General features: G+C 69.9%; 48 protein-coding genes and 2 pseudogenes. 23 read left to right on the top strand and 27 right to left on the bottom strand.

Going from position 1 to position 57590, the window contains the following annotated elements; translation table 11 throughout:
• The first annotated feature begins 100 nt into the window (after positions 1-100).
• Positions 101-625 (top strand): hypothetical protein, encoded by a 525-nt coding sequence (locus ABD067_RS20790; protein ID WP_343897309.1) that lies wholly within the window; start codon positions 101-103, stop codon positions 623-625.
• On the opposite strand, the gene istB is transcribed toward ABD067_RS20790, so the two are convergent.
• Both istB and istA read right to left on the bottom strand, forming a co-directional pair.
• On the bottom strand, positions 555-1418 hold the full coding sequence (istB, locus tag ABD067_RS20785) for an IS21-like element helper ATPase IstB (RefSeq protein WP_343897308.1): 864 nt from the start codon (positions 1416-1418) through the stop codon (positions 555-557). The genes ABD067_RS20790 and istB overlap by 71 nt on opposite strands.
• Positions 1415-2673, bottom strand: a pseudogene (istA, locus tag ABD067_RS20780) (IS21 family transposase). The gene istB and the pseudogene istA overlap by 4 nt, the downstream one beginning before the upstream one ends.
• Between istA and ABD067_RS20775 the strand changes: the two are divergent.
• Positions 2648-3376, top strand: a complete 729-nt coding sequence (locus tag ABD067_RS20775; protein ID WP_343897307.1) for a transposase — start codon at positions 2648-2650, stop codon at positions 3374-3376. The pseudogene istA and the gene ABD067_RS20775 overlap by 26 nt on opposite strands.
• Positions 3352-3858, top strand: coding sequence for an ATP-binding protein (locus tag ABD067_RS20770; RefSeq protein ID WP_343897306.1), 507 nt, complete (start codon positions 3352-3354; stop codon positions 3856-3858). Before ABD067_RS20775 ends, ABD067_RS20770 begins: the two co-directional genes overlap by 25 nt.
• Before the next feature lie 156 nt (positions 3859-4014).
• Here ABD067_RS20770 and ABD067_RS20765 read toward each other — a convergent pair whose 3' ends face one another.
• Both ABD067_RS20765 and ABD067_RS20760 read right to left on the bottom strand, forming a co-directional pair.
• Positions 4015-5172 (bottom strand): glycosyltransferase family 4 protein, encoded by a 1158-nt coding sequence (locus ABD067_RS20765; RefSeq protein WP_343897305.1) that lies wholly within the window; start codon positions 5170-5172, stop codon positions 4015-4017.
• Between the two features lie 298 nt (positions 5173-5470).
• The gene (locus tag ABD067_RS20760) at positions 5471-6850 is read right to left on the bottom strand and encodes a lipopolysaccharide biosynthesis protein (protein WP_343897304.1); all 1380 of its coding nucleotides are present in this window, start codon (positions 6848-6850) and stop codon (positions 5471-5473) included.
• 254 nt (positions 6851-7104) lie between these two features.
• On the opposite strand from ABD067_RS20760, the gene ABD067_RS20755 reads away from it, so the two are divergent.
• Together ABD067_RS20755 and ABD067_RS20750 are read left to right on the top strand one after the other, a co-directional pair.
• Positions 7105-8310, top strand: coding sequence for a glycosyltransferase (locus ABD067_RS20755; RefSeq protein WP_343897303.1), 1206 nt, complete (start codon positions 7105-7107; stop codon positions 8308-8310).
• A gap of 571 nt (positions 8311-8881) precedes the next feature.
• Positions 8882-10222, top strand: coding sequence for an ATP-binding protein (locus tag ABD067_RS20750; protein WP_343897302.1), 1341 nt, complete (start codon positions 8882-8884; stop codon positions 10220-10222).
• Positions 10223-10381: 159 nt separating this feature from the next.
• On the opposite strand, the gene ABD067_RS20745 is transcribed toward ABD067_RS20750, so the two are convergent.
• The 5 genes from ABD067_RS20745 to ABD067_RS20725 all read right to left on the bottom strand — a co-directional run bounded on the left by ABD067_RS20745 (position 10382) and on the right by ABD067_RS20725 (position 18859).
• Positions 10382-11311 (bottom strand): polysaccharide deacetylase family protein, encoded by a 930-nt coding sequence (locus ABD067_RS20745; protein WP_343897301.1) that lies wholly within the window; start codon positions 11309-11311, stop codon positions 10382-10384.
• A gap of 788 nt (positions 11312-12099) precedes the next feature.
• Positions 12100-13101 carry a lipid II:glycine glycyltransferase FemX gene (locus tag ABD067_RS20740; RefSeq protein WP_343897300.1) on the bottom strand — a complete coding sequence of 334 codons (1002 nt, stop codon included), beginning with the start codon at positions 13099-13101 and terminating at the stop codon, positions 12100-12102.
• Between the two features lie 174 nt (positions 13102-13275).
• Entirely contained in the window at positions 13276-14727 is a 1452-nt protein-coding gene (locus tag ABD067_RS20735; protein WP_343897299.1) for an exopolysaccharide biosynthesis polyprenyl glycosylphosphotransferase, read from the bottom strand.
• 101 nt (positions 14728-14828) lie between these two features.
• A complete protein-coding gene (locus tag ABD067_RS20730) occupies positions 14829-15878 on the bottom strand; it encodes a UDP-glucuronic acid decarboxylase family protein (protein WP_343897298.1) in 1050 nt (349 codons plus the stop codon).
• An 839-nt stretch (positions 15879-16717) separates the two neighbouring features.
• The gene (locus ABD067_RS20725) at positions 16718-18859 is read right to left on the bottom strand and encodes a carbohydrate-binding domain-containing protein (protein WP_343897297.1); all 2142 of its coding nucleotides are present in this window, start codon (positions 18857-18859) and stop codon (positions 16718-16720) included.
• Between the two features lie 365 nt (positions 18860-19224).
• On the opposite strand from ABD067_RS20725, the gene ABD067_RS26500 reads away from it, so the two are divergent.
• Positions 19225-20043: a PQQ-dependent sugar dehydrogenase gene (locus ABD067_RS26500; RefSeq protein WP_408871579.1), complete on the top strand. Its 819-nt coding sequence runs from the start codon at positions 19225-19227 to the stop codon at positions 20041-20043.
• Here ABD067_RS26500 and ABD067_RS20720 read toward each other — a convergent pair.
• Positions 19988-20506: a sugar transferase gene (locus ABD067_RS20720; RefSeq protein WP_343897296.1), complete on the bottom strand. Its 519-nt coding sequence runs from the start codon at positions 20504-20506 to the stop codon at positions 19988-19990. The two genes, ABD067_RS26500 and ABD067_RS20720, sit on opposite strands and share 56 nt — an antisense overlap.
• 1099 nt (positions 20507-21605) lie before the next feature.
• Positions 21606-22475: a WecB/TagA/CpsF family glycosyltransferase gene (locus ABD067_RS20715; RefSeq protein ID WP_343897295.1), complete on the bottom strand. Its 870-nt coding sequence runs from the start codon at positions 22473-22475 to the stop codon at positions 21606-21608.
• A gap of 771 nt (positions 22476-23246) precedes the next feature.
• On the opposite strand from ABD067_RS20715, the gene ABD067_RS20710 reads away from it, so the two are divergent.
• Together ABD067_RS20710 and ABD067_RS20705 are read left to right on the top strand one after the other, a co-directional pair.
• Complete coding sequence (locus tag ABD067_RS20710) at positions 23247-24323, top strand: NAD-dependent epimerase/dehydratase family protein (RefSeq protein WP_343897294.1); 1077 nt, start codon at positions 23247-23249, stop codon at positions 24321-24323.
• A gap of 163 nt (positions 24324-24486) precedes the next feature.
• Positions 24487-26196 (top strand): GH39 family glycosyl hydrolase, encoded by a 1710-nt coding sequence (locus tag ABD067_RS20705; protein WP_343897293.1) that lies wholly within the window; start codon positions 24487-24489, stop codon positions 26194-26196.
• Positions 26197-26550: 354 nt separating this feature from the next.
• On the opposite strand, the gene ABD067_RS20700 is transcribed toward ABD067_RS20705, so the two are convergent.
• Positions 26551-26979: a DUF1489 family protein gene (locus tag ABD067_RS20700; RefSeq protein WP_343897292.1), complete on the bottom strand. Its 429-nt coding sequence runs from the start codon at positions 26977-26979 to the stop codon at positions 26551-26553.
• An 89-nt stretch (positions 26980-27068) separates the two neighbouring features.
• Here ABD067_RS20700 and leuS point away from each other — a divergent pair, with 89 nt between their 5' ends.
• The 3 genes from leuS to holA are packed head-to-tail and all read left to right on the top strand — an operon-like array spanning position 27069 to position 31301.
• Positions 27069-29699: a leucine--tRNA ligase gene (gene leuS, locus ABD067_RS20695; RefSeq protein ID WP_343897291.1), complete on the top strand. Its 2631-nt coding sequence runs from the start codon at positions 27069-27071 to the stop codon at positions 29697-29699.
• Positions 29692-30258 carry an LPS assembly lipoprotein LptE gene (lptE, locus tag ABD067_RS20690; RefSeq protein WP_343897290.1) on the top strand — a complete coding sequence of 189 codons (567 nt, stop codon included), beginning with the start codon at positions 29692-29694 and terminating at the stop codon, positions 30256-30258. Before leuS ends, lptE begins: the two co-directional genes overlap by 8 nt.
• A gap of 23 nt (positions 30259-30281) precedes the next feature.
• Positions 30282-31301: a DNA polymerase III subunit delta gene (gene holA / locus ABD067_RS20685; RefSeq protein ID WP_343897289.1), complete on the top strand. Its 1020-nt coding sequence runs from the start codon at positions 30282-30284 to the stop codon at positions 31299-31301.
• Between the two features lie 22 nt (positions 31302-31323).
• Here holA and ABD067_RS20680 read toward each other — a convergent pair whose 3' ends face one another.
• The 6 genes from ABD067_RS20680 to ABD067_RS20655 all read right to left on the bottom strand — a co-directional run bounded on the left by ABD067_RS20680 (position 31324) and on the right by ABD067_RS20655 (position 37339).
• Positions 31324-32235, bottom strand: a complete 912-nt coding sequence (locus ABD067_RS20680) for a ParB/RepB/Spo0J family partition protein (protein ID WP_343897288.1) — start codon at positions 32233-32235, stop codon at positions 31324-31326.
• On the bottom strand, positions 32232-33029 hold the full coding sequence (locus tag ABD067_RS20675) for a ParA family protein (protein ID WP_343897287.1): 798 nt from the start codon (positions 33027-33029) through the stop codon (positions 32232-32234). Before ABD067_RS20675 ends, ABD067_RS20680 begins: the two co-directional genes overlap by 4 nt.
• A 28-nt stretch (positions 33030-33057) precedes the next feature.
• On the bottom strand, positions 33058-33681 hold the full coding sequence (rsmG, locus tag ABD067_RS20670; protein ID WP_343897286.1) for a 16S rRNA (guanine(527)-N(7))-methyltransferase RsmG: 624 nt from the start codon (positions 33679-33681) through the stop codon (positions 33058-33060).
• A gap of 22 nt (positions 33682-33703) precedes the next feature.
• On the bottom strand, positions 33704-35554 hold the full coding sequence (mnmG, locus tag ABD067_RS20665; protein ID WP_343897285.1) for a tRNA uridine-5-carboxymethylaminomethyl(34) synthesis enzyme MnmG: 1851 nt from the start codon (positions 35552-35554) through the stop codon (positions 33704-33706).
• Between the two features lie 80 nt (positions 35555-35634).
• A complete protein-coding gene (mnmE, locus tag ABD067_RS20660; RefSeq protein WP_343897284.1) occupies positions 35635-36972 on the bottom strand; it encodes a tRNA uridine-5-carboxymethylaminomethyl(34) synthesis GTPase MnmE in 1338 nt (445 codons plus the stop codon).
• Between the two features lie 10 nt (positions 36973-36982).
• On the bottom strand, positions 36983-37339 hold the full coding sequence (locus ABD067_RS20655; RefSeq protein ID WP_343897283.1) for a (2Fe-2S) ferredoxin domain-containing protein: 357 nt from the start codon (positions 37337-37339) through the stop codon (positions 36983-36985).
• A 110-nt stretch (positions 37340-37449) separates the two neighbouring features.
• Between ABD067_RS20655 and ABD067_RS20650 the strand changes: the two genes are divergently transcribed.
• From ABD067_RS20650 to ABD067_RS20630, 5 genes are all read left to right on the top strand, one after another.
• A complete protein-coding gene (locus ABD067_RS20650) occupies positions 37450-39534 on the top strand; it encodes a thioredoxin domain-containing protein (RefSeq protein WP_343897282.1) in 2085 nt (694 codons plus the stop codon).
• 52 nt (positions 39535-39586) lie between these two features.
• Positions 39587-40078: a methylated-DNA--[protein]-cysteine S-methyltransferase gene (locus ABD067_RS20645; RefSeq protein ID WP_343897281.1), complete on the top strand. Its 492-nt coding sequence runs from the start codon at positions 39587-39589 to the stop codon at positions 40076-40078.
• The gene (locus ABD067_RS20640) at positions 40075-41046 is read left to right on the top strand and encodes a quinone oxidoreductase family protein (RefSeq protein ID WP_343897280.1); all 972 of its coding nucleotides are present in this window, start codon (positions 40075-40077) and stop codon (positions 41044-41046) included. The genes ABD067_RS20645 and ABD067_RS20640 overlap by 4 nt, the downstream gene beginning before the upstream one ends.
• Before the next feature lie 120 nt (positions 41047-41166).
• Positions 41167-41364 carry an antitoxin MazE family protein gene (locus ABD067_RS20635; RefSeq protein ID WP_343897279.1) on the top strand — a complete coding sequence of 66 codons (198 nt, stop codon included), beginning with the start codon at positions 41167-41169 and terminating at the stop codon, positions 41362-41364.
• A complete protein-coding gene (locus ABD067_RS20630; RefSeq protein WP_343897278.1) occupies positions 41352-41798 on the top strand; it encodes a type II toxin-antitoxin system PemK/MazF family toxin in 447 nt (148 codons plus the stop codon). The genes ABD067_RS20635 and ABD067_RS20630 overlap by 13 nt, the downstream gene beginning before the upstream one ends.
• 598 nt (positions 41799-42396) lie before the next feature.
• Here ABD067_RS20630 and ABD067_RS20625 read toward each other — a convergent pair.
• Together ABD067_RS20625 and ABD067_RS26495 are read right to left on the bottom strand one after the other, a co-directional pair.
• Entirely contained in the window at positions 42397-42978 is a 582-nt protein-coding gene (locus ABD067_RS20625) for an IS630 family transposase (RefSeq protein ID WP_408871580.1), read from the bottom strand.
• A pseudogene (locus tag ABD067_RS26495) lies at positions 42972-43361 on the bottom strand (IS630 family transposase); the annotation flags it as partial. The gene ABD067_RS20625 and the pseudogene ABD067_RS26495, both read right to left, overlap by 7 nt.
• Positions 43362-43807: 446 nt before the next feature.
• Between ABD067_RS26495 and ABD067_RS20620 the strand changes: the two are divergent.
• On the top strand, positions 43808-44593 hold the full coding sequence (locus ABD067_RS20620; RefSeq protein WP_343897276.1) for a YwqG family protein: 786 nt from the start codon (positions 43808-43810) through the stop codon (positions 44591-44593).
• Between the two features lie 77 nt (positions 44594-44670).
• On the opposite strand, the gene ABD067_RS20615 is transcribed toward ABD067_RS20620, so the two are convergent.
• The 6 genes from ABD067_RS20615 to hemE all read right to left on the bottom strand — a co-directional run bounded on the left by ABD067_RS20615 (position 44671) and on the right by hemE (position 50177).
• Positions 44671-45177 carry a transcriptional regulator gene (locus tag ABD067_RS20615; RefSeq protein WP_343897275.1) on the bottom strand — a complete coding sequence of 169 codons (507 nt, stop codon included), beginning with the start codon at positions 45175-45177 and terminating at the stop codon, positions 44671-44673.
• Positions 45178-45211: 34 nt separating this feature from the next.
• On the bottom strand, positions 45212-46492 hold the full coding sequence (rho, locus tag ABD067_RS20610; RefSeq protein WP_343897274.1) for a transcription termination factor Rho: 1281 nt from the start codon (positions 46490-46492) through the stop codon (positions 45212-45214).
• A 283-nt stretch (positions 46493-46775) separates the two neighbouring features.
• Entirely contained in the window at positions 46776-47243 is a 468-nt protein-coding gene (gene hemJ, locus ABD067_RS20605) for a protoporphyrinogen oxidase HemJ (RefSeq protein ID WP_343897273.1), read from the bottom strand.
• Complete coding sequence (locus ABD067_RS20600) at positions 47240-47920, bottom strand: HAD family hydrolase (RefSeq protein WP_343897272.1); 681 nt, start codon at positions 47918-47920, stop codon at positions 47240-47242. Before ABD067_RS20600 ends, hemJ begins: the two co-directional genes overlap by 4 nt.
• Positions 47917-49056, bottom strand: a complete 1140-nt coding sequence (gene hemH / locus ABD067_RS20595) for a ferrochelatase (protein ID WP_343897270.1) — start codon at positions 49054-49056, stop codon at positions 47917-47919. Before hemH ends, ABD067_RS20600 begins: the two co-directional genes overlap by 4 nt.
• 53 nt (positions 49057-49109) lie before the next feature.
• Positions 49110-50177 carry a uroporphyrinogen decarboxylase gene (gene hemE / locus ABD067_RS20590; protein WP_343897269.1) on the bottom strand — a complete coding sequence of 356 codons (1068 nt, stop codon included), beginning with the start codon at positions 50175-50177 and terminating at the stop codon, positions 49110-49112.
• Positions 50178-50479: 302 nt separating this feature from the next.
• Here hemE and ABD067_RS20585 point away from each other — a divergent pair, with 302 nt between their 5' ends.
• The 6 genes from ABD067_RS20585 (at position 50480) to ABD067_RS20560 (ending at position 57206) form a co-directional block, all read left to right on the top strand.
• A complete protein-coding gene (locus ABD067_RS20585) occupies positions 50480-51394 on the top strand; it encodes a pyruvate, water dikinase regulatory protein (protein ID WP_343897268.1) in 915 nt (304 codons plus the stop codon).
• Positions 51391-52005 carry a Maf family protein gene (locus ABD067_RS20580; protein WP_343897267.1) on the top strand — a complete coding sequence of 205 codons (615 nt, stop codon included), beginning with the start codon at positions 51391-51393 and terminating at the stop codon, positions 52003-52005. Before ABD067_RS20585 ends, ABD067_RS20580 begins: the two co-directional genes overlap by 4 nt.
• A 128-nt stretch (positions 52006-52133) precedes the next feature.
• On the top strand, positions 52134-52709 hold the full coding sequence (locus tag ABD067_RS20575) for a hypothetical protein (protein ID WP_343897266.1): 576 nt from the start codon (positions 52134-52136) through the stop codon (positions 52707-52709).
• 113 nt (positions 52710-52822) lie between these two features.
• Positions 52823-54028: a cache domain-containing protein gene (locus tag ABD067_RS20570; RefSeq protein ID WP_343897265.1), complete on the top strand. Its 1206-nt coding sequence runs from the start codon at positions 52823-52825 to the stop codon at positions 54026-54028.
• Positions 54025-55236: an HlyD family secretion protein gene (locus tag ABD067_RS20565; RefSeq protein ID WP_343897263.1), complete on the top strand. Its 1212-nt coding sequence runs from the start codon at positions 54025-54027 to the stop codon at positions 55234-55236. The genes ABD067_RS20570 and ABD067_RS20565 overlap by 4 nt, the downstream gene beginning before the upstream one ends.
• A 2-nt stretch (positions 55237-55238) precedes the next feature.
• Positions 55239-57206 (top strand): glycosyltransferase, encoded by a 1968-nt coding sequence (locus ABD067_RS20560; RefSeq protein WP_343897262.1) that lies wholly within the window; start codon positions 55239-55241, stop codon positions 57204-57206.
• A gap of 31 nt (positions 57207-57237) precedes the next feature.
• On the opposite strand, the gene ABD067_RS20555 is transcribed toward ABD067_RS20560, so the two are convergent.
• The coding region (locus ABD067_RS20555; protein WP_343897261.1) for a Smr/MutS family protein at positions 57238-57590 on the bottom strand (353 nt) is incomplete at its 5' end.

Below are 57590 nucleotides of genomic sequence, written 5' to 3'. Positions count from 1 at the left end.
CAGGTCCCCATGACCTTACCTGAGCGCTCTCCACTTCTCCTGGGGAAGTCCAGCCGGCGCCATCCCGCTGTTCGGCGGCGCGCCCGCCGACCCGGTGTACGTGCCCGACGCCGAGCGGCGCGCGTTGCAGCGCCTCACGCGCCGACGTGAGCGCCTGGAGGACGAGGTCGCCGCCATCAAGCGCCGCCTGCTCCATTTGGTGCGCTGGGCGTGCCCCGCCGTGGAGGCCGTGCTGCCGGATTTCCGGACCAGCCTGCCGCTCGCCGTGCTGCATGACCTGCTCGGCCCCGCGCGCATCGCCGGGATGCGGCAGGCGGCGCTGCTGCGGTTCGTCGCCGCGCGCGCCAGCGGCAACCATCCCCACGGCGGCCCCTTCGCCGAGAACTTGGTGGGCGGCCTCAAGGCGGCCGCGGCGGAAACACAACGTCTGCACGGGGCGGCCGTCGACCTCCCGCGGCTGCAACCCGAGGTCGCGCCCGAGGTCGACCGTGTCAACGCCGCCCTGATCCTCCCCAGAAGTGCCGAGGTGAATTTCCTCGGTCGGCCGGGTATGGTCAGCTGGCGATCTGCTCGGCGGGCCTGGCCTTGGGTGGCCGGCCTCGCCGGCGGGGCGGCATCGGCGTGACCGCCGCGGGTGGGCTGCGCAGGGTATCCGGCACGAGGCCGACGTGCTGGCGCGGCCGGTAGCTCGAGCCCTCGATCCGCACCACCACGGCGTGGTGCAGCAGCCGGTCCAGCAGCGCGGTGGCGACCACGGCGTCGCCGAACACCTCGCCCCACTCGGCGAAGCCCCGGTTCGAGGTCAGGATCATGGCGCCGCGCTCGTAGCGGGCGTTGACCAGCTGGAAGAACAGGTTGCCGTTGCCCGGGGTGATCGGCAGGTAGCCGATCTCGTCGACGATCAGCAGCGACGCCCGGCACAGGAACCGGATGCGCTCGCGCAGGCTCCCCTCCCGCTCGGCCCGGGCGAGCGAGGCGACGATGTCGGCGAGGCTGGCGAAGTAGACGCTGTGCCCGGCGCGCACCGCCTCGACGCCGAGAGCGATGGCGAGGTGGCTTTTGCCGGTGCCGGGCGGCCCGAGCAGGTGCACCACCTCGTGCCGGCCGACGAAGTCCAGCTGGGCGAGCGCCAGGATCCGGCTGCGGTCGAGCGAGGGCTGGAACGAGAAGTCGAAGCTGGACAGCGTCTTGACCGCGCCCAGGCGCGCCATCTGCAGCGCCGCCTTGATCCGCCGCCCCTCGCGCAGGGTCAGCTCCTCGGCGAGCAGGGCGTCGATCGCCTCCAGCGTGCCGATCTCGCCGCGCTCGAGCTGGCGCACGACATGGTCGAGCACCTCGAGCGCGCGCGGCATGCGCAGCCCGACCAGGTGGCGCCGCACCCGGTCCAGGGTGGCGGGTGCCGGAGCGTCGCCCCTCATGGCCCGGTGCCCTCCTCGGCCAGGCGCCGGGCGACCGCGGCGTAGAACGCGAGCGGCCGGCGCGCGACCGTCTCGCCCGGGCGGGCGGGGAGGACGGCGTCATCGCGGGGCGCCGCGCTGCCCGCGGCCGGCCGTGGGAGGCGGTGGCCGCCGGCGACCCGGCGCTGGCCGCTGCCCTCGAGCACGGGGTGGCTCGCGACCAGCCGGTTCTCCTCGAAGACGCGCAGCTCGTCGGCGAGCAGGTGCACCTCGACGGCGCGGCGGCGCGTGCTGTCCGGCACGCTGTAGAGATGCCGTCCACCGAGACCATGCCGTCGCGGGTGATCCGCCGCTCCAGGCGCAGCGTGGCCAGGAACGGGCCGGCCGGCAGCGGCTTGAGGCTGGGCCGCTCCTCGGCGAAGTGCCCGGCGACGACGCGGCGGGTGGTCGCGTGCAACCGAGTGTTGGCCACCTCGTCCAGCCACTGCCGGAGCTGGGCATTGAGGTCGTCGAGGTCGCGGAAGCTGCGGGCGAGGAAGAAGTCCTCGCGCACGTAGCGGAACGGCCGCTCCACCTTGCCCTTGCTTTGCGGCCGGTAGGCCCGGCACGCCTTGGGCAGGAAGCCGTAGTGGCGGGCGCACTCGAGCAGGGTCCGGTTGTAGGCGATCCCCCGCGTGTCCTCGCCGGTGACCGCGGTGCGCATGCGGTCGTACAGGATCTCGGCGGGCACGCCGCCGAGCGCCTCGAACGCCGCCGCGTGGCAGCGGAGCACCGTCGGCAGGTCCTGGTGCAAGACGAAGCGCGCCCACAGCATCCGGCTGTGCCCGAGCACGAGCGAGAACAGCCAGACGATGCGGACCACGCCGGGCTCGTCGGTGAACTCGGTGCGGAACTGGGCGAAGTCGACCTGCGCCTGCTGCCCGGGCGCGGTCTCGAAGCGCCGCTCGAAGCCGGACGCCGCGGCGGGCCGGATGTCGCGCAGGAAGTCGGTCACCCGGGTGTAGCCGCCCGTGTAGCCGAGGTCGCGCAGCTCGCGGTGCAGCCGCCGCCCGGTCAGCTCGGGGAAGGCCGCGACGCGCTCGCGCAGGTAGCGGCTGAACGGGTCCAGCAGCGTCGCCCGGGGCTGGCGCGGACCGTATACCGGCGGCTCCAAGCCGCGCTCGACGTATTTGCGCACGGTCTTGCGGTCGAGCCCCGTCCGCCGGGCGATGGCGGACACCGGCAGGCCCTGCCGGTGCAGGTCAAGGATCATGACGATCTCCCCAAGTCGGACCACCGACGCCGCTCCCGTGCAGGACGGCGGCAGCATCGGCGACCCATGGCCGGCCGACCGGGTCGATCCCGCCAGGTCAGCCCGTCAGCTCACCTGGGGAAATTTCCGTCGGCACCTTTGGGGAGTGTCGTCTCGGCGCCTGCAGACCGAGGGCCAGCTCTCCCGGCTCGGCCGCGAGATCGAGGCGCTCTACGGCAAGCTCCACCCGTCCGACGCCTTGCGCACGATCCCCGGTATCGGCGACGCCCTCGCCCCGCTCGTGCTCGGTGTGCTGCACGAAGCGCGCCGGTTCGCGGGCCTGCACCAACTCCGGGGCTTCTGCGGGTTGTTCCCGCGGACCGGCTCGTCCGGCGGGGCCGGCCGGCCAGGGCAGGCGATCACCCGGTCCGGCAACAACCGCATCAAGCGAGCGCTCCACCTCGCCGCCGACGCCGCGCGGCGGACCGATCCGGAACTCGCCGCGGTCTACTGGCGCCTGATGGTCCGGAAGGGCCGCCACCACAAGCGGGCCCTGTGCGCCGTGGCCACCCGGCTGGTGGACCGGATCGGCGAGGCGCCGCGCACCGGCGGAGCCCACGAGCTGCGCGACACGGATGGCGCGCCGGTCAGCGTCGCCGACGGCGAGGCCATCGCCGCCGCGCGGTATACCGTCCCCCCGGAGATCCGAAGCGCCCGGCGCCGATGCCATGCGGAAGTCGCCGCCTGACCCGAAAACGGGCTTGGCGGTCGGTAGGGGATCATCCGGCGACCGGCCTCGGCTACCTCGCCGCCCAGCGCGGCTGGAAGGTGCGGTCCACCGCCGCCGCCGACCTGGTGCCGCTGCTGGAGGCGGCGCAGCGCCAGGGGCGGCTGAAGGAGGTGCTGCACCGGGCGGTCAACACCTACCGCCTGCTGATCGTGGACGAGTTCGGCTACCTGCCCTTCGAACCCACGGCGGCGCACCTGCTGTTCCAGCTCGTCAGCCGCCGCTACGAGCGCGGCAGCGTGCTGGTGACGAGCAACCGGACCGTGGGCGACCGGGGCGTGGTGCTCGGCGATCCCGTGGTCGCCACCGCCATCCTCGACCGGCTGCTGCACCACAGCCACGTGCCGGCCATCCGGGGCGACAGCTACCGCCTGCGCGAAAAGCGCCGGTCCGGGCCGCTCAAGGCGACGCAGATCGCTCCAGACGCCACCGTGGCGGAGTAGAGGAGGTGGCCGGGTTTTCGATGTCGTTTGACACGCCTTACGGGTAGATCAGCTTTCAGCCGAGCGGCGGCGCCGTCCCGTGCTCCGCGCCCCCATCGACAACTCGATGCTCATCAGGTCGCCCGGCCGGCCCCCCTCCCAGACGGCGCGCGCATTTCAGGGCGCCCGCTCGCCGTCGGCCCGCACAGCGGTCATCGCCCGCACAATCCGGTCGGCCACCGCAGCGGGGGTCAGGGCGGCGACTCGCACCCGGGAAGTCGCGCCCATGGCAGCGATGCTGTCCGGCGCGGTGCGGAGCGCGCGCTCGAGCGCTGCGTCCTCGGAGGCCGCCGACAACGGGTCGAAGATCCAGCCCGTCTCTCCGTCGGTGACCAACTCCTCGACGGCCTGACTGTAGACGCTGCCGAGGACGGGCAGCCCCGCCGCCATGGCCTCGTTCACAACGAGCCCCCATTCGTCGGCGAGCGTTGGAAAGACCAGGATGTCGCATTGCGCGTAGACGGGCGGCAAATCGCTGTAGGGCAGGCTGCCGAGGAAGCGCTGCGTGAGATTCGGCGGCAGGTCCAGCGCTTCTAGTGTCCGCTGCAGGTCGCCTCTGCCCGCCCACCACATTTCCAGGACACGGTCGGGATGCTGTCTGGCCCGGTCTGCCAGAACCTTCATAAAGCCCAACACCCCCTTCAGGGCAACGATCTTGCCGACGTGGAGTAGCCGCAAAGGAGCGTCGGGCGGACGGTTTCGCGGCGCTCGCGCGAACATGTCGACGGGCACCGTCTGACTGACCCGGAAGATGCGCCGGTCGGGGACGCCGAAGCGGCCGAAGTAGCGCGCGCCGCTCTCGCCATTCGTGAGTACGCCATCAGCGACGCGCAGAAGGGCACGTCGCAACCCGCGTCGCACCGGCCCCCTGTTGCGCTCGGTCCAATCCGACACCGTTCCCCAGATGAGTAGCTTGGTCGACGGTCGGCCGAGCCGGTACATAGCCGCCTGCAGGCTGTGCGCGCCGAGCTGGCCGGAGAGCACAACGTCTGGACCGTACCGCCAGAGCTGGGGGAGCGTGTCATAAGGCAGATGTATCGTTTCTTCGCCGTGTCGGAGGCGAGAAATGGGTTTGTCGAGATCGCGATGGCGTCGATGGAAGGACAGGTTCCGCTGCACCACCACGTCCAGACTCCCCCATTCGATCGCCCAGTCCCGGTCCTTCTCCATCGGTGTCGAGATGAAGATCCGGAGTTCGGCGACGCGGTCGCGCAGCGCTTCCAAGAGTGGCACGCGGTAGGGAGGTATGAAGTTTGTCAGGAGCGCGACGCGCATGGGTAGACTCCGAACTTTCCGAGAAGCGCTGGTGAGGGGGCGGGATGCGCTAAGCCCTGCTGGCTTTAGCCGACCGATGGCACCCTCGGCCCCCGTCGTACCTGGTTGCGGCACTCTTCGGATGTCCCTCCTTTTTTCCCTGGCACGCGGCCTCGGCCGCCCGCGCGCCGAACCCCGACTGACGGATCGTCCGTGCAGTTCGCGCTCAGCCCCCAGCTCTCGGGTATCGCTGCCGGCGGGCGTCCCTCGGCGGAAGTTCCCGATCGACTCGCGGCGCACTGTGTCAGCCGGGCGAGCATCACCTCAGTGCCAAGAGCAACAAACCGGCCGTGACAGCGACATTGATGGACAGCAACGCGGCCGCGACGCCCCAGCTCATCACCCGCGCCCTGCGCAGCAGCCAGAGTTTAGCGGCGAGTAGCGGCAGGGCGCTGGCGACCAACCCGTATGCCGCACCGGTCGGGCCCGCCCGGTGGTAGCCGTTCGTGGCGGTGACGACGAGGATGGCCACCGCGGCCGGGTAGACGACAAGCCCCTCAAGCCAGGGCTGCGCCACCGAGGTCGAGAGCAACAGCGGCATCAGCCAACTCGCCACCGCCAGGGCCGGTATGGCGGCGATCAAGGTCTGCATCGCCGGCACCGCATCGGCGTAGCGATGCAAGAAGAAACCGATGAAGGGGCCACACAAGAGGATGCCCACCGCGCTGACGAAGCCGGCGCCCAGGGCGAGCCGCCCGAGGTCATACGCCAGCGTGCGGGAAATCGAGAAGGCGCCTCCGGCGGCGAAGCGGGTCGCGGCCCTCGGGTAGTAGAACTGGGACAACGAGCCGATGGTACCGACCAGCAGGTAGACGACATTCGCGCCGAAGGCGAACTGCCCGAACTCCTCCGGCGGCGCGAGACGCGATACCGTCCACCGGATGGCCGTCATGTAGAAGGCCCAAACGAGGCCGACGAGAAAGAGTGGCAGCCCCTGCCCGAGGAGGCTTGCCGCGCGTCGTAGGGTCGGGCGGTGCCGCGGGTCGGGCAGCATCCGCGATTGCAGCAGAGCCGCGAGCAACCCGTACCCGAGCGCCAAGGCCGCGAAGCAGCCGAGCACCCCGGCGGCAAGTAGGCCGACGGTCCGCATCACGAACAGCACAGCGCCCAACGCACAATTGCCGAGATTAAAGGTGCGGTGGTGGAGTTTGGCGCGATGCACGGAAAGGGGTCCGAGCGCCACCATGTAGGCCAGTCCGGCGGCGAGCGACAGGACGCCGGAGGCCAAGCCGAAGGGGAGCATTCCCCCGATCGACAGGCCAGTGAGCACCAGGCTGCCGCCCACCAGCGCGGTGCTGGCGATGCAAAGACGGAGCCAGAGGAGCGCCGAGACGAGGCGCGCGAGTTCAAGCTGCCGGCCCGCCCCGACCAGGGCCGGCACGCGGCGATCGATGAGTTGCGCCAAGCCGAAGTCGAGGATGATCCCGTATGCGTATAGCGTGACCACGAGGGCGTAGACGCCGAACTCCGCCGGCCCCAATAGCAGCGGGATGAGCAGGCCGAGGAGCGCGTTTGCGATCCTCAGCACGGGATCGAGGGCGTAGGGCGCCATCCGGCCCGAGCGATGGAAGGCTTTCCACAACGGCGAGCGGGGCTGGGTGGCGTTGGGTACCGTGGCCTGCGCGCCCTCTCCACTCATCCGCCCTCTCCTCGCTCGTGCTGCATCCCGATCATCGCCTTCATCGCCCTTTCCGACGCCCATTCACCCCCACCCCTCATCCCGCCGATCACTTCAGCGGCAGCAGCATGGCGGCGTCTTGACCGGTTTTCGCGCGTGGTGGGAGGTTATGCAGGGGAGGTGCAAAAGCGTAAATAAGTGGCGAGTCTACAAGCCCGCCGAAAGTGGGTGCAGCCAAGCGCCACCCCATTCACATTCGCCTCCAATATATGAGCTTGTGGAATAACACCCCGATGCGCGTGGTTGTGGCCCACAACTACTATAAACAAGCTGGTGGCGAGGACCAAGTTGTCGCTGCGGAAGTTGCAATGTTGCGGCAGCATGGCCATGACGTGACTCGATACTGCTTGCACAATGACGCAATCGACCAGATGCCGCGCACCGAGCTTGTCGCCCGGACGATCTGGAACCGGTCCTCTTATCTCGAGCTACGCGCTCTGGTCCGAGAAAGTCGGGCACACATTGTGCACTTCCACAATACATTCCCGTTGATGTCGCCCTCGGCCTATTACGCAGCTCGCGCGGAAGGCGCGGCGGTCGTCCAGACATTGCACAATTTCCGTCTCACCTGTGCGGGCGCCCTTCTGCTCCGCGATGGAAAGGTTTGCGAAGATTGTCTCGGCAGCTTCGCTCCATGGCAGGGCGTCTGGCGGAAATGCTACCGTGGCAATCTCGCGGCGAGCGCCACCGTCACGGCGATGCTTGCCGCCCATCGAGTTGCGGGAACTTGGCGCAACGCCGTCGATGTCTATGTGGCCCTGACCGAGTTCGGGCGGCGGAAGTTCGAGGCGGCGGGACTTCCCGCTGACCGTGTCGTCGTGAAGTCCAACTTTGTATTCCCGGATCCGGGACCAGGGACCGGCGGCGGCGGATACGCCATGTTCGTGGGACGCCTCTCCGCCGAAAAGGGGTTGGGAACGCTGCTGGAGGCGTGGCGGCAACTCGGAGGCCAAGTGCCGCTGCGCATCGTCGGCGACGGCCCGATGGCTCCGCAGGTGAAGGAAGCGGCAGCGCGGGATCCAGCGATCCAGTGGATGGGCAGCGTTCCCCTGGACTCGGTGTACCGGCTGATGGGCGGGGCCGCCTTTGCCGTCGTGCCCTCGGTGTGGTTCGAAGGTTTCCCACGCGTCATGGCCGAAGCCTTCGCGAAAGGAACACCCCTGATCGCGTCGAGGATGGGGGCGATGGCGGAGTTGATCCAAGAGGGCCGCACCGGACTGCTCTTCACGCCCGGGGACGCGCTGGAGCTCGCCCAGGTGGCCCAGCGACTGTTCCACGATACGCCGAGGCTGACGCAGATGCGCCGCTCGGCGCGCCTGGAGTTCGAGGAGCATTATACGGCCGAGCGGAATCATGAAGGGATCATGGCGATCTACGCGCGAGCCCTTTCCGTACGATCTCGCAAGGAACCTTGCTGCTGACCGCCTAAGCGAAAAGCTCAAACAGTCCCGCAGCCCGCCAATGGGGCTCCAGCAGGGCAGGGAACGCGAGCCGCGCCGCAACTCAGGGATGCGCACTTCAATGGCGCCGACTCGGGTCCGCCAGAAACCATCGGAGTTGCCCGATCACCGGCTACCGCCGCCTGACCCGGCAGAGCCCCCCCCACGCCTGGGGACACGATCCTTGCGCCGCAAGCACCGGCGCATACCCCTTCATCAAAGGACTTCCTCCGGGTTGAGCCAAGGGCTTGTCGCCCGCAGCCGCCCCGCAAAACCCTTGAGCGCATCGCATGTGGCGAGCGCAAACACATATTAGCAACCGTCAAAACTCGGATCAAGCATACTCGATTAAATGGTCTTCGTTTCATTAAGTGCGGGATCAATCCAAGATGGACAAAGCATCGGATGAAACACAGCGACGAACCATAGCGTAGCCGGAGGACCAAATAATCGGACGAAAGGTATTCACAACCGCGGTTTTGTTCTCTCCCGGCGCAACTTCAACACGCTGGGTTGCCAGTCGGGTCGTTGCGCAATAGAGGATTACGCATCCGTGCGCTTGCTACAAAGCTTGTCGAACTTCTTGGCTCGTGTTCCGGATCGGGAGTTCCAGATGGCGGCCCCTGAGCGGGCCGCGACGGACCCGCATCCGGCTTCCGCTCGGCACTCGGGCCACATCCGCGCGCGGCAGCGCCTAGCCGAAATCTTCACGCCGACCCAACCGCTTTCAAGGAAGAACTTCTACCCGCAGGAAGGTCGCTGCGGTGAAGCCTTTGTCGGACGCAACGCTGAGCGTGACCGCATCATCCGGGCCCTGGTTGAGGAGCGTGCCCACGTCGTCATTTACGGCGAGCGGGGGCGCGGCAAGACATCGCTCGCAAATCTCGCTTTGGCGCACGCTGACACCGCCGTTTTCGACGTCGCGCGCTACATCTGCTCGGCCGACAGCGACTTCGACGCGATCACGCGCGGCCTCCTCCAAGACCTGCCGCGGTGGTCCAGCGGCTCACGATGGTTCGGCACTCCGCCCCCGGCCGGCCCCGATCCCCATGACGACGCGACGACCCCGCCGCCGTCCCGCGCAGTGCAGCTGGGCGACATCCTTGCGCAGGTCGAGTTCCGTCGCGGATCCCGGCTCTTGTTCGTCGTCGACGAGTTCGACCGCGTGGTGGACGAGAACACCCGCACAGCGATGGCCGACATGATCAAGCAATGCTCCGACCGTGGCATGCCGCTCTCGTTCATGATCATCGGTGTTTCCGACAGCGTTGAGCAATTGCTCGGACGCCATCCGTCGATCCAGCGCTGCGTCGCCCGCATCGCGCTCCCACTGCTCAGCCACGCAGAAGTCGAGCTGATCGTCGCGCGCGGCGAGGAAGCAGGACTCGATTTGCCGAAACCAGCGCGGTCTTGCATCGCGCAACTCGCGCGTGGCGTCCCGTACATGGCGCAGCTGCTGGCTCTGCGCGCGGGGCAAGCGGCGCTCGACGATGGCCGCACCAGGATCCGCGGCGACGACCTGATTGCAGCCGTTAGGGCCGCAGCGGCCGAGGCGGACCCGCGGATCCGAACCCTGTACAACACGGCCACAGGATTGGAGCGCGATGCGGCGGCGCTTGGCGTCTTGCGCGCGGCAGCGTTGGGTCCGCAGGACGAGTTCGGGCGCTTCCGAGTTGACATCTGCGGTTCTTTTCTGCGGGTCGCGGGGGCGCAGGTCGATCCCGCGGCTTGGCGACGCGTGATCGCCTCTGGCGCGATCCGGGCGGTCCGCGGCGGCGAACCCGATCTGTACACCTTTGGTGAAGCGATGATGCCGCATTTCGTGTTGCAGCGCGCAGTGCTGTCGCGGCAAACGGCGGGAACGACACCGTCTCGCGGCGACGCTCCGATGTGACCGGCACGCGCCTGACGGAGATGCGAATGCGGCGCTTGGCTGGGGGGGGGTGCCGGTCAGTGCGCCACGGCGCCGTCAGTCGCCGATGCCGCGCATTAAAGGTGCCGAGCCGTCGCGCTCACGGCCATCCAGGCGCCACCTTCCGCAATGGCGTTGTGATCACCGGCCCGGCAGCACACGACACCGCCTGGTCGCGGAGTCACCCGAACTCCCGCGCACCTCGGCCTCTGAACGGCCGGGGCTTTTCGGAAGGGCCGAGCCCTTGGCCGTATGGTTTGTGGTTCCGCGCAGCATCATGGTTCCGACCGGGCCTATGTCTAAGCCTGCGGCCTGGGCCAAGCTGATGGCTTGGTCGAGCTCGGCGGGCGTGCAGCCATACGGCGAGGGCCGGTCATGCACATCGTGGGTCGAAAGGATCAACCAGCCCTTCCTCTCGGCAGCGTCCGCTATGAGCGAAGAAATGTCACGCTTCCGCCGTTGACCAGCCCAAAGGCCGACGCTCATCAGAAGTGAGGGATCGACCGTCCGGCGGTTCAGCGCCCGATCGGCGCACGTGGCAACGCCGCGGCAGCTAAGGTAAAGTCGCGACGCGCATCGACGATGCGCGAGCGGGGCGTGACCGTAGGGGTAGGCAAAACTCTGCATGGTCAGCCCCGGAAGGCGATCCTCAAGAAAGCGCTTATTCGCCTTGATTGAAGCGGCGTACTCTGCGGCCGAATGCCGGTAAGCGCTGAGATGTCCGTAGGTGTGGCAGCCGATTTCGTGCTCCGCCTCGTAAACGGCTTGCAGATCGTCAAGATCGAACTGACGTAGTCCCATTGCGTGGCGGCCGCAGAGGCCGCCGCTGGTGTAGTAGGTCGCCTTGACGCCACGCTGCGCCAGCACGGCGCCGCCCATCTGCCAGGCGCTCTTCGGAAAGTCGTCGAATGAAACGCTCAGAGCGCCGTTCGGCAGATCGAAGCTGCGCCACCACAAGGGGACTCTGCGCGACAGTTGCCCGCCGATCCGCTCCATCAATGAAAGCGTCACGTTACGTGCCGGGGGCATATCGTCCTGAGGCACGCACTTCGAATGAGACACGTCGCTCACGATCGCCTCAACCCACTCGGGGTGCCCTCGGTTGACGCGGGTCAATGCCACAGCACGGGTTCGCCACGCTTCCGACGGTCACCTGTTTGTTGTCATGCGACAGTTGCTTTGCAGTATATGCCGGCAACCATTCGGTTTCACTCAGAAAGCATCCCCTTCCATGGCTCATGAACCACAGTACGAACCAAAAATAGTCTACGTCAAGACGCTCCGAACTTCCTGCTCTCTTCATCCTTCTTGAAATCAGATCCGAGAACCTGCTCCGGGACAGTGCGCCTTGCGACGGCGCTCCCTCAACATGCGCTCGGGTGATTGCCGCTGCCTTGCCGCACCGGTCGCAACCCGCGCTGAAGTGCCGGACCGTGCTGAGTGGGCGCCATGGCCCTGCGCGGCCGGGCAATGGGGGGTCCAGTTCGACTCATGGCCTGGATCGTGGGTTCGGGGTTGGCCGGAGGTGACGGTGGGAGGTGGTGACCGCGTCACCTGTTTGCGCGCCGCCTTTTCGGAGCGCGTGATGGCGCGGCGGACGTGCTTGAGCCTGTCGACCAGCCGCTCGACGACTCTCCTCAAACGGCGGGCGCCCGCCGAGTGGACGCTTTCCTGCACGCCATCGATCAGAAGCCCGAGCTGAGGTTGTGGTCGACATGCCCCGCACGGGCCGAGCACCGCAAGGCGGCCGAAGACATTGATAACGCGCGCAGCTTGGCGGAAAGGCCGCCACACGTCCGCCCGTCTCCTTCCGCCTCATCCACGCCCCGCGGGCTGCAACCGATCTTGGTCCGGGGGGCCTAGCGGAAGGCCAAGTAAGCGCCTGCAGCGTCGCGGAGCCGTTGGATGCGGCCGTAGAGCCATAGCGGCCCGCTCTGCACCACGTTCTTGCTCAGACCGCGCTTGAAGTCGTAGACGCCGCGATTGCCAGCCGGATCGATGCCGCCCCAATCAAAAGTCTTGCACCCTTCCGAGATCGCGCGCTCGATGAGGCGCCAGACGGCTATCGAGGGCGCTTTGCTGACGCGGGCCTGCTCAGTCGAGGCGGCGAAGAAGTCGGTGCAGCGCTCCGACGAGAGATGGGCTATCCGCACATGGACGAGCGTGTCGTTGTCCCGGACTTCGAGAATGAGATGATGCGGGTCGGCGGCCACCAAGTCGCGGTAGGCCTTGGCGTTGAAGTTGTTATCGAAACCTTTGCGCTTTCTGAGATCGTCGTACAGCGCGCTGAAAGCGTCGAAGCAAGCGAGCCGCTCGTCGAGATCCGCGAGGAAACGGGTCGACAACGCAGCGGCCCGCTCCGCGCGCCGCAGGTTTTCGCGCCAATCCCGCTTCATTCCTTGAAGGATCGCTTCGGCCCCAGCTGTCAGGTCGATCTCAAGCGTATGGTCGCGGCTCGAAACGACCGGCACGAAGCCATGCGCCAAGAAAGCGAGAACGCCAGCCGGGCTCCCGAAATGCTTGAAATCTGCGGCTAGGAGGTCGAGCCGCCCGAGCGCGAGATGATCGAGTAGAAGCCCCACCGCCGCCTCGGCTTGCTTCTCCCCTTTTCCCGTCAGGAGCGGCCCGCCCTGGACATGCACGAACCGAGCGAACCCCTTCACCTTTTCCTGGTATTGGATGAAAGCGAGCGCGTCGCCGGCCCCGTCGGAGATCACAATGCGTCTCACGTTCCAGCCGAGCCGGGCCTTGTATTCGCCCCACATCCAAGAACAGAAGATGTTGCCTCGGGGGTGGCCCCAGACGGCCGCGTCCCACCCTGACCGGTCGAGGATGTCGCGCACGCGCGGATCAGCCATCATGGCCCTCTACCAAGCTTTTCGGCTTCGCGGCGCCGACAGCGAGCTGCTTGTTGTGCTGCGACTGCCGGCGTGCAGGCCGCGCCTTGGAGCCGGGACGGGCTCGCCCGTCCCGGAGCAGCCCGCGCGAGGCGCAAGGCCCACGGCCGACCGACATGCCGGGACAATCCGTGGATCTCAATCCGATCGGAGGGTGGCGAAGGCGCCGCAAGCCGTCCGCAGCATGATGTGGAGGTCGAGCATGAGCGACCAGTTGTTGAGGTACCAGAGGTCGAGCGCCACCCGGCGGCGCGCCTTCTCAATCGTGTCCACCTCGCCGCGCGACCCGTTCACCTGCGCCCAGCCGGTGATGCCGGGTTTGACGAGGTGGCGTGCGCGGTAGGTCTCGACCGCTTCGAAATAGTAGGCGTCGTCGACCCGCATGTGCAGCGGGTGCGGCCGCGGGCCGACAAGGGACATGTCGCCGCGCAGCACGTTGATGAGCTGCGGCAGTTCGTCGATGCTCGTGCGCCTGAGAACACGGCCGACACGCGTCACCCGCATGTCGCGGGCCGTGGTCCGGCGCTCGCCGGTAGCGTCGCAGCTTTCGGCCCGCATGGTGCGGAACTTGTATATCAGGATGGGGCGGCTGCCGAGGCCGAAGCGCCATTGCTGGAACAGCACCGGGCCAGGCGACTCCAAACGGATTGCCAGCGCCGCCAAGACCAGCGCGGGCAGGAGCGCGAGCAGCGCGGCAGCGCTGACAACGAGGTCCATCGCCCGTTTCGCGGTGCCGCTGAGGCCGCCCTGCGGATCGGTGATGAGGTCGAGGAGCGCGAAGCGGCCGATCGAAGCCGAAGAACGCGGCACGCAGACCAGCGACGCGGTGTCGAAAGCCAAGCAGACGCTTGCCCGCTGGTCGGAGAGCCGCTTGCAAATCGCGGCGATGCGCGCGGTGGCGTCGCGCCCCATCACGGCCAGGGCGACGATGTCGGCGCCGCCATCGACCACCATCGCCCGCAGCCGGTCGAGGCCGCCCGTCTCCCGGTCGTCCATGCAGCCCTCGAAGCGCCAGCAGGCGCGCGGCGCTTCGGCGATGGCGCGCACAAGCTGCTCGGTTTCGTCCGGGGCGCCGACGACGACGACACGGCGGCTGCCGGCCACCGCATGGCCGAAGCGGTGCGCGGCGTGGCGCAGCGCCACGGCCGCCGCGGCAGAAGCGAGGAACCAGGAGCCGAGCCACAACAGGAAGTCCCCCGGTGGTTCGCCGTCCTGCGACAGCACAAGCCAGCACGCCAAGCCCATCGTCGCCAGCGCGGCCGCGGTCGCCCCCGCGGCGCGCAGCGCGGCCGCGCCGGCGGGCTCGGGCATGCGCGCGGTGTGCAATGCGCAGCGCACGGCGGCCGCCACGGCGGCCGCCATCACGGCGACGCCGCCGGTCGTGGTGGCGGACAGCGCCGCCGCCGTCTCGGGGAAGAACGAGCGCGCCACGAATGCGAGCGCAACGAGCAGGACCGCATCCGTCGCGGCGACGAAGAGGCGGAAGGTCTGCGAGCCCATTCGCCGAACCGGAAGCGCAGCCGCCAAGGCCGGATCCGCCAGCAAGCTGCGTAGGTCGGCGGCGATCTTGAGGGTCGCCTGTTCGCTCATGTCGTCACCCCGAACCAAGCATCGGCGACGTCATCTCAGTCGCCGCGAGAAGCGCGGCGGGAGCGCCCCTCGACGGCGCCCTCGGCACACCCGGCCTCCGTCTACGGCGACAGCGCCCCCTCGACCCCGCGCGAGGGCCGTTGCGGGGAGGCCCTGCCTGCGGAGCGCGACGGCGCAGGGACCAGCGTGCGGGCGGGGCCAAGACCGAGCGCGATGCGGAAGTATGCGATGGTGCGGGCCAGCCCTTCCTCTAGAGGGGTGACCGGCACCCAACCGTCGAGCAGCCCGGTGGCTCGCCTGATGTCTGGGCAACGCTGTCGCGGGTCGTCGGACGGCAGCGGCCGGAACTCCAGGCGCGAGCGCGAGTCCGTCAAGCGGAGCACGAGTTCGGCCAGTTCACGGATGGTGAACTCGGCCGGGTTGCCGAGGTTGAGGGGGCCGCACTCGCCCACTGGCGTTTCCATGAAACGCAAAAGCGCCTCAACGAGATCGTCAACGTAGCAGAAGGAGCGCGTCTGGCTGCCCTCGCCGTAGATGGTGATCGGCTCGCCGCGGAGCGCCTGGACGACGAAGTTCGAGACGACGCGACCGTCGCTCGGGTGCATGCGCGGTCCATAAGTATTGAAGATGCGCGCAACCTTGATGTCGAGCCCGTGCTGGCGATGGTAGTCGAAGAACAGCGTTTCGGCGCAGCGCTTACCCTCGTCGTAGCAGGCGCGCAGGCCTATCGGATTGACGTTGCCCCAGTACATCTCGCGCTGCGGATGCTCCACGGGGTCGCCGTATACCTCCGAGGTCGAAGCTTGCAGGATTCTCGCTTTGGTGCGCTTAGCTAGGCCCAGCGCATTGATGGCTCCATGTACCGAGGTCTTGGTGGTTTGCACCGGGTCGTGTTGGTAGTGAACTGGGGAAGCGGGGCAGGCTAGATTGAAGATGCGATCGACCTCCACGTAGAGTGGAAAAGTGATGTCGTGCCGCAGCACTTCAAAGCCGGGGTCGCCGAGCAGGGCAGCGATGTTTGCGCGTGAGCCGGTGAAGTAGTTATCGACGCAGAGCACGTCTTCGCCGCGCTCCACCAGTCTTTCGCATAGATGGGAACCTATGAAGCCAGCACCGCCGGTGACCAGGACCCGCTTGTTCACTCCTGACATTGTCTCGTAACCCTTATGATGCTTTACTGCAACTCTTCAGATCAAGCCGCATCGCCGCTCATCTACAAGCGCGCCTGCTTTATTGTTTGCGCCACAATAAATGCACAGGCACGTATCTAAAAGTTCTGCGACACCAGAGCGCTTTTTTTTACAGGGTCCAGGATACTTTATCGTGGCCGAAAATGAATAAGCGTGCGGCAACAGGTTCCGTCACAACGACGTGAAATCAACCGCCGTGCTTGCGTGTGATCGGAATATCTTCTTTGTGGTTCAAATTGAGGGCGGCAGGTGGCGTTCTGCAAATGCGGTGACGGTTCACGCCGGCCCTGCTGCGCGGCAGACGACGCCGCAGCCGCCCGTGGCGGTCCCGTCGAACCACAGGCAAGCACAGCCAAGCCGACCCGACCGCCATTTGCGACGCCCATGGATCGCTCGCCTTGGCGATGCCGTGTCGCGTTTGAGCCCTGCCCGTTTGCCAAGGCAGTGAGCCCAGGACGAGGTAACCACCGATTCGCGTCGTCCGCGGAAGCGGCGAAGGAACACCGGCCGATGCCGCGCGACGGCGTGTGGCGGGCGGCCGTGCCGCGCTCCGCCTCGCCGCGGCGACGGTCTCCACCGCTCGGCGCAGTCGGGGATTCCCGCGCGGCAGGCTTGCCCCTGGCGGGATACCCGATCGGCGGACGTCGTCCGCGGAGCAGCGGCGGTGACGACCGCAGAGACGATCGGCGCCGCCGGCTCTGGCCGGGGTGGACGGGATGTCACGCCGGCGGCGATGCCGATTCGGCGGAACGCTTCCTTGGCGGCCGGCAGAGCGAGCTCGGCCGGCCGCCCGCATCTCGTCACAACAGGACGGCGGACCCGTTGTCTTCCCAAGGCGACACGGCGCGCAGCTGGTCGAAGCTGTGCATGCCGCCGTTGTAGGCGAACACCCGCGCCGACGGGTCAGGCAAGTGGTAGTCGTTGCCGTCAAATCGGTTGTTGCCGTTCCAGAGCACCGAGGCGTTGTAGTTCGCCACGGCGCCGTTCTCGGCGGGGCCGTAGACGTGGTTGTCGTGGATGTTGTTGTTGATGGTGTTGTAGGGGCGCGGCGCGTTGAACGCTGCTTGGTCGGACGTGCGATCCTGGTAGATCAGGCTGATGCCGGCGCCGCCACCCCGGTTGTCGACGGTGTTGCCATAGGCTTCGACGCCTTGGCTGTTCTCGATCTGGATGCCCGCGCCCAGGAGCCAGGTGTCCCGCTGCGCCCCGTTCCCCACGATCGTGTTGTTGCGGATCACCGCCTCATAGCTGAGTTCGTGGTGGATGCCGCCCATGGCGTTGTTTTCGATGCGGTTGCCTTCATAGAGCGTGTTGACGTTGTTGATGTCCGTCCACATGCCGTTGCCGTAGTTGTCGTGGCTGTAGCTGTTGCGGACGATCAGGCCGTCGGTGAAGGCGAATTTGAAGCCGCCGCCCTCCCAGCGCGGGTCGATGCCCGACCACTCGGAGTTGCGCGCGAATTCGGTGCGGTCCACCACAATCCCGGTGCCGCTGCCGCCGGCGCCCATCTGGCCGTTCTGCACCACCCGGCTGTTGAGCAGGTCGGAGCCATCGCCGAGCTTCACGCCCAAGCCGTAGTTCAAGCGGAAATCGACGTCGTCGATGGTCCAATTCCTCACCCCGCCGCGGCCGCCCACCGCGCCGTGCTGCACCGGGGAGGCATACTTCTCGACCACGAGGTTCTCGAGGGTGACGTTCTGCGCCGCGCCGCCGAAGGCGAGTTGCGTCACCGCCGCCTCAACCTTGTGGCCGGCGGGGTTGTCGCCGATGTAGATGCGGTCGGCGGCGTAGTCGAAATAGAACTTGCCCGGCACGACCTCGGCCCGCGTGTCCACCGGCTGAAGCGGCTTGCCGTCCAGGAACACGGCATCCGGGTAGCCGGCGCGATCCCGTCCAGAGAGGGCCGGCGCGCCGCTGCGCGGCCCTTCCTGCGTTTGGCCGCCGATCATCCAGTCGTCGCCGTCCTGGGTGAAACCGGTCAGCAACCGCGAGCCATTGAGCACCGCGCCGTCGGCGCCGAGGAAGGTTTGGCCGCTTTTCGGCGTGACCGATTGCATCCGGTACTCGCCCGCCTCCAGCCAGAAGGTGGCGCCGTCCGGGGCGGCGTTCACCGCCGATTGGATGCTGGCGCCGGGCTTCAGGATGATGGCGCCAGCCGGCGCCGTCCCGCCACCGCTCGGCGGGGGCGGCTCAGGGGACGGGGGTTGCGTCGTCGCGGTGTCGGTGATCGCGAAGTTCTTGGAGCCGCCGGTCCAAAACTCGGCCGCGGCGCCCGATACGCTCGTCCCGTTGTAGGTGGCTCCTTCCACGAACAAGTTGCGGTCGCCCTGTCCCGAAACGGCGTAATCATTGGTGAAGGTCACTGTAACCGCGTGAGTGCCGGCGGCCCAGTTGCCTTTGAGGGTCAGGGTGTCGCTCTGGCCGGAAGAGTGGAGCGCGGAAGCGGTGAAGATTCCGCCGATCTGCACCCCGTCGACCTTGACAGTGTATTGGGCGCTGCCCTGGAAGGCGTCCTGGCTGACCTTGAGCACCAGGATGTCCGACCCGCTGCCGGCGGAGAGGGACACCGGGACCGGGGTCGCGGGGGCGGCTTCGGTGTAGGAAAAGACGGCCGCGCCGGCGCTCCACAAGCTGGCGGTGGCGTTTGGCACGACTTGGCCGTTGTAGGTCGCGCCATCCAGGTAAAGATTGCGGTCGGTTGCCGCCGTGCCGCCCCAGGCGTCGTTGAGGAACTTAACGGAAACCTTGTGGCTGCCGGCGGCCCAGTTGCCCTTGAGTGTCAGGGTGTCGCTCTGGCCGGAGGAACGGAGCGCGGATGCGGTGAAAGTGCCGCCGATCTGCACGCCGTCGACAGAGACCGTGTACTGGGCATCGGCCGCGTAATAATCTTGGCTGATCCGCAGTACCAAGCTGTCTGAGCCGGAGCCGGCAACCTTGCTCACGGGCGTTCTCACCGGGATCGTGGGTGCGACAGAAGTCGCCATGGGATGTTCCTCGGGCCACTGCGATTGAGCGATCGGGCAAGCCGATATTCACGGACTCGCGATCGAAGGGCACGATCTGCTATTGCGAGAGCAAAAGCAACCGAAAGTTAATATGGTATATGGGAGGATGTTCAATCCAGGGTTTCTGGGACGCGCGCAGCGCGTCCCTGCTACGGGCAACGCGCAGTGGCTTTTGAACAGGGCATGCAAGGCGGAACTGAGCCGGTCGTGGTTCAGTGCCCAGCGCAGATCCTCCAGCGCTCAGGCGAGGCCGCGCTCAACCGAACGTACCTGTTCGCCCCGCCTGGGTCCGCCTGCGCGGCATGTCGATCAGCCAAACCCGCGTTCGCAGGCCGCAACCGGCGATGGACGCCGCCGGAGGACGAGGAGTACTGCCGCAATTTCGGGAACCGCGTCGTGCTCGGATCGCGCGCTCGCGGACAAGGCAGTGGGCTGGAGCGCAGCGCGCACGGCGGCGGCCGATCTTTCCGCAATCGATCCGGACGCCCGGCCCGAGTTTTCCACCCTGGTACCGCAATCTGCGGAACCCCGCCTTCCACCCCCTAGGCTGGTGGCCCATGAGCGGCGGAGCTCGCACCGCTCGGCGGCGACGGATCAAGGTGGTCCGACCGCGATGCAAACACGGCTGGCCCGTCGTTACGCGTGGCTTGGAACTCGATGGACCGGGGATCGCTTCCTGGATCTGCGATGCCTTCACGGGCTGGCGCAGCAGCCTGTTCGTGGCGGGACCGGGCACGCCGGCCTTGGCGCGGCTTGCGACCGAAGGCGACAGGGTGATCTACGAGAAGCCGCTCCTGACGAGCATGGTCCGGGTGCGCCGCGTGCTCCGCGACCCGGACGGGCGGTCCCACTTCCTCACTGGCGAGGCTGAAGGGCGCGTCCTGCGGCTGGATTCGGGCCAAAGCGAACCGTGGAAGTTCTGGGTACCGCGCCCGTTTCCCGTGCCGGGAGCGGTTCGGCATGCCCGGACGCCGATCACGCCGGCCGACCAGGCTCATTGCAAACTCGTGCCGAACCTGGGTCGGTGGGCGCCGTCACGCCGCTGGCGTTGGCGGCGCCAAGCGTTCAACGGACCTCGGGGCGGCGCCGGACGGCGCCCACCGCTCGGGCCAGGATGGTGAGGTCGGCGCGCAGCGAGGGGCGCTGAGCGTAGGCCGTGTCGAGCGCGACGCGGTCGCGGGCACTGAGAACGCTGCGGCCGCAGACTTGGCAGGGACCGATGAGGCCGGGGCGGACCGACTGGTAGGCTGCGGCACCGCCGAACAGGGCGTAGGATCGTTCCAGCGCTTCGCGCGTGACTGGCCGCGGGCCGACCAAGCTCATGTCGCCGCGCATCACGTTCAGCAGCCGCGGCAACTCTTCCAGCGCCGTCCAGCGCAGCGCTTGACCGAAGCGGGTCAGGCGCTGCCCGTCCGCTTCTCCCGGGGCGCGGAAGGCCAAGAGCCCGAACTCGCGCCCGCCGCGGCCGACCACTCGGCGCCGGACGACGAAGGCGGAGCCGCCGTCGGCACGCACGAGCAGGAGCACCAAAACGAAAGCGGGCGCCACAAACAGCAGCAGCAGCGCGGCCCCCCCGAAGTCCATGGCGCGCTTCAGCGCTGGGCGGAGCGCAGACCTATACAGACGAGGGAAGGGTGGTCGGGCGGAGCGGGGACTGCCATCGACAAGGTCCATCGCGGCGCGCTCCTCGGTTCGAGTGCCCTGGTACGATGTGCATGCACTGAAAGTTACATTGCCTTCGTCAAAGGCTCATGAGTAGTTCTCATATTGTGGATTATGTGTAATCCATGCCATTCTGCCATCGGCGTACTGCGCGCTACACAACTTTTGGTTCAAAATGGCACTTCGGATACAACCGAAGGTGTCTGCGGGCGAACCGAAAACATCGCACCGCGTATGCATCCAGCGAATCCTTGGGATGGGTGGCCGCATGGTTCCTCCTCCGCGACGGGTTGATTCGGCGGACGCGCGCCCCGCTGAATGGGAAGCGGATCTTGGGCGCGAGCGGACTCTCGCGCCCGATGCGCGGCGCCTGAGGCAAGGAATGGCTTGGGCGGCCCTGATTTCCGCGCCCTTCTGGCTGGCGGCCATCCTCATCGCCTGCACCTGCCTTTGAGCGCCGACACCGGCCGCGCAAACCTTGGAACGGGTTGCGGGATCATCCGCGTGACCAAAGCCCTGGGCGGGCCGGATTTGATACTTTCGAGCACCGAGCCGAGCGCCTGGCGCCGCGCCCCCGGCCGCGCGAGCGCCGACGCGGCGCGGCCATGACCCAAACGGGTGCGGCGGGTTCAGGTGCGGCGCGAGGCAGCGAGCAGAGCAACGCGACCGAGGAGGCGGTGCATCTCCGGCGTTCTGTAGGCGCCAAGGTTGGACAGCACATGCACCTCCGCCTTGGTGCGGCGCAACTCGAATGGCGGCCCCCGCTCGACGGGGGCGACAAACGCCTCAACGCTGGTCGTGGCCGCTATGGCCTTGGCGGCGGCCAAGCCGCTGACACCGAGCGCAACGCCATGCGAGCGCCACGCCGCAAACCCGCGCGCCGCGGGGCTGCGGCATGACCGTGTTGGTCGCAGCCCCGCATCCATCGAAGAACACCTGTCGCTCGGGGCCGATCCCGCCAACTCCGGCAACTCCCGTCCGCCATGCCGCGCCCGGTCGCGCGGGGCGCCGCTTCGTTCGATCAGGCAAAACCCTCGTAGCGGACGTCCTTCCTCCCCCCACTTTCGGCGACACGCCTCAGCCCGCTCGCCTGCAACAACAGCATTGATACGAACAGGGGATTGAGGATCAGGTAACGCCGCCACAGTCGCCGCGGCTCGCTCGACAAGCGGAACAGCCATTCCAGGCCGTTGCGCTGCATCCAGTTCGGCGCCTGGGGCAGCCGTTTGGCGTGGAAATCGAGCGCTGCGCCGACCGCGAGCAATGGCATCGCAAGCAGGTGTCGGTGCTCATAAAGCCAAACCTCCTGCCGCGGGCAGCCAAGCCCGACGAAGACGATCTCGGCGCCGCTCGCTGTTAACTGCGCGGCGATCGCCGCTTGCTCCGCCGGCTCCACCCGCCCGAAGCGCGACGGGATCATGGCGGCGATCCGGAGGCGCGGGAACTGCCGGAGCAGGTTGGCCCGGAGTTCATCGAGCACCTCCTGCCGGTTGCCGTAGAAGGCGACGGCGAACCCTTCGGACTCCGCCATGGCGCAGACCATGAGCGTGAGGTTCGGCCCGTAGACGCGATCCCGCAGCCCCGCCCCGAAGAGCAGGTTGAGCGCCCAGCGCACCGGCTGCCCGTCGGGCACGATCAAGTCCAGTGTGTTCAGCCTGCGGCGATGCTCGGGGTCCAGCGCGCCGGTCATGACACCGTGGACCGCGAGAGCCGTGACGGTCAGGGGCCGGCGCTCGCGCGCCGCCCGCCTCACCGCCGCACAGGTTCGCGCGTAATCAGAGGCGGCGACTCGCACGCCCAGGATGCCATGTTGTTGGATCGCAACGCCCGAGTCATCGCTCGCCGGCTGGCAAGCGCCGTCGCCCTGTTCAAGTTGTGCGGGAATGGGCACGGCAGGCCTCCTCCATGTGATCGGTCTTACAGTGGCCGAAGCGGCTGATTTCCACCTGCGGGAGCAGGCCGACATAGGGGCTTGGCCACTTCAGCTCCCTTGGGGCGAAGCGCCCCTTCGAGGAGGATGGGCTGAGATCGGCATGGGAGACCAACATCAGCGCCCCAGGACGTTCAGCATCGGTGTTTCGTTGACGGCGTCGCAAGCGCTCCGCATCGCCCCTTGCGTGTTGTGTCAAGGTCCGCCCCTGGATGGGCAACAGCGGGGCCCCAATCGGCCCCCAGGAGCCAAAAGGAGTTGCATCCGCCCCAGCGATGCTGCTGCTGCGGCCTTGAGGGACGTCTTCGGCGCCATCAATTCTGCATGGCTCGGCGCAGCGCCTGACGATGTCCGCCAAGGGCAAGTTGTCGCAAGCATTTCCACCAGCACGCGCATATCCCTGACGCACAGCCGGAAATCCAGGCCACAGGATTAAAGCACTAGGGCATTACCCTCTATTTTAGATACAAGCATCGTTATCACGCCATCGTCAGTTCATTTCCGGCAGCCGCCGTAAATAACTCTCGGTCATGTCAAGGGCGCCGCTGGCCAAGCCGCTCGCCTCCCGCGTCTTGAAGCGGGCGATCCTCGCGTTCACCAAGCTGTGGCCCGCGTACCGGCGGCCGCGTGTGGCGGGAGCGGTGCCGCATCGGCGGGGCTCGGCCCGAACCCGCCCAACTGTCCGCCGATCTGGCCGCCGCATGGCGCGGCACACCTACGGGAGATCACGTCGTGAGCGTTGCTATCATAACCGGATCGGGCGGCCTGGTCGGGGCCGAAGCGACGAAGTTGTTCGGTGGTCGTGGCCTGCACGTTGTCGGCGTGGACAACGACATGCGCAGCTACTTTTTCGGCGAGGCTTCCAGCACGCGCTGGCAAACCGAGCAGTTGCAATCGGCCGGCATTCGCTACACCCACATCAATGCCGACATCCGCGACCAGGGCGCAATGGCAGAGATGTTTCGGCGCTATGGCTCCGACGTCTCCATCGTTGTCCATTGCGCCGCCCAGCCCTCGCATGATTGGGCGGCGCGCGAGCCGATCACCGACTTCACGGTCAACGCGAACGGCACGCTGAACCTCCTGGAAGCCTGCCGCAGCTTCTCCCCCCACGCGAGCTTCATCTTCGTCAGCACCAACAAGGTGTACGGCGACCGCCCCAACGATCTACCCCTCGTGGAGGGCGCGACGCGCTTCGATCTCGACGCCAGCCATCCCTGGGCCGAGCACGGCATCCCGGAAGAGATGTCGATCGATGGTACGCTCCACAGCCTGTTCGGCGCCTCAAAGGTCGCGGCCGACGTGTTGGTGCAGGAGTACGGCCGTTACTTCGGCATGAATACCGCCTGCTTCCGTGGAGGCTGCCTCACCGGCCCCGGCCATTCCGGGGCGCAGCTACACGGCTTCCTGGCCTATCTCGTGAAGTGCGCCCTCACGGGCACGCCCTACACGGTGTTCGGCTACAAGGGGAAGCAGGTGAGGGACAACATCCACTCCAGCGACCTCGCCCAGGCCATTTGGTGCTATTTCGAGCAGCCCCGGCCCGGTGAGGTGTTCAACATCGGCGGCGGAACCCACTCCAACTGCTCAATGCTGGAAGCCATCGCAATGGCAGAGGAAATCGTCGGCCGCCCGATGGTCTGGAGCTACAGCGACGAGAGCCGCCGCGGCGACCACATTTGGTGGGTCAGCGACGTGCGCAAATTCCAAAGGCTGTATCCAGCATGGCGGTATCGTTACGGCATCCGCGACATAATGGCAGACATCGCCGCCGGCTTGAAGGAACGCTTGAAGCAAAGCGCGGGTTAGGGCATTCGGGGGCCACTGGCCGTCCTTCTCGCCTCCGCCGCTTGGCCGCTGGCCCTACGCCGACCGCCCCCGCCCATGGTGCGGACCTTGGCGCCCAAACCGATGCTGGCCTAGCATTCGCCGCGGACCGCTCGATCGGGTCCGGTCGAGAGGATGTTGCCCAATGAGAGGACCGCTTCTCGCCGTCCTTCTTTTGCTGTTCACCAACGCGGCTCGAGCACTCGTCACACTGCCGGATTCATCCGCGTCGATCGGCACGAGCAAGAGTGTCGTTGCCACAAGCGATTGCGAAGCCGTCGTGGGCGATCTTTGCTTCGGTTGGAGCGTCAACGCGTGGGGCGGGGCCACCCATCAGGCAGGCACATCGTCTTCCGCCATTCATGGGACAAACAAAGCATCCCAATGGTTTTCGGTGACCTCGAAGGGGTCGGGCGACGCGCACCTTTATCACCCGTTCACTTTCGCATACGGCGTGACCTACCAAGCAACGTTGTGGATGAGGGCGGAAGCCCCGGCGACGGTTCAGGTCACGATCCGGCGCGACGGCGGCCTGTATGACGATGTTGCAGCCAAGACAGTAACGCTCTCGGGCGAATGGCAGCCGGTATCCGTTAAAGGCATTTACCCCCTCCGAGACGGCGAGGGTTCCGTCAGGGTCAATACGAGTACGCTGGGCGTGAAAATCCACATCGGAAAGTTCGAGTTAGAAACGCTCTCCGGAAATCCGCTGCAAGCGCACCTGCCTGGGCGTGCAGTAAACGCCAACTTCAGCGGTATGCTCGTCAACAAGCTCGGTGTGCATTCGAACTGGCCTCCGATTGCGACGAAGGTCCTGCGGCTTTGGGACACCGTTACGGACTGGAGGTCGATCGAGACTGCGAGAGACGTGTGGGACTTCCATCGCCTCGATTATTATTTGAGTTATGCCGAAGCGAACGGCGCGAAAGTGCTGCTGACATTAGGGCAAACGCCGTCGTGGGCAGCGGCCGATCCAGACGCGTCCTGCGTGTATGACGCGGGATGCTCACCACCGGCGAGCAATCAAGACTGGAGGAACTATGTTCGCAAAGTTGCCCAACGCTATGGTCGGCGCATTGCTTTCTACGAGATTTGGAACGAACCCGATTACAAGAAGTTTTGGCGAGGCACGCCGGAGCATATGGTTGAGCTTACCCGCATAGCGAAGGAAGAAATAATCGCAGCGAACCCTCAAGCAATCATCGTTTCACCGTCCGTTACACCGACCGCTGGGGTCAGTTTCCTCGACCGCTTTCTCTTCTTGGGCGGCGGCCAATATATAGACGCGCTCGGATACCATAACTACTACAGTATAACGCCTGAGACGCAACTGAGTTTCGTTCAACGGCTTCGTTTCATGACTGAAAACTACCCAGGCAAATCTTATCAATTCTGGAATACGGAAGGAGCCCCGGACTGCGACCACAGGTCCCAAGATTGCAAAGCGTTCGAACCGACGGATGACGACAAGCTGTCATCAGTAACCCGCGCCCTTCTCATCATGGCGGCGCAAGGCGTCGATCACTACAGTTTTTACGCTTGGGACATCAACGACCTCACCTTCGCCCCGCTTTCGGACGCGAGTTACCGAAGCCTCACCACTACAGGAGAAGCTTACAACAGGGTTCTTGGCTGGCTGTCGAACGCTGTCGTACGAGACGCCTTCGGATATCAGGGCGTCTATGTTGTCCGGTTTTCAACCGGTACAGCTGTTTGGTCTGACAAGGACGACGTCTTGGCGCAAATACCGGCGGCTTGGAGGCACTCGAACTACAAGGACGTGACCGGGGCATTGCGGGCAATCCCGGCGAACAAACGGATCAGACTAACCAGAAAACCCGTTTGGCTGAGATGACTGGCGATCTCCGATGGCTTCCACCGTTCTCGCCTTCTGATGCTCGGGCCGCGTGGGGGTGGATGTGACCGGCGTGCGCGCCGCCGGTCCGAGGCGCCAAGCGCAACAGGTCGACGCGCGGTGACACGCGGCGCCTTTGTCGGAGTGCTTGCATGAGCCGCCGACGCGCCTCGCGGAGCAAGGGTGGCCGACGGTGGTTGCGACGGGCTTCGCCTTCCCACTCCGATCCGTGGCCGCCGCAGGGAGGCGTGGGCGACCTGGTGCCGGAACATACGGCCGAGTTTGCTTCCGCGAATTTCCGCCGCCGTATGGAGAAATCGTCGGCTCAGCGCGGGCGCCGAGGCTGACCCTCCGCTACAGAAGGCCGAGGTCGCGCAGTTCCCGCCGCAGGCCCGCCGGCAGCGCGTCCAATCCGCGCGCTTCGACGGCGCCGGCGCGGAGGTCGGGCGGCGCCGCTTCGGGGGCAAGGTAGCGCCATCCTTGGAAGGGTTTCAGCGGCCTCGCCTCCACCGCGACCAATTCCGGGTCCAGCACCAGGCCGGCGCGGGTGATGCCGTCGGCGCCCTTCTCCTCGCGGATGTCGAGGATGCGCTGGCGCACCCGCACGAAGCCCGCCACCACCCAGTAGATCGAGCCGCCGGCCGCGAGGATCTCCGCGGCGCGCTTGGGGAACATCCGCGTCCGGTGGCGGAGCGGCGGGTCGGACTCGATCCGGCTGGCCTGGATGGCGCGCAACTGTTCCACGTCGCGCGGGCCGACGGAGAGCTTGATGAGGTGCGGCACGGGGGCTGATCTGGCGCCTCGGCGGCGGCCGGGCAAGCGGCCCCACGCGAGGCTTCCCCCGCGCCCGGCAGGGGCTTATTCCAAAGCGCATGAACGACACCAGCCCGGCGGCCGCCGCCGACGCCGCCGCCGCCGTTGCCCGCTACGACGCCCGAACCGCCGAGCCCCGCTGGCAGGCCGCGTGGGAAGAGCGCGGCGCGTTTTCCGTGCCGGACGTGCCGCCTCCCGGTGCGCGCAAATGTTATGTTCTTGAGATGTTCCCCTATCCCTCCGGCAAGATCCACATGGGCCACGTCCGCAACTACACGCTCGGCGACGTGGTGGCCCGCTACAAGCGGGCGCGGGGCCACACGGTGTTGCACCCAATGGGCTGGGACGCCTTCGGCCTGCCGGCGGAGAACGCGGCGCGCGAGCGGGGCGTCCATCCCGCGAAGTGGACCTACGAGAACATCGCCAACATGCGCGCCGAGCTGAAGCGCATGGGCCTTTCCCTCGACTGGTCGCGCGAATTCGCCACCTGCGACCCCGAATACTACGGGCAGCAGCAGCGCCTGTTCCTCGACTTCTGGCGCGCGGGCCTGGTCGAGCGGAAGGAGAGCTGGGTCAACTGGGACCCGGTGGACGGCACCGTGCTGGCGAACGAGCAGGTGATCGACGGCCGCGGCTGGCGCTCCGGCGCGCCGGTGGAGAAGCGCAGGCTCAGCCAGTGGTTCCTGTCCATCACCAAGTACGCGCAGGAACTGCTGGACGCGCTGGGCGGTCTCGATCGTTGGCCGGAGCGCGTGAAGCTGATGCAGGCCAACTGGATCGGCCGCAGCGTGGGCGCGCGCGTGCGGTTCCGGCTCACCGAGCCGGTGGAAGACCTGCGCGAGGTGGAGGTGTTCACCACACGGCCGGACACGCTGTTCGGCATGAGCTTCCTCGCGGTCGCGCCGGAGCACCCGCTGGCCACCGCCGCGGCGAAGCGCGACCCGGGCGCGGCGGATTTCATCGCCGAGTGCCGCCGGATGGGCACCAGCGAGGCGGCGATAGAACAGGCGGAGAAGAAGGGCCACGACACCGGATTGCGCGTCGCGCACCCCTTCATCGAGGGCGCGAACTTCCCGGTTTGGATCGCCAACTTCGTGCTGATGGAATACGGCACGGGCGCCATCTTCGGCTGCCCGAGCGAGGACCAGCGCGACCTGGATTTCGCGCGCAAGTGCGGGCTCCAGGTGTTGCCCGTGGTGCTGCCGCCGGGCGTCGAAGCGGACGCGCACGCGATCGGCGACACCGCGTACACGGGCGACGGCACGATGATCAACTCGGGCTTCCTCGACGGCATGGCGACGCCTGAGGCGAAGCGCGCCGCCATCAAGGCGCTGGAGGAGCGCGGCGCGGGCGAGGGCGTGGTGAACTGGCGCCTGCGCGACTGGGGCGTGTCGCGCCAGCGCTACTGGGGATGCCCGATCCCGGTGATACACTGCGACGCCTGCGGCGCGCAGCCGGTGCCTGTGGATCAGTTGCCGGTGGAACTGCCGGACGACGTGGACTTCTCGCGGCCCGGCAACCCGCTCGACCACCACCCGACATGGAAGCACGTCGAATGCCCGAATTGCGGCAAGCCGGCGCGGCGCGAGACGGACACCTGCGACACCTTCGTGGACAGTTCCTGGTACTTCGCGCGCTTCTGCTCGCCGCGCGCGCCGGAGCCGGTGACGCGGGAGGCGGTGGACGCCTGGCTGCCGGTGGACCAGTACATCGGCGGCATCGAGCACGCGATCCTGCACCTGCTCTACAGCCGCTTCTTCACTCGCGCCATGACGGCCACCGGGCACGCCTCGGTGGCCGAGCCCTTCGCCGGGCTGTTCACCCAGGGCATGGTGACGCACGAGAGCTACCGCGGCGCCGACGGGCGCTGGCTCTACCCGGATGAGGTGGAGCGGGGTGCGGACGGCGCGGCGCTGCACCGCGAAACGCGCGAGCCGGTGACGGTCGGCCGCGTCGAGGCCATGTCTAAATCGAAACGGAACACGGTGGACCCGGGCGGCATCATCGACCGCTATGGCGCGGACACGGCGCGGTGGTTCATACTTTCCGACAATCCGCCCGAGCGGGACATGGAATGGACGGAAAGCGGCGTCGCCGGCGCGCACCGCTTCGTGCAAAGGCTGTATCGCCTGGTGGCCGTCGGCGGGCAAAACCTGCCGCCTCCCGGCACGAGCGCCGCGGAGGCGGCCGGCGTCGCGCGTGGGCTGCGGCAAACGACGCACCGCGCCATCGCCGCGGTGACGGAGGCATTGGAGACCTTCGCCTTCAACTCCGCCGTCGCCCGCATCCACGAACTCGCCAACGGGATCGGCATGGTCGAGGGCACGAACGAGCCGGACATGAACGCCGCGCGACGCGAAGCGCTTGAAGCGGCGGTCCGGCTCTCGGCGCCGATGATGCCGCACCTTGCAGAAGAGCTATGGGAACGGCTTCGCGGGAAGGGTGCCCCGCTCGTCGCTGAACTGCCCTGGCCGGAGGCGGATCCGGCGCTGCTGGCGGCGGAGACGGTGACGCTGGCGGTGCAGGTGCTCGGCAAGCTGCGCGCCACCATCGAGGTGCCGGTGGGCACGAACGAGGCCGAGGTGTTCGCGCGAGCCGAAGCCGAGGAGAATGTTCGGCGCGCGATCGGCGACCGTCCGGTCCGCAAGCGCATCCACGTCCCCGGCCGCGTGGTGAACTTCGTTGTCTAGACCGGGGCGGCGGTGGGCGCTGCTGGCGCTGGGCGGCGGCGGGCTGCTCGGCCTGCCGGGCTGCGGCTTCCGGCCGCTCTACGCGCCGGTGACGGCGGAGGACGGCGGCTCGGCGGACATACGCGACGCCCTCGCGGCGGTCCGCGTGGCCAACATCCCGGAGCGGTCCGGCCAACTGCTGCGCCGGGATCTGCAGCGCCGCTTCGAAGGCGTGCGCCTCGGCGTGCCGGCGCGCTACTCGCTGCAGGTGGCGGTGACCTACGCGGTCGAGCCGCTCGGCTACCGGCGGGACGGCACCATCACCCGGCTGCGCTACATCGCCACGGGGAACTGGACCCTCGCCACCCTGGCGGTGCCGCCGCGGCAGATCGCGGCCTCGGCCATCCCGGCGCGGGCGCTCGACTCCTTCAACATCCCGGACTTGCAGTTCTTCGCCGCGGACTCGGCGCGGGACGCAATGGAGGCGCGGCTGGTGGACCAGTTGGCCGAGGACATCTTCCGCCGCGTCGCGCTGGAACTGCGTCGCGAGCGGCAGCAACGGTCGGCAGCGGCCGGGTAAGCGCGAAACGGGACGGACGCGCCGTGGCGAAGCTGGACGCGCGCCGGGTCGAAGCTTTCCTCGCCGACCCGGGGCGGGACTGCCGCGTGGTGCTGTTGCACGGCGACGACCCGGGGCTGATCCGGGAGCGGGCGGAGAAGCTCGCCCGGGCCGTGGCCGGCGGCGACCCCATGCGGCTGGTGGAGGTGCCACGGGACGGCTGGCGCGACCCCGGCGCCCTCGCCGCGGAAGCCGCCAGCGTGCCGCTGACCGGCGGGCGGCCCCTGGTGCGGGTGCGCGACGCTGGAGACGGCTTCGCCGCGGCGGCCAAGGCGGCGCTGGCGGGTCCGGGACCGGGCTTGGTGGTCTTGGAAGCGCCAGAGGCGCAGGCGCGGTCGAAGCTGCGGACATTGCTGGAGCCGGTGCCCGGCGCGGCGGTGATCGCCTGCTACCGGGAGCGGGGCGCCGACCTGGCGCGGTCGGCGGGCGCGATCCTCGGGGAGCTGGGTGTGTCGGCGGAGCCGGCGGCGCTGGACTGGCTGGCGCAGCGGCTCGGCGAGGACCGGATGCTGCTGCGGCGGGAGTTGGAGAAGCTCGCGCTCTACGTGGGCGAGGGCGGCCGGGTCGGCGTGGAAGACGCCGTGGCGTGCGTGGCCGAGGGCTCCGCGCTCGGGCTGGAAGAGGCGCTAGTGGCGGCCTTGTCGGGCGATGTGGCGACCGCCGACCGGGCCCTGGAGACCGCCATGGCCGAGGGCGCCAACGCGGTGCAGGTGGTGCGGACGGCGCTGCGCCACGTCCAGCGGCTGCACCTGGCATCCCTGGCCGTGGCGGGCGGCGCGCCGCCGGGCGCGGCGCTGGACGGGCTGCGGCCGCCGGTGTTCTTCCGGCACAAGCCCGCCTTCGAGCGGGCGCTCCGCCAATGGCGCCCGGAAACGCTGGAAGCGGCCGGGGACGCCTTGCTGGATGCGGAGCGCCGGACCAAGACCACGGGCCTGCCCAGCGCCTTGGTGGCGCGGGAGGCCGTGCTGCTGCTGGCGCGGCGGGCGGCGGCAGCGCGGCGCTGACCCGGTGGGACGGCCCGGGCCGTCAGGCTTGCAGGAGCCGGATCACCCCGTCGAGCTGGTCGAGGTCGTGGTAGTGGATGGTCAACTGGCCGCCGCGCCCGGACTGACGGATGGCGATCTTTAGCCCGAGGCGGCCGGACAGCTCCCGCTCCAGCGCCGCGACCTCCGGGCTGGCGCCGGCCGCCGACGTCGGACGCTCCGCGGCGGCGGCGGGGTCGCGCGGCTTGGCGGCGGCGAGCGCCTCCGTCTGCCGGACGTTGAGGCCGCGGTCCACCACCTGCAGAGCCAGCACTTCGGGGTCCGGCGCCGTCAGCAGCGCCCGGGCGTGGCCGGCGCTCAACGCGCCGTCGCGCAGCAGCTCCCGCACCCGGTCGGGCAGGGCGAGCAGGCGCATGGTGTTGGCGACGTGGCTGCGGCTCTTGCCCACGGCTTGGCCCAGGGCGTCCTGGGTCAGCTCGAACTCCTCGACCAAGCGCCGGTAGCCTTCGGCCTCCTCCAAGGCGTTGAGGTCCTGGCGCTGGAGGTTCTCCACCAGCGCGGCGGCCATCGCCTCCCGGTCGCCGAGGTCGCGCACCACGACCGGCACCTCGTGCAATTGCGCGAGCTGGGCAGCGCGCCAGCGGCGCTCGCCGCCGACGATCTCGTACCGGGCCTCGGCGCCCGGCTTGGGGCGCACCAGAATGGGCTGGAGGACGCCGTGCTCGCGGATGGAGCCCGCCAGCTCTTGGAGCGGCGCGGCTTCCATGGGCCCGCGGGGCTGGAAAGGGCCGGGTTCCAGAGCTTCGATCGGCAACGCGCGGACCGCGCCGGCGTCCCGTGGCGAACCGCCGGCAGGCCCGGCCGCGTTGGGCGCGATGGCGGTGGGGGAGGGCGCCTCGCCGAGCAGGGCCGAAAGGCCGCGGCCGAGCCTCGGGGGCTTCCGGGCAGCCGTCACGCCGCCGGGCTCCGCACTGCGGCGGCGCGCTTGGAGCGTTCGCGCCGGAGCAGTTCGACCGCCAGCTTGACGTAGGCCTGCGCACCGGGGGAACGGAAGTCGTACAGGGTGACGGGCAGGCCGTGGGACGGTGCCTCGCTGACCCGGATGTTCCTGGGGATCACGGTTTCGAACACCTTGTCGCCGAAGTAACCGCGCACGTCCGCCGCCACAGCTTCCGAAAGGTTGTTGCGTCTGTCGAACATGGTCAGCACGATGCCTTCCATGGCGAGGGAGGGGTTGAGGGCGTGCCGGACCCGCTCGATCGTCTGCACGATCTGGCTGACGCCTTCCAAGGCGTAGAACTCGCATTGGAGCGGCACCAGCACGCTCCCGGCCGCGACGAGCGCGTTCACGGTGAGCAGGCCCAGCGAGGGCGGGCAGTCCAAGAAGATGTAGTCGTATCCCCGCAAGGCATCTTCGGCGGACGTCAAGCAGTCGCGCAAGCTCCGTTCCCGGTTCGGGCGGCCGACCAGCTCCACCTCGGCCCCGGCGAGGTCCGGATCGGCGGGGATGAGGGACAGGTTCGGCACCCGCGTTTCTTGCGCAACGTAATCCAACGGGGCGCCGTCTATCAGCATGGCGTAGCTGCCGACGCTGCGGTCCAGCCTTTGCACCCCGAGGCCGGTCGAAGCGTTGCCTTGGGGGTCCAGGTCGATCAGCAGGACGCGGCGTTCGCTGGCGAGGGCGGTCGCCAAATTGACAGCCGTCGTCGTCTTGCCGACGCCGCCCTTCTGATTGGCGAGGGCGATCACGCGCGGCGGCGGCGGCGCGGCGGCGCGGTCAGGCTTCGGAACCGACAGGGCGGATCTCGCTGATTCTGAGTATGGTGGAAGCGGGGTCGGTGCGGCTCTGGAAGCGCTCCACGCGCATAATCCAGTCGCGGGAGGCCGCCGTCAATTCCTCCTCGGCGGTTCGGCCCTTCGGGAACAGGGCCGTGCCGCCCGGAGCGAGGAGGGCCCGGGCGTGATGCAGCAGCACCGGCAGCGGGGCGAGGGCGCGGGCGGTGAGGAGTTCGGTTCTCGGGAGCTTCGTGTCCTCGATGCGCTTGGCATGGACTCTGACCCCACGCAGGTCGAGCCGTGCGGCGGTTTCGACCAGAAACGCGGCTTTGCGCTTGTCGGCCTCGACAAGGTCGACCCCTCGACCGGTGGCCACAGCGAGCACCATTCCCGGGAAGCCGGCGCCGGAGCCGATATCCACCAGCGCGTTAGAGGCGGTCTCCGGCAGGAGGGGCAGCAATTGTAGGGAGTCTACAATGTGCCGTTGCCAAACCTCCTCTGCCGATCGTGTGCTGACGAGGTTCACGCGTCTGTTCCAACGCAAGAGCAGATCGACGAAGCTCCGGAGCTTCTCCGTTGTTTCACGTGAAACAGGAAAGCCGAGTTCGCCCTCGTCCGGTTTCACGTGAAACACGTCAACGCCACGCTCACCTGAGATGCACGGCCAGGGCAGCGAGCGCCGCCGGCGTCACGCCGGGCACCCGCGATGCCGCGCCCAGGTTGGACGGTTTCGCCGCATCCAACCGCTGGCGCATTTCCAGAGACAGCCCAGGCACGGCCGAGAAATCCAGGCCCTCCGGCACGACCAACTTCTCCTCCGCTTGCAACGCGCGGAGGCTCTCGGCCTGCCGGGCCAAGTAGGGTTCGTACAGCGCTTCCGCCGAAAGCTCGTCCAGCACCTTCGGTCCGAACTCCGCCAACCAAGGAAACAAGCGCGGCAGCGCGTTCGTGGGCGTCGAAGCCAAACCCATTGTCTCGAAAGCGCTGCGCCAGCGGCCGTCTTGGTTGATCGCTATGCCCTGTGCCGAGTACCGCGCCGGCGAAGCCCCGTCGCGCCGGGCCAACCGACGAGCGGCAGCCAACCCGTCCAGGTGGGCCTTCTGCGCGCTCGCCCGTGCCGCGCCCACGCACCCCCAGACGACTCCTCGATCGCCGAGCCGCGAGACGGCGTTGTCGGCCCGCAGGGCGAGGCGGAACTCGGATCGGGCGGTCAACATGCGGTAGGGCTCGGTCACGCCCTGCAGCACCAAGTCGTCCACCAGCACCCCGATGTAGGCTTCGGCGCGACCGAGCACCCGGTCAGGGGTGTCGGCGCCGGCGCGCCGCGCCGCGTTCAGCCCGGCCATCAAGCCTTGCGCCGCGGCTTCCTCGTACCCCGTGGTGCCGTTGATCTGCCCGGCGAGGAACAGGCCTTTGGCGGCGCGCACCTCCAGCGTCGGGTCCAGGCAACGCGGGTCCACGTGGTCGTACTCAATGGCGTAGCCCGGCCGCAGGATCCGCGCGTCCTCCAAACCGGGGATGGAAGCGACGACGCGCGCTTGCACCTCCTCGGGCAAGCTCGTGGAAATGCCGTTCGGGTACACCGTGTGGTCGTCGAGGCCCTCGGGTTCCAGGAAGATCCGGTGCCGCTCACGTTCGGCGAAGCGCACCACCTTGTCTTCGACCGAGGGGCAGTAGCGCGGCCCGCGCCCTTCGATGCCGCCGCCGTAGGCCGCGCTCCGGTGCAGGTTGTCCCGGATGATGGCGTGCGTGGCCGGCGTGGTGGCGGTGATGGCGCAGGCCACCTGCCGGTTTCCGATCCGCTCCGTCAGGAACGAGAACGGCTCGGGCGGGTCGTCGCCCGGTTGGGATTCGAGCGAGGACCACGCCACCGTCCGCCCGTCCAGCCGGGGCGGGGTTCCGGTCTTCATGCGGCCGAGCGGCAGGCCCAGGCGCCGGAGGGCGTCGGCGAGCCCCAGCGCCGGCGCTTCGCCCGCCCTCCCGGCGGGCACACGCTTGTCGCCGATGTGGATCTCGCCGCGCAGGAAGGTGCCCGTGGTGATCACCACCGCGCCGGCGGCGACGCGGCGGCCGGATGCCGTCCCGACGCCGACCACCGTATTGCCCGGCCCGAGGAGCAGAGTCTCGGCGGCGTCCGCCCGCACGGCGAGGTCCGGCGTCTCCCGGAGCAGGGATTGCACCGCAGCGCGGTAGAGCCTGCGGTCCGCTTGGGCGCGGGGGCCGCGGACCGCCGGTCCTTTGCTGCGGTTCAGCAACTTGAAGTGGATGCCCGCGGCGTCGGCGGCGCGGCCCATGATGCCGTCGAGCGCGTCGATCTCGCGGACGAGGTGCCCCTTGCCGACGCCGCCGATGGCGGGGTTGCAGGACATCTCCCCCACGGTGTCCAGCCGGTGGGTGAGCAACAACGTCCGCGCGCCGCACCGGGCGGCCGCCGCCGCCGCCTCGCAGCCGGCGTGCCCGCCGCCGACCACCACCACGTCCCACGTCTCGTCGTGCATAGGCGCCAATTAGGGGATGCGGGGGTGCGTGCGCCAGCCGGTCGCCGGACGGGAAGACGTGCGGCGCCGGCGCGGCGGCCTCACTTGCCTATGCAGAACTCCCGGAACACGGCGTCCAGCACCGCTTCCACTCCTACTCTCCCGGTGATCCGCCCGAGGGCCGCCGAAGCGGCGCGGAGGCACTCGGCCCGGAGTTCGGGCAGTCCCGCGCCGTCGAGTTCGGCCAAGCGCGCGGCGGCGTCCCGCACCGCCGCCCGGTGCCGGCCCCGGGTGATCGGGGCCGTGGCTTCCGGCCTCGCCAGATCCCGCGCCACCGCGGCGAGGGCCTCCTGCAAGGCCGCGAGGCCGGCGCCGGTCCGGACGGAGACGGAGATGGGCGCGACGCCGCCGATCGCGGCCGGCGCTGGGGTGAGGTCGGTCTTGTTGGCGACCACCAGGGCGCCCGGGGCCACCAGGGCCAGCGTTTCGGCGTCCGGCGGCGAGTCGGCGGCGAAGACGAGCAGGCGCAAGTCCGCGGACTCGGCGCGGAGCAGGGCGCGGCGCACGCCCTCGGCCTCGATCTCGTCCGAGGCTTCGCGCAACCCGGCCGTGTCGGCCAAGGTGACCGGCACGCCGCCCAGGTCGAGCCGCGCTTCCACCACGTCGCGCGTCGTGCCGGCCCGCGCCGAGACGATGGCGGCGTCCCGGCCGACCAAGGCGTTCAGGAGCGACGACTTGCCGGCGTTCGGCGCCCCCAGGATCGCCGCCACCAAGCCTTCGCGCAGCCGCTCGCCGCGCCCGCCGTCCGCGAGGTGCGCTTCCATCTCCGCCCGGAGCGCCGCCGCGGCACGGCCCACCGCCGCGTCCAGATCGGACGGCAGGTCTTCCGTCTCGAACTCGATGAAGGCTTCCTGCCGCGCGAGCAGGCCGGTCAGCCGCCTCGTCCATCCTTCGTAAAGCGAGGCCAAGGCGCCTTCGGCTTGGTGCAGGGCCTGGCGGCGCTGGGCGGCGGTTTCCGCCGCGATCAGGTCGGCGATGCCCTCCGCGGCGGTGAGGTCCATCTTGCCGTGGACGAAGGCGCGCCGGGTGAACTCCCCGGGTTCGGCCGGGCGCGTGCCGGCCGCGACCAGGGCGTCCGCCACCCCGGCGATCACGGCGGGGCCGCCGTGCAGGTGCAGTTCGGCGCAGTCCTCGCCGGTGTAGCTGCTCGGGGCGGGGAACCAGAGCACCAGGGCGCGGTCTAGCGTTTCGCCGCTGTCCGGATGGCGCAGGCGCTTCAACGAGGCCGTGCGGGGCGCCGGCAGCGATCCGGCCAAGCGGCGCACGGCTTCTCCGGTGCCGGAGCCGGACAGGCGCACCACCGCCACCGCGGCGCGGCCGGCGCCGGACGCAAGCGCGAAGATCGCGTCTTTATAGGATGATAATCCTTGTTGCCGCACCGGAGCCGCCTCAAGCCTTGGGCGGCGCGACGTCCCGCTCGGTCAGCATCAGGCGGCGCGCGCGCCCGCTTTCCCGGAGGTGCGCCGAGAGAATCTCGTCGATGTCCTCCGTCGTCTCGGCCCGGTACCAGACGCCTTCCGGGTAGACCACCACCGTCGGCCCGAACTCGCAGCGGTCCAGGCAGCCGGCCATGTTCACCCGCACGCCCTCCAGGCCGAGTTCCTTCGCGCGCGCCTTCATGTAGTCGCGCAAGCGTTCGCTGCCGCGGGCGGCGCAACTGCCGCGGCGGTGCCCGTCCGGCCGGCGGTTGCAGCAGACGAAGACGTGCGCCCGGAAGAAGGGCGGCGGGTCGGCTTCAGCGGTCACGGTGCCATCTCCGGCGCCGGCTCGGCGCATTCTCGGCGGGACCGGTGCAACGCGTCCCCGCGCCACCCATCTAGCGGCCTCGCCCCACCCCGGCCAGGGTCACCGCCGCCATGCCAGACACCCCAGCGCCTTTCCCGCCGGAGAACCTGCTGCGCCGCGCGTCCTCGCCCTACCTGCTCCAGCACGCCGACAACCCGGTGCATTGGCGTCCCTGGGGCGCGGAGGCGCTGGCCGAGGCCAAGGCCGCCGGCAAGCCGATCCTGCTCTCGGTGGGCTACGCCGCTTGCCACTGGTGCCACGTCATGGCGCACGAGTCCTTCGAGGACCCGGAAACGGCGGCGCTGATGAACGAGCGCTTCGTCAACATCAAGGTGGACCGGGAAGAACGGCCGGACATCGACGCGCTCTACATGAACGCGCTGCACCTGCTCGGCGAACAGGGCGGCTGGCCGCTCACCATGTTCCTGACGCCGGAGGGCGAACCCTTCTGGGGCGGCACCTACTTCCCGCCTGAGCCGCGCTACGGCCGGCCCTCCTTCCGCCAGGTGCTGGGAGGCATCTCCGCCGCGTACCAGGCCGAGGAGGGCAAGGTGGCGCAGAACGTCGCGGCGCTGCGCGGCGCGCTCGCCCGCATGGCCGCCGCGGCGCCGGGGCCGCTGCCGAGCGCCGAGACGATAGAGAAGGTGGCGCTCGGCTTGGTGCGCGCGACGGACGCCGCGGAAGGCGGCCTCGGCGGCGCGCCCAAGTTCCCCAACCCGCCGATCTTCCGCTTCCTGTGGCAGATGCGCTTCCGCCTCGGCCAGCCGGCCTGCGCCGAGGTGGTGGAACTGCTGCTCCGGCGCATGAGCCAGGGCGGCATCTACGACCACCTCGGCGGCGGCTACGCGCGCTACAGCGTGGACGCCATCTGGCTCGTGCCGCACTTCGAGAAGATGCTCTACGACAACGCGCAGATCCTGGAACTGCTCGCCTTCGCCCACGCCGCGCGGCCCGACTGGCCCTACGCGCGGCGCGCGGAGGAGACGGTCGGCTGGCTGCTGCGCGAGATGGCGGCCACGGAGGACGGCGACGCCTTCGCCTCCAGCCTCGACGCCGACAGCGAAGGCGAGGAGGGCAAGTTCTACGTCTGGGCCGCGGACGAGGTGGACGCGCTGCTCGGGCAGGACAGTGTGCTGTTCAGCGAAACCTACGACGTGGACGCGGCCGGCAATTGGGAAGGCAAGGTCATCCTGAACCGCCGCCAACGGCCGGACTTCCTGGGCGAAGCCGAAGAAGCGGCGCTCGCCCGCTGCCGCGCCAAGCTGTTCGAGGCCCGCGCCAAGCGCGTCCCGCCCGGGCGCGACGACAAGGTGCTGGCCGACTGGAACGGCCTCGCGGTCGCCGCGCTTGCCCGCGCCGCCGCCGTGTTCGCCCGCCCGGACTGGCTCGACGCCGCCCGGCGCGCCTTCGACACCGTCGCCACGCGCATGGCGGCGCCGGACGGGCGCCTGATGCACGCGCTGCGCCACGGCCAGGCCTCGGCCGCCGGCTTGCTGGAGGACCACGCCGCCATGGCCCGCGCCGCGCTGGCGCTGTTCGAGGCGACGGGGGAGGACCGTTACCTGCGCCGCGCCGCCCAATGGGCGGAGGCGGTGGAGCGTCACTTCGCCGCGCCGCAGGGCGGCGGCTATTTCACCTCGGCCGACGACGCCGGCGACGTGCCGGTGCGCGGCCGCACCGCGGGCGACAACGCCACCCCCTCCGGCAACGGCATCATGGCGGAGGTGCAGGCACGGCTCTTCCACCTGACCGGCGACGAGCGTTGGCGCCGCGCCGCGGAGAACACGATCGGCGCCTTCGCCGGCAGCGGCGACGCGCTGGCCGCCATGCCGGGGCTGCTCGCCGCCTCCGACCTGCTCGCGGAAGCGGCGGCGGTCGTGGTGGTCGGCCCACCGGGCGACCCGGCCGTCGAGGCCTTGGCCCGGACCGCGCTCGCGCACCCCGACCCGGCGGTGGCGCTGCTGCGCACCGCCGCCCCGGACGCGCTGCCGCCGGACCACCCCGCCGCCGGAAAAGGCGCGATCGGGGGCGCCCCGACGGCCTACGTGTGCCGCGGCGGCGTGTGCTCGCTGCCGGTGACCGACCCGGCGGCGCTCGTCGCCGCTCTGGCGCGTCCGGCGGCGGCGCCACCGGCCCCGGCCGCCGCCCCCGCTTGACGATGCGGGGCGGCGGGTGTGGCATCCCGCCCGCGAAGCTTTCCCAGAGTTCATGCCGCAACTCTCCCTCCTGACCCCGCTCGGCGACGTCACCCTCTCGGAGGAGGACGGCGCCATCGTCGCGCTCGATTGGGGCCGCGGGCGCGACCGCGAGGAAACGCCGCTGCTCCGCCGGGCGGCCGCGGCGCTCCAGGACTACTTCGACGGCGCCGACGCCGGCGAGGGCTTCGACGGCCTGCCGCTGGCGCCGCACGGCACGCCCTTCCGCAGGCGCGTCTGGGAGGCGCTGCGGCGCATCCCGCCCGGCGAGACCCGGTCCTACCTCGACGTCGCGCGGGGGGTGGGCTGCGCCTCTGCCCGCGCGATCGGCGGCGCCAACGGCGCCAACCCCATACCCATCCTGATCCCCTGCCACCGCGTGGTGGCGGCGGACGGCTCGCTCGGCGGCTACTCCGGCGCCGAGGGCCAAGCGACCAAGCGCTACCTGCTCGACCTCGAACGGCGCGCCCTGCGGGGGCGGCCCCTCAAGGGACACCTACTATGATCCACGCCATCCGAGTCCACGAGCACGGCGGCCCCGAGAAGCTGGTCTGGGAGGAGATCCCGAAGCCGGAGCCCAAGCCGGGCGAGGCGCTGGTGCGGCACGAGGCGGTGGGCCTCAACTACATCGACGTCTACTTCCGCACCGGCCTCTACAAGGCCCCGTCCATGCCCGTGACCATCGGCATGGAGGGCGCGGGCGTGGTGGAGGCGGTGGGGCAGGGCGTCAACGGCGTGAAGCCGGGCGACCGCGTGGCCTACGCCGGCGCGCTCGGCGCCTACGCGGAAGCGCGCAGCGTCCCCGCCGAGAAGCTCGTGAAGATCCCGGACGGCGTGGACGCGAAGCAGGCCGCGGCGATGATGCTCCAGGGCATGACGGCGCAGTTCCTGATCCGCCGCTGCCACAAGGTCGAGAAGGGCGAGACCATCCTGGTCCACGCGGCCGCCGGCGGCGTCGGCCTGATCCTCTGCCAATGGGCCAAGCACCTCGGCGCCACGGTCATCGGCGTGGTCTCGACGCCGGAAAAGGCGGAGCTGGTCAAGGCGCACGGCGCCGAGCACGCGCTGCTGACGAGCGAGGACATCCCGGCGCGGGTGAAGCAGATCACCGGCGGCGCCATGGTGCCGGTGGTGTACGACAGCGTCGGCCGCGACACCTTCACGACCTCGCTCGACTGCCTCCAGCCGTTCGGGCTGATGGTGAGCTACGGCAACGCCTCCGGCCCGGTGTCCATCCCCGACCTCGGCGTGCTGGCCGCCAAGGGCTCGCTCTACGTGACCCGGCCGACGCTCAACACCTACACGGCGAAGCGCGAGGACCTGGAAGCGACGGCGGCGGAGCTGTTCGAGGTGGTGAAGAGCGGCGCGGTGAAGATCATGGTCAACCAGACCTACGCGCTGAAGGACGCTGCCGAGGCGCACCGGGCGTTGGAAGGGCGGAGGACGACGGGGAGTACGGTGCTGCTGCCGTAGGAACGCGGCCGCGAGCCGCCGCCTCGGCCTTGCCCGACGGGCTAGAAACGATTACCTTACATGTAAGACCTAAGGGCGGCGCGGCAGATGGGCGGGCCGGCGAACAAGAACCGTGAGGATGTGCGGCGGCACCGGCAACGCCTCCACGAGCGCGGCCTGCGCCCCGTGCAGATCTGGGTGCCGGACGTGCGCTCGCCGGAGTTCGTGTCCGAGGCCCGGCGGCAGTCCGAACTGGTGGCCCGCAGCCCGCACGCGGACGACGACATGGCTTTCGTCGAAGCCCTGTCGGCTGATGTCTGGGGTCCGTGGGAGGAGTGAAGCGGGGCGAGATTTGGACGGCCGCCGACCGATCGTCCGAATATGCGGGCAAGCCCGGGCCGGTGCTGGTCCTGCAAGACGACGCCTTCGCCGGGACCGACAGCGTAGTGGTGGTGCCATTCACTTCCGACCCAACCGTGGCGCCGCTCCTGCGCCTTCCGGTGGCGCCGGGCGCGGCCAACAACCTGTCGCGGCCGTGCAGCCTCATGGTCGAGAAGGTGACGGCGGTGCGGCGGACCAACATCGGCCGATTGGTCGGCAGGCTCGACGACCGCAGCATGGCGACGGTCGGCACCATGGCCGCCACGCTGCTGGGATTGGCGAGGCCGGCATTGCCGCCAGCGCGACGCGCGGCCTCCGGCGCGGCGGCGAAGACGCGGATGGCGCCCGCCAAGGCTTTGGCGGCGCGCAAGCCGCCCAGGGCACCTCGATAAGCTTTTCGGAAGAAGGCGCGCACCGAGCGATCTGGCCGATCCCTCTATACCTCCGCCTCGGAACGCGAAGGTTTTGCGGCGGTGACTACGCCTCCTTATCTTCTCGCGCGATCACACAATCACCCCAATAGGTGATGGTGCTCGGCACAGCTAGAAGCAGTTCATACCAAAAAGTGCCGCCGAGGAGGCCGCCAGTATTGTAAGCGACGCCTGAGAGCCGAAAAAGCCCGTCACAAACCGCTCTGATTTCGATAGGCCAGTACTCTTCTTCTGCGACGTACCGCACACGGACGCGGTTCTGTTCATCGTCGTCAATGCATATTCGGTACCTTCCGCCCGGAAACGCGAAGGCTATAGAGCGCTTGCCAAATTTGGCGGACTTATCTTCCCCGATCCTTTGCCACCTCTCCACTGAAAGCCTCCCGGCCGCGTTGAAGAACTGGAGCGGCGCTCCAACATTTCAGGGTGCGCTTTGCGGATGCTGCTAGCTTGGTCGGTGGGGACGTACAACGCCCAGCTTTGCAGCCCGGCGCCCCACGTCCAGCCAAAGGTCACGCTCCCGCCGCGCATCGTCCAGCGCCCTGTGATACCGCCGAGCCTATAAAGCGACCTTCCTGATCCAGGGGTATGCGCAGAGGGATCGCAGGCGCTCGGGCGTCAGCGCGTTCCGCGCCTTGCAGCAAGCGGCGACGATGGCGCCGTAACCGTCGAGCACGCGGTGGGAGAGGAACCTCTCGCGCAGGAACAGCCAGACGCGCTCCACAGGGTTCAACTCCGGGGCGTAGGGCGGCAGCGGCACGAGCGTGACGTTGGGCGGCACGGCGAGGCCGCGGGAGCCGTGCCAGCCAGCCCGGTCCAGCACGAGGACGGCGTGCGCGCCCGCCGCCAATGCCGCGGCGAAGCGGTCGAGGAACGCTTGCATGGCCGCGGTCGAGACCTCGGGCAAGACGAGCGCGAAACCCTGGCCGGTGGCGGGGCGGACGGCGCCGAACAGGAACGCCCACTCGTAGCCGATCTGGCGCAGGCCGCGCGGCCGCTCGCCGCGCACCCACCAGCGGTGCCCGGTGCGGCCCTTCTCGCCGAAGCGGGCCTCGTCCATGAACCAGACCTCGACGCGCTCGCCCGGATGGGCCTCGGCCGCCGCCGCGGCCCGCGAGAGCCCCCTTTGGCGAAAGCGGATTTCGCCCGTTCGTCGGCCTGCGGGTGCCGGGGGCGGGTCTTCTGCCGGGACAGGTCGAGGCGGCGCACGACGCGCGACAGGCTGGCCGGGTGCAGCCGCTTGCGGAAGCGGCGCTCGATCCAGCGGCACAAGGCCGGCAGGGTCCAGTCCGCGCAGCCGTCCCGCGCCGGCTCGGGCCCGCGGAAGACGGCGTCCAGCAGCACCGCCTGCTCGGCCTCGGTCAGCGCCGGCGGCCGGCCCGGCTTGGGGCGGTCGCGCAGCCCTTCCAGGCCTTCGGCGTTGTAGCGCACCACCGCGTCCCGCAGCGCCTGGCGCTCCATGCCGGCCAGCCGCGCCGCCTCCGCCCGGCTTCTGCCCTCCAGCGCGGCGGCGATCGCCAGCATCCTCGCCGCCGTGCGCGGACCTCGTTCGCGCCGCGCCAAGGCTCGCAGCCGGGCGGGGCTGGCCAAGTCGGTCCGGATCTCGCGCGCCGCCCCCATCGGTCTCTCCACCGTCGTCGAAAGGGCAGGAAACCACACGAGCCGTCCCGCCGGCCCCACGAGAGGGCCACAGGTCTCCTCCCGCGAAGGTCTCGCTCCATCGATCCACCGGCACGCGGAAATCCAACCGCGCACACCATTGCAGGCAACTACACCAGCGTGTAGTTTCGTGGCCGTACGGAGCGCTTAGGGCGCATCAGCCCCGCCATGGCCTGTGCACCGCATGGCGGGGGGGAGATGGCGTGCATCGACGTGTCCTGCTCGCGCTGGGCGCCGGCGCCCTCGGTTCGGCCGGAGGCGTTCAGGTCCGACAGGCTGGAGGGGCTATGGCCGGAGGCGTTGTGAGAGCGTTGCCGGACGACCTGCGGTGGCCGGCTGCCCGTCTCACGCCGCTGGAGGGCCCGGTCGGCGGCGCGGCCGCGTCGCGCTTCGGCGGCCTGCCCGAGGTGCCGCCCGGCTTCGACTGGCCGCGCCACAACGGCCGTCCGCTGGATCACCTGCTGCAAATCGACTTGGGTGAGCTGGGCGGGGTGCGGACGAACCTCGGCCTGCCCGCCCACGGCAGGCTGCTATTCTTCTACGACGTCGAAAGGCAGCCCTGGGGCATCTTCCCGCACGACGCCGGGTCGGCGCAGGTCGTCCATTTGGAGGACGCCGCAGGGCTCACGCCGTTGCCGCCGTCACAGGGGCGACCGGCGCTCCCCAGCGCCCGCGCGCTGTTCGAGCCGGTGGTGACCGTTCCTGACGACCTGTCGGGGTCGCCGTGGCTCGAAGGCGTGCATCTGACGGAGGAGGAACGCGCCGAGGCGTCCGAAGCGCGGAAGCGGGACGAATTGGCCGGTTACTCCGGACAGATCGGGGGACACCCCCACTGCATCCAGTCCGCGATGGAAGTGGGCTGCGAACTCGCTTCGTCGGGCTTTGGGGCCGGTTCTTCTGAGGATTTCGCCTCCACGGCGGGCGTCAATGCCAAACGCGAAGCCCGCGCGTGGCGGCTCCTCCTCCAGCTACCGAGCCGAAGCGCGCTGGGCGCGGAGTGGGGCAGCGGCCTTGGCGTCATCTACTTTTGGATCAAGCGGGACGCCCTCGCTCGCCGCGACTTCTCGCGCGTCTGGCTCATGCTCCAGACCACCTAGGCACCGCCGCCGTCGGCGGAGGCCATCCGCACGAGACAGGCGTCGCTGTTCCTGCGCGTGAGCCTGGACAGCGAAAGTCACTTCATAGGCTCGGTGGTATGAGCCGGCTCGGCATCCTTCGCGCGGCGCTGCACGTCTTCGAGGATCGGGCCCGCGATCCGCTCCCGCTCTTCCGGCGCCACGCCCGCCGCCTCCAGCGCCGCCGCCACGGCCTCCGCCCGCGCTTCCTCCGTGTCGCGCAGCCGCAGCGCGTGGCGCGGCAGGCCGCCGGCGCGGAGCAGGCGCGACAGCCACTGGCCGTCCCAGCTCGGCGCCGAGGCGTAGAGGCGATGGCCGGAGAGCGCGTCGAGCGTTCGCCGCGCCGCCTCCGCCGCGGGCTCGCCGTCGCGTTCGAGCGTTTCGCGCGGGATGCGGTGGACGGCTTGCGCCGCCGCGGACCAGTCCGTCCAGTCGGCGGCCGGGCGGATCAGGTGCGACTCTTCCTCGCCGGTCTCGAACACCCAGGCCACCTCGATGGGGAAGCCCTTCTTCGAGAGCGAGGAGGCCTCGAAGTCGAGGAACACCGCCAAGGGCCGGCACGCCACGCGGAGCGTCCCGCCGGCCCTGACCCCGGCCGCGTCAGGTGTTCATCGCGTCGAAGAAGTCCTGGTTGGTCTTGCTGTACTTCAGCTTGTCCAGCAGGAACTCCATCGCGTCCTGGGTTCCCATCGGGTTCAGGATGCGGCGCAGCACCCACATCTTCGACAGCGTCGCGCGGTCCACCAGCAGCTCCTCCTTGCGGGTGCCGCTCTTGGTGATGTCGATCGCCGGGAAGGTGCGCTTGTCGGAGAGCTTGCGGTCGAGGATCAGCTCCGAGTTGCCGGTGCCCTTGAACTCCTCGAAGATCACCTCGTCCATGCGCGACCCGGTGTCGATCAGCGCCGTGGCGATGATGGTGAGCGAGCCGCCCTCCTCGATGTTGCGCGCCGCGCCGAAGAAGCGCTTCGGCCGCTGCAGGGCGTTGGCGTCCACGCCGCCGGTCAGCACCTTGCCTGAGGACGGCACCACGGAGTTGTAGGCGCGGCCGAGGCGCGTGATGCTGTCCAGCAGCACCACCACGTCGCGCTTGTGCTCGACCAGGCGCTTGGCCTTCTCCAGCACCATCTCCGTCACCTGGACGTGCCGCGTCGCCGGCTCGTCGAAGGTGGAGGCCACCACCTCGCCGCGCACGGTGCGCGCCATGTCCGTCACCTCCTCCGGCCGCTCGTCGATCAACAGCACCATGAGGAAGACGTCGGGGTGGTTCGCCGTGATGGACTTGGCGATGTTCTGCAGCATCACCGTCTTGCCGGTGCGCGGCGGCGAGACGATCAGCGCGCGCTGGCCCATGCCGATCGGCGCGATCAGGTCGATGACGCGGTGGGTGTAGTCCTTGGTCGGGCCCTTGCCGCCGCTCGCCTGCTCCGCGTCCGGGTTCTCCATCTTGAGCCGGCGGTTCGGGTAGAGCGGCGTGAGGTTGTCGAAGTTGATGCGCTGGCGCAGCGCTTCGGGCGGCTCGAAGTTGATGGCGTTGACCTTGAGCAGCGCGAAGTAGCGCTCGCCGTCCTTGGGCGCGCGGATCTGGCCTTCGACGGTGTCGCCGGTGCGCAGGCCGAAGCGGCGCACCTGGGCGGGGGAGACGTAGATGTCGTCCGGCCCCGGCAGGAAATTCGCCTGCGGGCTGCGGAGGAAGCCGAAGCCGTCGGACAGGATCTCCAGCGTGCCTTCCCCGTAGATCGCCTGCTCGTTCTCGGCGAGCTGCTTGAGGATGGCGAACATGATGTCCTGCTTGCGCAGGGAGGAGGCGTTCTCGATCTGCAGCTCCTCGGCGAAGGAGAGCAGGTCCGCGGGGCTTTTGGCCTTGAGTTCTGAAAGGTGCATGGCGCTTGGACGTCCGGAGGGAACGGGAACTGGCTCCTTCCCGGTGGTGCCGAGGCCCGCGGGCCGGAATGGCGGCGCGCGTCGCTCCGGTTCTTCCGCTTCCGCCACGATGCCGCCCGGTGATGGAGCGGTGCGCGGTGGCGAGTGGGTACCGGGGGAGGAGAAAGGAGAGAGCAGCGACCGAGGACCGGCCCGCTGCCTGGGGCACCGCAGACCCTAGGGATCGGGCGGCACGTCGTCAAGGAAGGAGATGGGAGTCCGGTCCTGCCGGATCAAGCCCCTTCTACCCGCCGGAGGAGGCCCAGGGCTTCACGATCACCATGACCACGATCAGCGCCAGCAGGAGCGTCGGCGCCTCGTTGGCCACCCGCCAGTAGCGCCCGGTGCGCTGTCGCCTGTCGGCCTCGAAGCCCTTCCGCTCCGCCGCCAGGTGCATGTGGAAGGCGGTCATGGCCAGGAAGCCCGCGGCCTTGCCGTGCCACCACCCGGCCCGCCAGTCCACCACGCCCGGGGTGAGCACCAGGACCAGGCCGAAGACCCAGGCGGCGATCATGGCCGGGTTCATGATGGCGCGGAGCAGCCGCCGCTCCATGCCCTTGAAGGTCTCGCTGGTTTCCGAGCCCGGCGCCGCCGCGGTGTGGTAGACGTAGAGCCGCGGCAGGTAGAACAGCCCCGCCATCCAGGCGAACACCGAGAGCAGGTGCAGCGACTTGGTCCAAGGGTAGAACGGCGCCAGCGCCTCCACCGTCATCCGGCGACGGCCGCCAGCCCGAGCAACTCCGGCAATGCCGCCATCGCGGCGAAAGGCTCCGCGCCGGCGGCGGCCAGCACCGAAGCGTCGCTCTCGCGCGTCAGCCCCAGCACCCGGCAGCCGGCGCGGACGCCGGCCCGCACGCCGAGCAGGCTGTCCTCCACCACCACGCAGTCGCCTGGCGCCGCGCCGCAAGCCAGCGCCGCCGCCAGGTAGATGTCCGGCGCAGGCTTGGGCCGCGCCACGTCCTCGAAGGAGAAGACCCGCCCGGCGAAGAAGGCCGCCAGCCCCAAGCGGTCGAGCTTCGCGTCCAGCTCCGCCCGCGCCGAGTTGGACGCGACCGCCACCGGCAGCCCCGCCCCGGCCACGGCCCGCACCGCCTCGAGCGCCCCCGGCACCGGCTCCGCTTCCCGGCACATGGCGGCGGCGATGCGGACGGAGAGCATCTCGGGCCAGCGGGCGGGCAGGCGCCCGACCCGCGCCTCGATCACCGGCAGCATCGCCGGCAATGCCATGCCGAGGAAGGTTTCGCGGCACTGCTCGGCCGAGATCGGCCAGCCGCGCGCCGTCAGCTCCTCCGCCACCAGCCGGTTCACCAACCCTTCGCTGTCGGCCAGCACGCCGTCGCAGTCGAACAGCACGGCAGCAGGCCGTGGCGGCGGCACCGGAGCCGTCACGCCGCTTCCCGGACCTTGGCCGCCGGCGTCCCGGCCTTGCCGCCCAGGGCCGCCGGGGGGCGCCTCCCGTCGCCGCGGACCTTGGCGTGCGGGCAATCGCCGTGGGCCTTCGGGCACTGCCGCGCCCCGGCGAAGGAGCACAGCTCGCGGCCGCTGCCACGCGCCCGCCGCACCAGCGCGGCCAGGGAAGCGATGAAGTCGGCGTCGCTGTTCTGCGTCGGCACCCGGAAGTAGCCCGGCACGCCGAGCTTGTGCGCCGCCTCCCGGTACTCGACGTCCAGTTCCACCAGCGTCTCAGAATGCTCGGACACGAAGGCGATGGGGCAGACCAGCACCGCGACCTTGTCCTCGGCCGCGGTTTCCAGCGCCTCTTCCGTGCTCGGCCCGATCCAGCGCTGCGGCGTGACCCGGGACTGGTAGCAAACCTGGTGGTCCAGCCCCTCGACGCCCAGCGCCTCCACCACGGAAGCCACCGTGCGCTCCACCTGCCACTGGTAGGGGTCGCCGCGCTTGACGATGCTCTCGGGCAGGCCGTGCGCGGAGAACAGCACCCGCAGCCCGGCCCCCGCCGGCAGTTCCGCCAGCGCCTTGTCCCGGGCCTCGCGCACCAGCGCCGCGGTGGCCGCCGCGAAGCCCTCGTCCGAGTGCCAGCAGCAGACGGTCGTCGTGGGCAGGCGGAGGCCCACGGCCCGTGCCGCCTCGTCCCAGGCCACCATGCTGCTGCCGGTGGTGGTGGTGGAGAACTGCGGGTAGAGCGGCAGCAGGACGACCTCCGTGGCGCCCCAGTCGCGCACCGCCCGCGCCGCTTCCTCGCTGAAGGGGTGCCAGTAGCGCATGGCGACGAAGCAGCGGTGCTCCTCGTCCGCGGCGCCCGTCCCGGCGTTCAGCGCCGCTTCCAGCGCCCGGCCCTGCTCCTCCGTCAATTCCAGCAAGGGCGAACGGCCGCCGAGGATGGCGTAGTTCTCCGAGGCCGCCTTGGTCCGCCGGGCCGCGATGAAGCGGCCGAGCCAAGGGCGCACGAAGCCCGGCACCCGCAGGATGGCGGGGTCCGTGAACAGGTTCTCCAGGAAGGGCCGCACCGCCTCGGGCGAATCCGGCCCGCCGAGGTTGAACAGCACCACCGCTACGCGCCGCATGATGTCCATGGTTCCCGAATCGCGCGCCATAGATGCGGGCCCGGAGGCCCGGGTCAACCGCTCCGCACCACGCGGACCAGCGCCGACACGTGTTCTGGCGGCGTGGTCTTTTCGATGCCGTGGCCGAGGTTGAACACGAAGGGCCGGCCGCGCATGGCGCCGAGGATGGCCCGCGCCTCCACCTCCAGCGCCGGCCCGCCCGCGATGAGCGCCAGCGGGTCGAGGTTGCCCTGGAGCGCGATGGTGTCCGGCACCGCCGAAGCCGCCCAGCGCGGGTCCATGGCGGTGTCCATGCCCACCGCCTGGACGCCCGTCCGCTGCGCGAACTCGGCCAGCATCGGCCCGGCGAGCCGGGGAAAGCCGATCAAGGGGAACTCGGGCGGCAGCCGCTTCCGCAGCACACGTACCAAGGCGGCGTTCGGCTCGATCACCCAGCGGCGGAACTGCGCCGGCGGCAGCAGCCCGGCCCAACTGTCGAACAGCATCAGCGCCTCGGCGCCGGCCTCCGCCTGGGCCACGAGGTACTCGGCCGTCGCGTCCACCAGCATCCGGATCAGCCGGCCGAACAGCGCCGGGTCGGCGTGGGCCATGGCGCGCGGGTGGGCGAAATCGCGCGAGCCGCGCCCCTCCACCATGTAGCAGGCGACGGTGAAGGGGGAGCCGGCGAAGCCGATCAGCGCCGTCCGCGGCGCCTCCGCCTCCAGCCCGGCCCCCACCCGCCGCACCGTTTCCATGATGGGCGCCGCCCTTTCCGCCACGCCCGCGACCCGGAGGGCGCCGATCGCCGCGGCGTCGCGCACCGGCTCCAGCACCGGCCCCTCGCCCTCGGCGAATCGCAGCGGCTGGCCCATCGCCCAGGGCACCATGAGGATGTCGGAGAACAGGATGGCGGCGTCGAAGCCGTAGCGCCGGATCGGTTGCAGCGTCACCTCGGCAGCCATCTCCGGCGTGGTGCAGAGGGTCACGAAGTCGCCCGCCCGCGCGCGCACCTCGCGGTACTCGGGCAGGTAGCGCCCCGCTTGGCGCATCAGCCAGAGCGGCGGCGGCCACACCTGCTCGCCGGCGAGGGCGCGCAGCAGGGGCTTGGCCGGCCGGCCGTCCCAGGGGGTCTCGCTCGTCATCGCGCCGGCCCTCTCTCTATCAAACAAGGAGTCTTAGAAGGATTGAGGGGGTCAATTGGGCCTGTGGATAGCGGGGAAGCAACCTGCCGGGTCGTTGTCCACAGGCGCGTCCAGGCGAGGAACGGTGGACAAGCCCCTGAGTCGCGGCGCCGAATCCGAATTGTCCCCAGGGGCCGCGGAGTCGGCGGCGCCTTCTCCGCTGTGCCGCGAGTCGGGGCCGCCGTCCCCGACTCCCCCCGACTCACGGATCGGCCCCGCGGTTTTCCCCAGCATCCCCAGCGACTCACGCTATTCTCCCCGGCATGTCCCAGCCTCCGCCGCAGCAGCGCGTCATGAACCTGCACCTCGTCTCCGACAGCACCGGCGAGACGCTGAACTCCATCGCGCGCGCGACCCTGGCGCGCTTCGAGGACCAGCAGGTGGCGCCGCACCGCTGGAGCCTGATCCGCTCCCGCCTCCAGCTCGACCGCGTTTTGGAAGGGTTGCGGCACGAGCCGGGGCCGGTGCTGTTCACCCTCGTGGACCGCAGCCTGCGCCACGCGCTGGAGGAGACCTGCGAGCGGCTCGGCGTGCCGTGCCTTTCCGTGCTCGACCAGGTGGTGGACCTGTTGCAGGGCCAGTTCGGCTCGCAGCCGCGGGAGAAGCGCGCGGCGCAGCACGTGCTGGACGCCGACTACTTCCGCCGCATCGACGCCATGCACTACGTGCTCGCGCACGACGACGGCCAGGGCGCGGCCGGCATCGCCGAAGCGGACGTCTGCCTCGTCGGCGTGTCGCGCAGCAGCAAGACGCCGACCTGCTTCTACCTGGCGAACCGCGGCATCAAGGCGGCCAACGTGCCGATCGTGCCCGGCGCGGCGCTGCCGCCGGAACTGGAAGCGACGCCCTGCCCCGTGGTCGGCCTCACCATCGAAACCAACGCGCTGATTGAGATCCGCCGCCACCGGCTGCGGCTGATCGGCGCCGCAGGCGTGCGGCAGGACACCAACGATTACATCGATCCGGAGTCGGTGAAGGCCGAGATCCTGGCCGCGCGCCGCCTCTGCACCCGCATGGGCTGGCCCGTGATCGACGTGACGCGCCGCTCCATCGAGGAAACGGCGGCGACGGTGCTGCAACTGATGGAGGCGTGGCACCTGCGCCAGAAGCGCGGCACGGCGCCGCCGCAGCCCCTTGACCCCGCTGCGGCGGTCTTCGGCGGCGGGCCTTCGGCGTGATCCAGCGCCCGGACCCCCCGCTCGTCCTCGCCTCGGCCTCCGCCGCGCGCCGCGCGGTGCTGGCGGCGGCGGGCCTGCGGTTCACGGCCGAGGCGGCGGCGGTGGACGAGGCCGCCATCAAGGAGAGCGCGCGCGCCGAGGGCCTCTCGGCGGCCGAGACGGCGACCGTCCTCGCCGAGGCCAAGGCGGCCCGCGTCGCGCGGCGGGCGGGGGAGGACGCGCTGGTGATCGGCGCCGACCAGATCCTGGTCTGCGACGGCCGGTGGTTCGACAAGCCGGCGGACGGGGCGGCGGCGCGCGCGCAACTCCTCGCCCTCCGCGGCGAGACGCACGAGTTGGCGACGGCGCTGGTGTGCTGGCGCGGCGGCGAGCGCGTGTGGGGCCACGTGGAAACGCCGCGCCTGACCATGCGCGCCTTCTCCGACGCCTTCCTCGACGCCTACCTGGAAGCGGAGGGCGACGCGGTGCTCTCGTCCGTCGGCGCCTACCGGTTGGAAGGGCTGGGCGCGCACCTCTTCGCCGCCGTGCGGGGCGAGCACGCGGCGGTGCTCGGCCTGCCGCTGCTGCCGCTGTTAGGCTTCCTGCGCGGCCACGGCGTGCTGTTGGGGTGACGTCGCGGCCTCGGTCTGGGGCCGGCGCATGGATTTCCGATTGACGCCCACCTCTGTTCCCACGATCTTGATCACGGATTTGTGATCAACGCAGGGCCGCGCCGGCGGCCTCCACGGAAACGGGCAGCATGGATCATCGAGAAGGCCCCGGCGGCTTCGCCGGCGACCAAGCGACGACTCGCGCCGCCGCCGCGGCGCCGCCCATCGGCCTCCTCTTCGACCTCCCGCCCGCCGCCGCACCGCGCGGCCCGCGCAGCCATCTGGACCTCGCCGCCGAAAACCACGGGCTGGTGCCCTGGTGCGGCCCGACGGCCCTCGCCCTCGCCACCGGCCGGAGCTACGCCGAGGCCACGGCCATGCTGCGCGCCTCCGCGCCGGAGTGGTACCCGGCCGAAGGCCCGATCGTCACCGCGTATTGGCGCGACCTCCTGGCGACGCTCGCCTCCGCCGGCGTGGCGCACGCGCCGCACGCGCTGCCCGAGAGGCGCCCCACCCTGCTCCGCCTGGTGCGCGACGGCTTGGCCGCTGGCTGGTACCTGCTGCGCGTCACCGACCACTTCCTGCTGCTGCGCAGCCAGGGCTTCGGCTTCGCGGTGCTGCACGACAACCACCACACCGCCGCGCCCCTCACCGCGCGCAGCCACGGCCGCCGCAAGGTGACGCACGCGGCGCGGCTGCTCGGCGGGCCTTTGGTGCCCGCCTGAAAAACGCGCCCTGCGCAGGAATTTTGTTTCCTCGTAATGTTACGCATGCCATACATAATGTATTCACGAACGTGTGAGTAAACTCGGCACGTAAGATTTCGAGGTGAACTGCCGTGCGTCGGACCCCTCGCCTCGGTCTCCGGGGCTACCTCGTCGGATTCTTCGCGCTCGCCGCGATCGCGCCCACCGTGGCGGCGCTCCCCTTCATCGTCTCGGCGTCGAGCGCCGTCGCCGACAAGCGCACGGTCGAGGGCCTGCGGTCCGCGGGGCAGAACGCCGGCGCCAGGCTCGCGCGCACGCTCTACACGCCGTGGCGGCAGGTCGATGGCCTCGCCGCGATGGCGTCGCGCGAGGACGAGCCGACCAGCGTCTTCCGCATCCGTCTCGACACCGCCAGGAGGCTGGACGACCGGCTGTCCTGGATCGGCGTGGCCGGGCCGAACGGCCGCGTGACCGCCGCCGCCGAAGGGATGCTCGAAGGGCAGGACGTCAGCGCCCGCGACTGGTTCCGCAGCGGGCTCGAGGGCCCCTTCGCGGGCGACGTGCGCGAGGCGCTGCTGCTGCAACGCCTCCTCTCGCCGGGTGACTCCTCCGAACCCCTGCGCATCCTGGACTTCTCGAAGCCGGTGCGGCGCGCCTCGGATGGCGCGGTGGTCGGCGTGATCGGGGCGCACATCCCATGGAGCGCGGTGCGCGACCTGGTCCGCGAGGCGGTGCGGCCCGAACGGGCGGAGATCCTACTGGTGTCGCGCGACGGCACCGTGATCATCGGCCCGCCTGGGGTCGAGGGCACCCGCATCCAGCACCTGCGCGGCGTGCTCGCGGCCGGCCAAGGCGTCGTGGCCACCGCGGAAGAGGAGTGGCCCGACGGCGGACGCCACCTCAGCGTCACCATGCCCGTGCCCGGCCACAAGAACATGCCGAGCTTCGGTTGGAGCCTGATCCTGCGCCAGCCCTCGGCCGTCGCCCACGCGCCGGCGCGGGAGATGGCCGCGCGGCTCCTGCCCCCCATGCTCGGCGTCAGCCTCCTGCTCCTCGCCGCCGGCGCCCTGCTCGCCCGCGCCATCGCGCGGCCGCTGTCCCGCTTGGCCGCCAGCGCCGAGGCGATGGCCGCGGGACAACTTGACGAACCCGTGCCCGAGCACCGCGAGCACCGCGAGGCCGCGGTGCTCGGCGCGGCCCTGGCGCGCATCCAGAGCGCCCTAACGGCGTGCCCCGCGCCCGCCGCCGCGTCGGCCGCGGCGTCGCCCCAGCCCCTGCCGCGGCGGCACGCGGAACAACGGCCGGCGCCGGCCGCGTTGGCGGACGCCCACCAGTGAAGCGCGCCGCCACCCTCGCCGCCGGCCTGCTCCTCGCCGCCGGCGGCGCCTACGTCATCGTCGGCGAGCAGATGGCCGGCATCAGCGCCAACGCCGTGGTCAACGCGCAGGTGCTGACGGTCCGCGCGCCGGTGGACGGCGAACTCGCGCTGCAGGTCCGCAACCTCGGCGCCCGGCTCGGCCCGGGCGAGCCGATCGGCCGGGTGGAGGACCCGCGGCCCGACGAGACGCGCCTCACCGACCTCCGCCGCATGCTGGCGATGGCCGAAGCCGACCTCGCCCGCCTGCTCGACCTGACCAAGGCGCTGGTCGCCAGCCGCGCGCTGCTGGAAGGGCAGGCGGCCGACTACGCGCGCGGCCGCGTCCAGCAGCTCGAAGCGCGCCTGGCCGAAGCGGGCGCCGCGCTGGAAGGGACGCAGTCCCGCCTGCGCGAAGCGGACGCGACCCTGCGCCGCGCAAACGACCTGAGCCGCAGCGGCGTGCAGACGGTGGCCGACTTCAACAAGGCCCGCTCCGGCTTCGAGGTGGGCACGCAGGAGGTGGAAGCGGCGCGCTACCGCGTCCGCTACCTGACGATCGAGCTGGACGCCGCCCGCCGCGGCGTGTTCCTGGGCGATTCCTACAACGACGCGCCCTCCTCCACCCAGCGCCTGCGCGAGATAGACCAGCGCCTGGGCGAGATCTCCGCCGACGTGCGCGAGCGCAACCGCCGCATCGAGCTGCTCGAAAATCAAGTGAACGAGGAACGCGTGCGGCTCGCGCGCTTCCGCGAGGCGCGCCTCGCCTCGCCCGTGCCTGGCATGTTGTGGGAGGTGATGACGGGCAGCGGCGAATACGTGCGCCGGGCCCAGGACGTGGTGCGGCTGGTGGACTGCTCCACCACGGTCGTCACCGCCAGCGTGCGCGAGTCGGTCTACAACCGGCTCAGCGTGGGCGACCCGGCGCGGTTCCGCCTGCTGGGCGACGGCCGCGTCTTCGAAGGCACCGTCGCGCGCCTCGCCGGCTCCGGCGCCGAGACCATCTACCGCAGCCTCGCCGTCGGGCCGAGCGCGGAGCACCTCAAGCGCTACGACGTGGCGATGGTGTTCCCGGCGCTGGCCGCCGACCCGGAGCTCGGCTGCGCGGTGGGGCGCACCGGCCGCGCCGCCTTCGCCCCCCGGCCGCTCGACCCCTGGCGCCGGATGCTCGCCGCGCTTGGCGTGGGCTAGCGGTGTTCCTGCTCGGCGACTACGCCGCGGCCTTCGCGCCCACGGCGCTCGCCATCGGCTTGGCGCTGGTGGTGCTCCCCTTCTGCCGCCGCGGCGACCCGCTGGTGCGCGCGGCGCTGCTCGCCGCCGCCTTCCTCCTGTCCGTCCGCTACATGGCGTGGCGCTTCTCCGAAACGGTGCCGCCGCTGGGCTTCACCATCGACGCCTTCGCCGGCTGGTCCTTCGCCCTGCTGGAGGCCGGCACCGTGGCCTCCTCCAGCCTCGCCTTCCTGTTCCTGTCCCGCACGCGCGACCGCGCGCCCGAGGCCGACCGCCACGCCGGGTGGTGGCGCCCCGGCCGCGCGCCGGTGGTGGACATCCTGATCGCCACCTACAACGAAGAGGAAGCGATCCTGGAGCGCACGATCGTCGGCGCGCTCGCGGTGCGGCACCCGGACACCCGCGTCTGGGTCCTGGACGACGCGCGCCGGCCCTGGCTCCGCCACCTCTGCGCCCGGCTCGGCGCCCGCTACCTGACGCGGGCGGACAACGCCCACGCCAAGGCCGGCAACATCAACGCCGCCTTCGGCGTGCTGCGGACCCTGGAGGCGCCGCCCGATTTCGTCGCGGTGCTCGACGCCGACTTCGTGCCGCACCGGGACTTCCTCGACCGGGCGCTGGCGCTGTTCCACGACCCGTCGGTCGGCTTGGTGCAGACGCCGCAGCACTTCTTCAACCCCGACCCGATCCAGCACAACCTCGGGATCGGCCGTGCCTACCCGGACGAGCAGCGCTTCTTCTTCGACCACATCCAGCCCGCCCGGGACGCGTGGGGCCTCGCCTTCTGCTGCGGCACCTCCTCGGTCATGCGGTGGTCGGCGCTCGAAGCGATCGGCGGCTTCCCGGTCGGCAGCGTGACGGAGGACTACCTGATCACGCTGCGGCTGCGCGAGGAGGGCTACTCCACCGCCTACCTCAACGAGCCGCTGACCGAGGGCCTCGCCCCGGAGGGCCTGGGCGAATACATCACCCAGCGCGGCCGGTGGTGCCTCGGGTTGATGCAGATCATCCGCGGCCCGATGGGCCCCTTCGCGCGCAACCGGCTGCGCCTCGCCGACCGCGTGGGGCTGGTCGACTCCTTCCTGTACTGGGCGACGACCTACCCGTTCCGCCTGGCCTGCCTCGTCACGCCGCTCGCCTACTGGTTCTTCGGCGTCACGGTGGTGAACGCGCCGGTGGCGGGGGTGATAGAGTACTTCGTCCCCTACATGCTCACGGTGCTGGTCGCGCTGAACTGGATCTCCGGCGGCTTGGTCGTGCCGATCCTGAACGACGTGAGCCAAGTCCTGGGCGCCAAGGAGATCACCAAGGCCGTGGCGCTCGGCCTGGCGAAGCCGCGCGGGCACAAGTTCAAGGTCACGGCCAAGGGCGGCGACCGGGACCGGGTGGTGGTGCAATGGCCGCTGCTCAAGCCGCTGCTGGCCCTGTTCGCGCTGACGGTCGCGGGGCTGTTCTTCTCGCCCCTGACCGGCGTGGTGTTCGACCGCGACGCCGGCGACGGCAAGTGGGTGATCCTGTTCTGGACCTTCTACAACCTCGCCGTGCTCGCCGTAGCCATGGCCGTCTGCGTCGAGCCGCCGCGCGCCTCCGACGCCGCGCGTCTGCGGCCGGAGCGGGCCGTGGTGCACGCCGAGGGCGCCGCCGTGCCCGCCTGGATGATGCGCCTCACGCCCGCCGATGCTTGGCTTCGCGGCGGCCCGTTGCTGCGGCCCGGCCAGGAATGCGAGGTGGAGATCGACGCCGTCGGCCGCGTGCCCGCGGAGGTGGCGCGCGTCGAGGCGGGCGGCTTCGCGGCGGCCCTGCGGCCGGAGCCGGCGCAGCGCGCGGCGATCCTCGCCAAGCTGCACACGCGCGAGGGCGCTTCCGGCACGGTGCGGACGGCCCCGGGCGGCATGGTGGCGGGCCTGCTGGCGCGCGCCTCGCGGTCCTGAGCCTCGGGGGAGCGGGCGCCGCGCCGCCCGTTCAGCCCCGCCGGCGGCGCAGGAGGAGATGCACCGCGCCCGGGTTGGCCGCGTGCGGGTGCGCCGCGCCGAGCAGCAGCGGGCGGAGGTCCGGCGCGTTCAACCAGTGCGGCAGCTCCCGCCGCAGCACCCCGCCCTCCGGCGTGGAGCCCTTGCCGGTCACCACCGCGACGCAGCGCACGCCGTCCGCGTGCGCCTCCGCCAGGAAGCCCCGGAGCGCGCCGTGCGCCTCGTGCGCGCGCCGCCCGTGCAGGTCCAGCACGCGCTCCGGCCGGGTCTTGCCGCGCCGCAGGTCGCGCCAGCGCCGCGCGTCCAGCCCGCCGGGCGCGGCGCCGGCGCGCAGCTCGGCCGAGG

It is taken from the genome of Craurococcus roseus, from assembly GCF_039523795.1.
Classification (GTDB): Bacteria; Pseudomonadota; Alphaproteobacteria; order Acetobacterales; family Acetobacteraceae; genus Craurococcus; species Craurococcus roseus.
Note: the sequence above shows the minus strand (reverse complement) of the source record. Positions and strands in the feature narration are given on the sequence as shown.

Bases quoted from the DNA above. Each gene is read 5' to 3' on its own strand.
- ABD067_RS20575 (WP_343897266.1), top strand. From the start codon at position 52,134: ATGGATCATCGAGAAGGCCCCGGCGGCTTCGCCGGCGACCAAGCGACG.
- ABD067_RS20735 (WP_343897299.1), bottom strand. From the start codon at position 14,727: ATGAGCGAACAGGCGACCCTCAAGATCGCCGCCGACCTACGCAGCTTG.
- ABD067_RS20585 (WP_343897268.1), top strand. From the start codon at position 50,480: ATGTCCCAGCCTCCGCCGCAGCAGCGCGTCATGAACCTGCACCTCGTC.
- leuS (WP_343897291.1), top strand. From the start codon at position 27,069: ATGAACGACACCAGCCCGGCGGCCGCCGCCGACGCCGCCGCCGCCGTT.
- ABD067_RS20705 (WP_343897293.1), top strand. From the start codon at position 24,487: ATGAGAGGACCGCTTCTCGCCGTCCTTCTTTTGCTGTTCACCAACGCG.
- ABD067_RS26500 (WP_408871579.1), top strand. From the start codon at position 19,225: ATGTCGATCAGCCAAACCCGCGTTCGCAGGCCGCAACCGGCGATGGAC.
- ABD067_RS20720 (WP_343897296.1), bottom strand. From the start codon at position 20,506: ATGGACTTCGGGGGGGCCGCGCTGCTGCTGCTGTTTGTGGCGCCCGCT.
- ABD067_RS20770 (WP_343897306.1), top strand. From the start codon at position 3,352: ATGCCATGCGGAAGTCGCCGCCTGACCCGAAAACGGGCTTGGCGGTCG.
- istB (WP_343897308.1), bottom strand. From the start codon at position 1,418: ATGAGGGGCGACGCTCCGGCACCCGCCACCCTGGACCGGGTGCGGCGC.
- ABD067_RS20760 (WP_343897304.1), bottom strand. From the start codon at position 6,850: ATGAGTGGAGAGGGCGCGCAGGCCACGGTACCCAACGCCACCCAGCCC.
- hemJ (WP_343897273.1), bottom strand. From the start codon at position 47,243: ATGACGGTGGAGGCGCTGGCGCCGTTCTACCCTTGGACCAAGTCGCTG.
- ABD067_RS20650 (WP_343897282.1), top strand. From the start codon at position 37,450: ATGCCAGACACCCCAGCGCCTTTCCCGCCGGAGAACCTGCTGCGCCGC.
- mnmG (WP_343897285.1), bottom strand. From the start codon at position 35,554: ATGCACGACGAGACGTGGGACGTGGTGGTGGTCGGCGGCGGGCACGCC.
- ABD067_RS20765 (WP_343897305.1), bottom strand. From the start codon at position 5,172: ATGCGCGTCGCGCTCCTGACAAACTTCATACCTCCCTACCGCGTGCCA.
- ABD067_RS20740 (WP_343897300.1), bottom strand. From the start codon at position 13,101: ATGATGGCTGATCCGCGCGTGCGCGACATCCTCGACCGGTCAGGGTGG.
- ABD067_RS20645 (WP_343897281.1), top strand. From the start codon at position 39,587: ATGCCGCAACTCTCCCTCCTGACCCCGCTCGGCGACGTCACCCTCTCG.
- rho (WP_343897274.1), bottom strand. From the start codon at position 46,492: ATGCACCTTTCAGAACTCAAGGCCAAAAGCCCCGCGGACCTGCTCTCC.
- hemH (WP_343897270.1), bottom strand. From the start codon at position 49,056: ATGCGGCGCGTAGCGGTGGTGCTGTTCAACCTCGGCGGGCCGGATTCG.
- ABD067_RS20775 (WP_343897307.1), top strand. From the start codon at position 2,648: ATGACGATCTCCCCAAGTCGGACCACCGACGCCGCTCCCGTGCAGGAC.
- hemE (WP_343897269.1), bottom strand. From the start codon at position 50,177: ATGACGAGCGAGACCCCCTGGGACGGCCGGCCGGCCAAGCCCCTGCTG.
- ABD067_RS20640 (WP_343897280.1), top strand. From the start codon at position 40,075: ATGATCCACGCCATCCGAGTCCACGAGCACGGCGGCCCCGAGAAGCTG.
- ABD067_RS20730 (WP_343897298.1), bottom strand. From the start codon at position 15,878: ATGTCAGGAGTGAACAAGCGGGTCCTGGTCACCGGCGGTGCTGGCTTC.